The organism is Ignatzschineria sp. LJL83, from assembly GCF_054871845.1.
Genome location: NZ_JBTXLY010000009.1, coordinates 57672 through 115342, shown reverse-complemented (window position 1 = coordinate 115342; position 57671 = coordinate 57672). Strand labels below are relative to the sequence as shown.

50 protein-coding genes, 1 tRNA gene and 1 pseudogene (2 of these 52 cut by a window edge) are annotated in these 57671 nt (G+C 38.9%); 24 read left to right on the top strand and 28 right to left on the bottom strand.

The genetic code is table 11. The annotated features are described in order from the left end of the window. The 4 genes from murB to fur form a co-directional block, all read right to left on the bottom strand. A protein-coding gene (murB, locus tag ACYSN2_RS07360) for a UDP-N-acetylmuramate dehydrogenase (RefSeq protein ID WP_461749610.1) crosses the window boundary here: on the bottom strand, positions 1 to 525 show its 5' portion. The gene continues 483 nt to the left of window position 1, outside the view; only the first 525 of its 1008 coding nucleotides appear in the window; its start codon is at positions 523 to 525; its stop codon lies beyond the left edge, outside the window. 187 nt (positions 526 to 712) lie between these two features. After that, positions 713 to 2623 (bottom strand): peptidylprolyl isomerase, encoded by a 1911-nt coding sequence (locus ACYSN2_RS07355; protein ID WP_461749609.1) that lies wholly within the window; start codon positions 2621 to 2623, stop codon positions 713 to 715. A gap of 233 nt (positions 2624 to 2856) precedes the next feature. Beyond that, positions 2857 to 4473 (bottom strand): ArnT family glycosyltransferase, encoded by a 1617-nt coding sequence (locus tag ACYSN2_RS07350; protein ID WP_461749608.1) that lies wholly within the window; start codon positions 4471 to 4473, stop codon positions 2857 to 2859. Further along, on the bottom strand, positions 4458 to 4880 hold the full coding sequence (gene fur, locus ACYSN2_RS07345) for a ferric iron uptake transcriptional regulator (protein ID WP_461749607.1): 423 nt from the start codon (positions 4878 to 4880) through the stop codon (positions 4458 to 4460). Before fur ends, ACYSN2_RS07350 begins: the two co-directional genes overlap by 16 nt. Positions 4881 to 5147: 267 nt before the next feature. On the opposite strand from fur, the gene ACYSN2_RS07340 reads away from it, so the two are divergent. The 12 genes and pseudogenes from ACYSN2_RS07340 to ACYSN2_RS07285 all read left to right on the top strand — a co-directional run bounded on the left by ACYSN2_RS07340 (position 5148) and on the right by ACYSN2_RS07285 (position 16115). Next, on the top strand, positions 5148 to 6200 hold the full coding sequence (locus ACYSN2_RS07340) for a class 1 fructose-bisphosphatase (protein ID WP_461749606.1): 1053 nt from the start codon (positions 5148 to 5150) through the stop codon (positions 6198 to 6200). Positions 6201 to 6376: 176 nt separating this feature from the next. Further along, the gene (locus ACYSN2_RS07335; RefSeq protein ID WP_461749605.1) at positions 6377 to 6928 is read left to right on the top strand and encodes a TRAP transporter small permease subunit; all 552 of its coding nucleotides are present in this window, start codon (positions 6377 to 6379) and stop codon (positions 6926 to 6928) included. Further along, a complete protein-coding gene (locus ACYSN2_RS07330) occupies positions 6922 to 8334 on the top strand; it encodes a TRAP transporter large permease (RefSeq protein ID WP_461749604.1) in 1413 nt (470 codons plus the stop codon). The genes ACYSN2_RS07335 and ACYSN2_RS07330 overlap by 7 nt, the downstream gene beginning before the upstream one ends. Before the next feature lie 135 nt (positions 8335 to 8469). Continuing rightward, positions 8470 to 9567: a TRAP transporter substrate-binding protein gene (locus ACYSN2_RS07325; protein ID WP_461749603.1), complete on the top strand. Its 1098-nt coding sequence runs from the start codon at positions 8470 to 8472 to the stop codon at positions 9565 to 9567. A 123-nt stretch (positions 9568 to 9690) separates the two neighbouring features. Then, positions 9691 to 10797, top strand: a complete 1107-nt coding sequence (locus tag ACYSN2_RS07320; RefSeq protein ID WP_461749602.1) for a TRAP transporter substrate-binding protein — start codon at positions 9691 to 9693, stop codon at positions 10795 to 10797. Between the two features lie 77 nt (positions 10798 to 10874). Continuing rightward, positions 10875 to 11444, top strand: a complete 570-nt coding sequence (gene efp / locus ACYSN2_RS07315; RefSeq protein ID WP_461749601.1) for an elongation factor P — start codon at positions 10875 to 10877, stop codon at positions 11442 to 11444. Between the two features lie 33 nt (positions 11445 to 11477). Continuing rightward, positions 11478 to 12074: a ubiquinol-cytochrome c reductase iron-sulfur subunit gene (gene petA, locus ACYSN2_RS07310; protein WP_461749600.1), complete on the top strand. Its 597-nt coding sequence runs from the start codon at positions 11478 to 11480 to the stop codon at positions 12072 to 12074. Beyond that, a pseudogene (locus tag ACYSN2_RS07305) lies at positions 12074 to 13342 on the top strand (cytochrome b); the annotation flags it as partial. The gene petA and the pseudogene ACYSN2_RS07305, both read left to right, overlap by 1 nt. A gap of 2 nt (positions 13343 to 13344) precedes the next feature. Continuing rightward, positions 13345 to 14166, top strand: a complete 822-nt coding sequence (locus tag ACYSN2_RS07300) for a cytochrome c1 (RefSeq protein WP_461749599.1) — start codon at positions 13345 to 13347, stop codon at positions 14164 to 14166. A 100-nt stretch (positions 14167 to 14266) separates the two neighbouring features. After that, positions 14267 to 14875, top strand: coding sequence for a glutathione S-transferase N-terminal domain-containing protein (locus tag ACYSN2_RS07295; protein ID WP_461749598.1), 609 nt, complete (start codon positions 14267 to 14269; stop codon positions 14873 to 14875). A gap of 13 nt (positions 14876 to 14888) precedes the next feature. Then, positions 14889 to 15395, top strand: coding sequence for a ClpXP protease specificity-enhancing factor (locus ACYSN2_RS07290; protein ID WP_461749597.1), 507 nt, complete (start codon positions 14889 to 14891; stop codon positions 15393 to 15395). A gap of 63 nt (positions 15396 to 15458) precedes the next feature. Further along, positions 15459 to 16115, top strand: a complete 657-nt coding sequence (locus ACYSN2_RS07285; protein ID WP_461749596.1) for an esterase/lipase family protein — start codon at positions 15459 to 15461, stop codon at positions 16113 to 16115. 29 nt (positions 16116 to 16144) lie between these two features. Here ACYSN2_RS07285 and xseA read toward each other — a convergent pair whose 3' ends face one another. Together xseA and mazG are read right to left on the bottom strand one after the other, a co-directional pair. After that, entirely contained in the window at positions 16145 to 17506 is a 1362-nt protein-coding gene (gene xseA, locus ACYSN2_RS07280) for an exodeoxyribonuclease VII large subunit (RefSeq protein ID WP_461749595.1), read from the bottom strand. Between the two features lie 3 nt (positions 17507 to 17509). Beyond that, positions 17510 to 18292 (bottom strand): nucleoside triphosphate pyrophosphohydrolase, encoded by a 783-nt coding sequence (gene mazG, locus ACYSN2_RS07275; RefSeq protein ID WP_461749594.1) that lies wholly within the window; start codon positions 18290 to 18292, stop codon positions 17510 to 17512. 727 nt (positions 18293 to 19019) lie between these two features. Between mazG and kdsB the strand changes: the two genes are divergently transcribed. The 5 genes from kdsB (at position 19020) to rplI (ending at position 22165) form a co-directional block, all read left to right on the top strand. Continuing rightward, the gene (kdsB, locus tag ACYSN2_RS07270) at positions 19020 to 19793 is read left to right on the top strand and encodes a 3-deoxy-manno-octulosonate cytidylyltransferase (RefSeq protein ID WP_461749593.1); all 774 of its coding nucleotides are present in this window, start codon (positions 19020 to 19022) and stop codon (positions 19791 to 19793) included. A gap of 267 nt (positions 19794 to 20060) precedes the next feature. Next, complete coding sequence (gene asd, locus ACYSN2_RS07265; protein ID WP_461749592.1) at positions 20061 to 20891, top strand: archaetidylserine decarboxylase; 831 nt, start codon at positions 20061 to 20063, stop codon at positions 20889 to 20891. A 144-nt stretch (positions 20892 to 21035) separates the two neighbouring features. Beyond that, on the top strand, positions 21036 to 21431 hold the full coding sequence (gene rpsF / locus ACYSN2_RS07260; RefSeq protein WP_461749591.1) for a 30S ribosomal protein S6: 396 nt from the start codon (positions 21036 to 21038) through the stop codon (positions 21429 to 21431). Positions 21432 to 21474: 43 nt separating this feature from the next. Continuing rightward, positions 21475 to 21699 carry a 30S ribosomal protein S18 gene (rpsR, locus tag ACYSN2_RS07255; RefSeq protein ID WP_094568487.1) on the top strand — a complete coding sequence of 75 codons (225 nt, stop codon included), beginning with the start codon at positions 21475 to 21477 and terminating at the stop codon, positions 21697 to 21699. Positions 21700 to 21718: 19 nt separating this feature from the next. Continuing rightward, the gene (rplI, locus tag ACYSN2_RS07250) at positions 21719 to 22165 is read left to right on the top strand and encodes a 50S ribosomal protein L9 (protein WP_461749590.1); all 447 of its coding nucleotides are present in this window, start codon (positions 21719 to 21721) and stop codon (positions 22163 to 22165) included. 642 nt (positions 22166 to 22807) lie between these two features. On the opposite strand, the gene ACYSN2_RS07245 is transcribed toward rplI, so the two are convergent. The 15 genes from ACYSN2_RS07245 to artP all read right to left on the bottom strand — a co-directional run bounded on the left by ACYSN2_RS07245 (position 22808) and on the right by artP (position 40123). Then, entirely contained in the window at positions 22808 to 24490 is a 1683-nt protein-coding gene (locus ACYSN2_RS07245; RefSeq protein WP_461749589.1) for a hypothetical protein, read from the bottom strand. A 141-nt stretch (positions 24491 to 24631) separates the two neighbouring features. Then, on the bottom strand, positions 24632 to 25243 hold the full coding sequence (locus tag ACYSN2_RS07240) for a protein-methionine-sulfoxide reductase heme-binding subunit MsrQ (RefSeq protein ID WP_461749588.1): 612 nt from the start codon (positions 25241 to 25243) through the stop codon (positions 24632 to 24634). Positions 25244 to 25249: 6 nt separating this feature from the next. Continuing rightward, positions 25250 to 26194, bottom strand: coding sequence for a protein-methionine-sulfoxide reductase catalytic subunit MsrP (gene msrP, locus ACYSN2_RS07235; protein ID WP_461749587.1), 945 nt, complete (start codon positions 26192 to 26194; stop codon positions 25250 to 25252). A gap of 152 nt (positions 26195 to 26346) precedes the next feature. After that, the gene (locus tag ACYSN2_RS07230) at positions 26347 to 26517 is read right to left on the bottom strand and encodes a hypothetical protein (protein ID WP_461749586.1); all 171 of its coding nucleotides are present in this window, start codon (positions 26515 to 26517) and stop codon (positions 26347 to 26349) included. Positions 26518 to 26675: 158 nt separating this feature from the next. Further along, a complete protein-coding gene (locus tag ACYSN2_RS07225; RefSeq protein ID WP_461749585.1) occupies positions 26676 to 28745 on the bottom strand; it encodes an NERD domain-containing protein in 2070 nt (689 codons plus the stop codon). Between the two features lies 1 nt (position 28746). Then, entirely contained in the window at positions 28747 to 31824 is a 3078-nt protein-coding gene (locus ACYSN2_RS07220) for a type I restriction endonuclease subunit R (RefSeq protein WP_461749584.1), read from the bottom strand. 19 nt (positions 31825 to 31843) lie between these two features. Further along, positions 31844 to 32788 (bottom strand): DUF5655 domain-containing protein, encoded by a 945-nt coding sequence (locus ACYSN2_RS07215; RefSeq protein WP_461749583.1) that lies wholly within the window; start codon positions 32786 to 32788, stop codon positions 31844 to 31846. A 10-nt stretch (positions 32789 to 32798) separates the two neighbouring features. Then, positions 32799 to 33983 (bottom strand): restriction endonuclease subunit S, encoded by a 1185-nt coding sequence (locus ACYSN2_RS07210; RefSeq protein ID WP_461749582.1) that lies wholly within the window; start codon positions 33981 to 33983, stop codon positions 32799 to 32801. Then, on the bottom strand, positions 33983 to 35587 hold the full coding sequence (locus ACYSN2_RS07205) for a type I restriction-modification system subunit M (RefSeq protein ID WP_461749581.1): 1605 nt from the start codon (positions 35585 to 35587) through the stop codon (positions 33983 to 33985). The genes ACYSN2_RS07210 and ACYSN2_RS07205 overlap by 1 nt, the downstream gene beginning before the upstream one ends. 289 nt (positions 35588 to 35876) lie before the next feature. Further along, entirely contained in the window at positions 35877 to 36581 is a 705-nt protein-coding gene (locus ACYSN2_RS07200) for a hypothetical protein (protein ID WP_461749580.1), read from the bottom strand. Between the two features lie 262 nt (positions 36582 to 36843). After that, positions 36844 to 36934, bottom strand: a tRNA-Ser gene (locus ACYSN2_RS07195). Between the two features lie 116 nt (positions 36935 to 37050). Continuing rightward, the gene (gene artM / locus ACYSN2_RS07190; RefSeq protein ID WP_461749579.1) at positions 37051 to 37716 is read right to left on the bottom strand and encodes an arginine ABC transporter permease ArtM; all 666 of its coding nucleotides are present in this window, start codon (positions 37714 to 37716) and stop codon (positions 37051 to 37053) included. A 9-nt stretch (positions 37717 to 37725) separates the two neighbouring features. Continuing rightward, positions 37726 to 38421 (bottom strand): ABC transporter permease subunit, encoded by a 696-nt coding sequence (locus ACYSN2_RS07185; RefSeq protein ID WP_461749621.1) that lies wholly within the window; start codon positions 38419 to 38421, stop codon positions 37726 to 37728. Between the two features lie 127 nt (positions 38422 to 38548). After that, positions 38549 to 39289 carry a transporter substrate-binding domain-containing protein gene (locus ACYSN2_RS07180; protein WP_461749578.1) on the bottom strand — a complete coding sequence of 247 codons (741 nt, stop codon included), beginning with the start codon at positions 39287 to 39289 and terminating at the stop codon, positions 38549 to 38551. Between the two features lie 108 nt (positions 39290 to 39397). Beyond that, positions 39398 to 40123 (bottom strand): arginine ABC transporter ATP-binding protein ArtP, encoded by a 726-nt coding sequence (gene artP, locus ACYSN2_RS07175; protein ID WP_461749577.1) that lies wholly within the window; start codon positions 40121 to 40123, stop codon positions 39398 to 39400. Positions 40124 to 40553: 430 nt separating this feature from the next. Between artP and ACYSN2_RS07170 the strand changes: the two genes are divergently transcribed. Then, a complete protein-coding gene (locus ACYSN2_RS07170; RefSeq protein ID WP_461749576.1) occupies positions 40554 to 41453 on the top strand; it encodes a hypothetical protein in 900 nt (299 codons plus the stop codon). After that, positions 41446 to 41856: an Mth938-like domain-containing protein gene (locus tag ACYSN2_RS07165; protein ID WP_461749575.1), complete on the top strand. Its 411-nt coding sequence runs from the start codon at positions 41446 to 41448 to the stop codon at positions 41854 to 41856. Before ACYSN2_RS07170 ends, ACYSN2_RS07165 begins: the two co-directional genes overlap by 8 nt. Positions 41857 to 42789: 933 nt before the next feature. On the opposite strand, the gene ACYSN2_RS07160 is transcribed toward ACYSN2_RS07165, so the two are convergent. The 3 genes from ACYSN2_RS07160 to ttrB are packed head-to-tail and all read right to left on the bottom strand — an operon-like array spanning position 42790 to position 47892. Then, positions 42790 to 46074, bottom strand: coding sequence for a molybdopterin dinucleotide binding domain-containing protein (locus tag ACYSN2_RS07160; RefSeq protein ID WP_461749574.1), 3285 nt, complete (start codon positions 46072 to 46074; stop codon positions 42790 to 42792). Continuing rightward, positions 46055 to 47155 (bottom strand): NrfD/PsrC family molybdoenzyme membrane anchor subunit, encoded by a 1101-nt coding sequence (gene nrfD / locus ACYSN2_RS07155; protein WP_461749573.1) that lies wholly within the window; start codon positions 47153 to 47155, stop codon positions 46055 to 46057. Before nrfD ends, ACYSN2_RS07160 begins: the two co-directional genes overlap by 20 nt. Beyond that, on the bottom strand, positions 47152 to 47892 hold the full coding sequence (gene ttrB / locus ACYSN2_RS07150; RefSeq protein ID WP_461749572.1) for a tetrathionate reductase subunit TtrB: 741 nt from the start codon (positions 47890 to 47892) through the stop codon (positions 47152 to 47154). Before ttrB ends, nrfD begins: the two co-directional genes overlap by 4 nt. A gap of 434 nt (positions 47893 to 48326) precedes the next feature. Between ttrB and ACYSN2_RS07145 the strand changes: the two genes are divergently transcribed. Further along, positions 48327 to 50279 carry a sensor histidine kinase gene (locus ACYSN2_RS07145; protein ID WP_461749571.1) on the top strand — a complete coding sequence of 651 codons (1953 nt, stop codon included), beginning with the start codon at positions 48327 to 48329 and terminating at the stop codon, positions 50277 to 50279. Between the two features lie 381 nt (positions 50280 to 50660). Here ACYSN2_RS07145 and ACYSN2_RS07140 read toward each other — a convergent pair whose 3' ends face one another. After that, a complete protein-coding gene (locus tag ACYSN2_RS07140; RefSeq protein WP_461749570.1) occupies positions 50661 to 50900 on the bottom strand; it encodes a hypothetical protein in 240 nt (79 codons plus the stop codon). Between the two features lie 104 nt (positions 50901 to 51004). On the opposite strand from ACYSN2_RS07140, the gene ACYSN2_RS07135 reads away from it, so the two are divergent. Both ACYSN2_RS07135 and ACYSN2_RS07130 read left to right on the top strand, forming a co-directional pair. Continuing rightward, entirely contained in the window at positions 51005 to 51655 is a 651-nt protein-coding gene (locus tag ACYSN2_RS07135) for a hypothetical protein (RefSeq protein WP_461749569.1), read from the top strand. A gap of 24 nt (positions 51656 to 51679) precedes the next feature. Further along, positions 51680 to 52285, top strand: coding sequence for a response regulator (locus tag ACYSN2_RS07130; RefSeq protein ID WP_461749568.1), 606 nt, complete (start codon positions 51680 to 51682; stop codon positions 52283 to 52285). A 155-nt stretch (positions 52286 to 52440) separates the two neighbouring features. On the opposite strand, the gene ACYSN2_RS07125 is transcribed toward ACYSN2_RS07130, so the two are convergent. Further along, positions 52441 to 53199, bottom strand: coding sequence for an ankyrin repeat domain-containing protein (locus ACYSN2_RS07125; protein ID WP_461749567.1), 759 nt, complete (start codon positions 53197 to 53199; stop codon positions 52441 to 52443). Between the two features lie 391 nt (positions 53200 to 53590). Between ACYSN2_RS07125 and recQ the strand changes: the two genes are divergently transcribed. Both recQ and ACYSN2_RS07115 read left to right on the top strand, forming a co-directional pair. Continuing rightward, positions 53591 to 55390 (top strand): DNA helicase RecQ, encoded by a 1800-nt coding sequence (gene recQ, locus ACYSN2_RS07120; RefSeq protein WP_461749566.1) that lies wholly within the window; start codon positions 53591 to 53593, stop codon positions 55388 to 55390. A 376-nt stretch (positions 55391 to 55766) separates the two neighbouring features. Then, entirely contained in the window at positions 55767 to 55997 is a 231-nt protein-coding gene (locus ACYSN2_RS07115) for a YccJ family protein (RefSeq protein WP_461749565.1), read from the top strand. Between the two features lie 128 nt (positions 55998 to 56125). Here ACYSN2_RS07115 and ACYSN2_RS07110 read toward each other — a convergent pair whose 3' ends face one another. Together ACYSN2_RS07110 and ACYSN2_RS07105 are read right to left on the bottom strand one after the other, a co-directional pair. Next, complete coding sequence (locus tag ACYSN2_RS07110) at positions 56126 to 57361, bottom strand: class I SAM-dependent methyltransferase (protein ID WP_461749564.1); 1236 nt, start codon at positions 57359 to 57361, stop codon at positions 56126 to 56128. Positions 57362 to 57581: 220 nt separating this feature from the next. After that, on the bottom strand, positions 57582 to 57671 hold the 3' end of the coding sequence (locus tag ACYSN2_RS07105) for a hypothetical protein (protein WP_461749563.1). 177 nt of this gene lie beyond the right edge of the window; only the last 90 of its 267 coding nucleotides appear in the window; its start codon lies off the right edge, out of view; its stop codon occupies positions 57582 to 57584.

Below are 57671 nucleotides of genomic sequence, written 5' to 3'. Positions count from 1 at the left end.
CGCAGTAATAAAATAGCGCCCACGATTTTGCTTAAATATACTATCTCGATATGCAAATTCACATTCATCTTGTGACAATAACAACAGTTGCTGACTTAAGGTGTCAAATACCTCTACAGCTTCAATATACTGCCCAACCTCTGCTCCATACGCACCAATATTTTGTACAGGCGCAGCACCAACCGTACCTGGAATAAGCGCTAGATACTCAAGACCATGGATTCCTGAATTTTTCATTTTCTCAACAAAATCATGCCAATTCTCACCACCCATAGCTCTGACAAGAACTGTGTTTTCTTGCTCAGAAATGAGTTCAATTCCTTTCAGAGCATTCAAAAATACCGTACCAGAATAATCCTTAGTAAAAAGAATATTACTCCCTCCACCCAAGAAAAGATGAGGCTCTGGAAATCTCCTCATTTCCTCAAGGTCATCTATTTGTTCTATTGTGACAAAAAAACAACTATCAACAGCAACTCCAAAGCTATTATAATTTTCTAATGACTGACTTTCTGTAATCTTCATTCTTAAACCCACGCCTAAACTTGCAACCAAACCCATTCACTCTATCGATATTTCAAACAAATAATGCTTATCCCATAAAATCCAAAACTATTTTTTGAGCCAGAAAATCAAAAGAAGGTTGGCATTTCTACCAACCTTCTAGCAATTTCTAAAGATGCATTACTGCAAAATCACTCAATAGAAATTTCTATTCAAAGAAACCATTATTGTAAATTGTAATCTTACTATTATTGAATAAATACTTCATAAGCGCCTGATACTCAACAGTAGCCTCTCTTCCTTGAAGATATTCTTGCAACTCATTTTGATCCGACTCTGCTAAATCATCAATATTCCCACTATTAATTGCATTCACAGCGATGACAGCAATATGCCCATCAATATCCTCTACAAGATACTGTGGCGCATCATTCTCAAGTGTATGTACCTTTTGAAAACCGTTAGAAATCGCGAACTGCTCTACAGGCTTAGTTTGCAATTGCCCTACAGAGGTAATGGCTAAATCATTATATTGATTATACGCAAAACCTAGTTGCTCAATATCATTTTGAAAACTCTGAACATCGCCAGACTCAAGCATTGCATTGACCTGATTCGTCATCTCTTCTTTCGCTCTATTTTTAGCAAGTTCAGTTTTGATCTCATCATAACTCTCTTCTAACGTTTTTGAACGACTCTCTTCTTTATCTGCGATTCGCACAATCATGGCATGATCGGCTTGCCCATTAAATGCAAAAGGCAAACTGTTCTTATGATTATCTGTCACATCATAAGTATTTAAAGCAGTCCAAACACTTGGATTTGCAAGCAGACCTTCTTGAACATCAAAATTAAGCCATGCTGTTTCCTGCATTTTCAGCCCTAAATCCTGCGCAATCTCTCCCAAAGACTCTGTGTATGTCTCTGCAAGCTCCTGCATTCTCACTTCTTTTGCCATATAAGCATCATTTTTACGTTTATCCTGCAATGATTGCTCCGCCGCTGTTACAAGCGCATCTTCATTTGCATATGGACTAGATATTTTCAAAAGATGAATCATGTGAACTTCACCATCTGTATCAAATGGCGATGAAAATGGCGCTTTTTCTGTTAAAGAAAACAATGCATCATCAAATGCCGGGATACCTGCAGCCCCATATTTAAAGTTACCATTTTGGTTATAGTAAGCATTATCGATTTGTGCAATTTCATTTTTTGCTTCATCAATTGTCATTTCGCCAGATTCAAGTTGCGCTTTCAGATCATTTAAAACATCTATCGCATCATTTTTTTCTGCGACATTTGAAAATTCGATCGTGAACTGCTCTGACAGTCTCTGTTCATTCTGTTGCTTCAAACTCTCCGCTTCAGCTGAAATTTCTTCTGAACTAAAAGAAGGCTGACCCTCTAATGCAATCGCATTCTGAGCAAGCTCAATATATTGCAATTTCACAAGATTCGGGGTTTTATATTGATCTGCTGCCTGATCATATTTTTTTTGCACCTCATCTTCAGAAACCGCAATGCTATCTAAGCCTTCTAGATAGTTGTATGTTGCAATTTCTAAATCTCTTTTTTGCCCCAAGAATGCAATTTGAGCATTTAATTCTTTTTCAGGAACAAAAGCACTATTTACCAAAGCTTCTCTTACAATACGCTCTTCTAAATCTCGACGAATTGCTTCTTCAAATGTTTCAATGTTATACCCTGAATAAAATAATGCTGTTTTATAAGTCTCTTGATCAAATACACCATCTAATTGAAAAGCAGGAATAGAGATGATTTCTTCAGCTACCGCTTTATCAGATACTCTAACCTTCCAATCCTTAATTTGACTATCTAAAGCGCGACGTTGTAATAAATCTTGTCTTGCAATCAACTTATATTGTCTTTGCACATCTTCAGTTAAATCCCCCTGCGTATTGGCATTGAGAAGTTGCTGATACTGCGCTTCAACTTCTTGCAATATCACTTTTTGCCCATTAACAGTCGCAACGGTATCAGCACTTGGTCCGCTAAAAATTTGCGTTCCACCAATTCCAGCTAAAGAAACTCCAACACCAACCAATAATATCTTGGCCCAAACGCTATTAGAGTGATCACGGATGAATTGCATCATAATTAAAACTTATCCTTTTATTCGTATTTAGATTCCGTCAACATCATTAATTAAATTCAACAATTTGTATTTATTAATTTTAAATTATTAAATAGCTGAAAGTATATACTATCAAATAGTATTAAATAAACTCCTATTTGAACTAACGTACAATTTAAAATCAAATCATCTTCAATTACAAAGATAATAGATCAAACTACTAAGAGATAAACAACATCATCTCAAAATGTTAACTATAGAATATCTTCTATAGTTTTAATGCCTTTTTGATCGATAAAATCTAGCAGGCTATCTACTTTCATTATTACTAAATATTTCCCTCGAAAAGGTTGCCAATACTCAACTCGCTCAGAACCAAATTGTGAGTAATTTTCCACATATAAGATAACTCTCGAATATCGACTCTTTTCCTTCAATGCCAATAGATCTCTGAGCGACCCAACTTCAACTAAAGGATCTTTAAGCTTACCCACGAAATGCAGATGCCCCCTATAACTATCCGCATGCCCCACAGGTATGGACTGAGATTGATACCAACTCAATCTTTCACCCACTGGCTTCAAGTCATAAAAGTCTGTCGCCACTCTTACTACGCCGAAATTCATTGCCAAAGTCAAAGCGATACTCATCAATGCTAAGGTCATAATTCTTGTGTGACTTGCATTAAAAATCAAGGTAATTCCAAATAGTAAAAGCCCTGCACCCCAAAAAGGAGAGACTCGCCCTACCCATTCCGGCAAATTAAAGTAGATATAATTGTATGGAACGATAATCATCAGCAAGCCAATCATCATCATAAACAATACTATCGGTAGAACATCTCTCTTTCGACTGAAGCCTGGCTGGTAAATTCTTGCAACAATCAATGCAAATGCTGGATAAATAGGTAAAAGTGCCTCTAAAGAGGTCAAACTTAAGATTCCTAACGTAATCACTAGCGAAAAAAACCATATCTCCACAAAACGCAACGAGCTATCGCGATCCACAATCCGATACAGTCGATACAATCTCAACCAAAATAACCACGGGAACAAAACTATCATTAAATTAATGACATAAATATAGAGCGGTGGAAACTGCACAAATGCTTTTAAAATATATCTAAAGCCCAATGCATCAAACAGAGAAATATTATAGGTGTGCGTGACGATCAAAGCCCAAACAAAAAACAGCGCCAAAGATATTAATATCCCAACACCCCCGTAGGCATATATCTCTTTCCAACGATTCCTAGACCAATAAGGCGCTAAAACAATAATCGATAAAACAACAAAGAGAAAAGAGAGTCCACCAGAATACAACCCTAAAGTTAGACTAAGCGTAAATGCGACCCACCATACATTTTGTTTAAATCGCCATACCCGAATTAAAAAATTCACCGTTAACATGAGGTAAAAGGTAAAGTAGACATATTCAACATTCGCTGTAGCAAATACCGTCCACATCAAACTCCCTATCAGTACAAGAGGTGCATTTGCTCGTATATTTCTCTTATCAGGCCATAATTGGTAAGCAGCCCAAGCAGTGAGAAAGAGCGTCCCTAAACTAAAAAAGCTAGCAACCACTCGCAAAGAAAATTCCGAAACACCAAAAATCTCCCACACCATGAGAGATATCCAATAATTCAAGGGATAAACGGAATGTTGATAAACCTCATTAATACTTGGATAGAGCCAATCCCCAGATTGATACAGCTCCCAAACAATTCCCGAAAAAAGAGTTTCCTGAAATGGCAATAGAGGTCTTGAAAACCACGTAGCAAAAAGAAGGATTAGCCAAACACTAATCCAAATAAATGCATAACGTCGAGTCGTAAACTCTTGACGTAAAAAAACTATTTCTCTCTGCATTGAGCACAGATACCGTGCAAAATAGTACGTGCATCGGTTAATTCATAGCCAAGCTCTTCAGCAATCTGCGCTTGTTTTTCATGAATTTTTCCATGTGAAAACTCACCAATATGCCCACAATTAATGCAGATAATATGATCATGCTGATCACCATCATCTATTTCAAACATCGACTGCCCGCCATCAAAGAAATGACGACGAACTAAACCCGCTTGTTCAAACTGTGTTAATACACGATAAACAGTTGCTAAACCAACTTCTTCCCCTGTACTACTGAGCTGTAAATAGATCTCTTCCGCCGTTAAATGACATACTGGAGTTGCCGCTGCTTTTGCTAAAATATCAAGGATCTTCAATCTTGGTAAAGTGACTTTTAATCCAGCATTTTTTAATTCAATCGAACTCATATAACTTCTTTCTCTCCATTTTTAACTCATAACATATGGACAATAAATCATTCATAATTACGAAGATATCGGGATTTAACATAGGTTTGAGTATAACCGTAAATATTGATAAATCCAAGCGATGATCAAGCTGTGCGCATTTACAGATTTCATTTAGACACCAATCAAGCCAAACTACAGATAAACTACAAAAACGCTTTCCCTAAACACCTAAAAAGTATATCATAACCCCAATTTTTATTACTCAAACAGACTGTGGAGATATCAATGACTCACTTTGGCGTAACGCTCTCGCAATTTATCATGGAAGAACAACGTCGCTTCCCTGAAGCAACGGGCAATTTTACCCTCCTTCTAAATGACATCGCTGTATCCTGCAAAATGATTGCAGCTGCTGTACAAAAAGGACAACTAGCCAATGTAATTGGGGCTACTGACAACGAAAACTGTCAGGGTGAAACCCAACAAATTCTTGATGTTATTGCCAATGATCTTTTCATTAAAAATAATGCAAAAAGAGGTCACGTTGCGGCGATGGCAAGCGAAGAAATGGATGATGTTTACGAAATTCCTGCAGGAAGCCCTCGTGGAAATTACCTTCTAATCTTCGATCCACTCGATGGATCAAGCAATATCGAGATCAATGGCCCTATCGGCACTATTTTCTCAATCTTAAAAACAGACAAAGAAAACCCTACGGAAGAAGACTTCCTTAAACAAGGTGTTGAGCAAGTTTGCGCGGGATATTGCCTATATGGTTCAGCGACAATGATGGTTCTAACCATCGGTTTTGGTACACACGGTTTTACTTTAGATCCATCTATTGGTGAGTTTATTTTGACGCATCCAAATATGACTATTCCTAAAGTTACCAAAGAATATGCAATCAATCACTCCAACCGCAATCTTTGGGAACCACCGATGAGAGCTTACGTTGAAGATTGTGACTTAGGAGAAAATGGTTCACGCAAGAAAAAATACACAATGCGTTGGGTTGGCGCTATGGTTTTAGATATCCATCGCCTTATTCAACGTGGTGGCGTTTTTGCATACCCTATGGATTCCTCTTTAACTGAAAAAGGTGGTCGTTTACGCCTTATGTACGAAGCGAACCCTATGGCATTCTTAGTAGAGCAAGCGGGCGGTATTGCCTCAACCGGTTATGACAGAATCTTAAATATCAATCCTAACGGTCTTCATCAACGTGTACCAGTCATTATGGGTTCTACGGAAGATATGACAATTATCTTAGATAATCACAAAGACTATGCTCAAGAAACCGATAAAGCGTTTACACACAAATGTGAACAATATCAATAAAAAACATCTCTAACCTAGAGTTCAAACAGAATTCGATAGCATAAATCTCATAGTTTAAGGGAAGAAACTACTGGTATTTTTTTATAGATAACGTACATTGATTGACGCACTGTACTAGTTGCATCTGACGTGCACTCATCTATTAATTCTTACAAAGTAATTAAAAACCTTAAACTATGAATATCTTAAAAAAAATCTCGCAAGCTATCGACTTCGTTAATTCAATGTTAGGGAAAATTGCAATCATTGCAATTTTTTTAGCAACCATTATATCTGCGGGGAATGCGCTTTTTAGATACATATTCAATCTGAGCTCTAACAGTATGTTAGAAGTTCAATGGTATCTATTTGCAGCAGTTTTTTTATTTGCTTCAGGCTATACCTATCTAAAGAATCAACACATTCGCATAGATATTCTCTCTAATCGTTTCTCGCCAAAAGCTAAAGCGATTGCAGAAATAGTGGGTATTGTCTTTTTCTTATTTCCTGCATTTACAATGCTTTTATATCTCACAATTGGCCCTGCTATCAGCTCATGGCAAATTTGGGAAATGTCCCCTAACCCAGGCGGACTTCCACGAGCTCCTATTAAAGCGTTACTTCCGGTAGGCATGTTCTTCCTACTCCTACAAGGAATTTCTGAGCTTTGCAAAGCCATTATTACGCTCTGCACACTTTCAAACTCTAACGATAACGCTAATTATTCGGAGCTTCAGCCAAAATGTTAGAATATTTACCTCCCTTGATGTTTATTGCCCTTATTATCTTTCTACTTAAGGGTTACCCTATCGCTTTCTCTCTTGCCGCAACAGGTCTTTTCTTCTCCTGCATCGGCATCTATATGGGGCATTTAGATTTTGCACTTCTAGGCGCCTTAAGCGACCGCTTTTTTGGCATCATCAGTAATGAAACCCTCCTTGCAATTCCCTTCTTTACTTTAATGGGATTAATCCTAGAAAGAACCGGCATGGCCGAAGATCTCCTCAACACCATGGGGCAACTCTTTGGAAAAATGCGCGGTGGCCTTGCGTATTCAGTCGTATTTGTGGGAACGATGCTTGCGGCAACAACCGGTATTGTTTCAGCATCCGTTATTGCGATGGGTTTAATTTCACTACCGATCATGCTTCGCTATGGCTACTCAAAAAGATTAGCTTCCGGCGTCATTACGGCTTCCGGCACCTTAGCGCAAATTGTTCCTCCCAGTTTGGTTCTCATCGTTTTAGGAGATCAGCTCGGCGTATCAATCGGCTCCATGTATAAAGCCGCATTAATTCCTAGCGTTGTACTCATTGGTTTATATCTACTGTTCATCTTAATCATGACAATTATTAAACCAACTTCAATGCCGGCAATTCCGGCACATGAACGAACACTTTTTGGGAAAGCTCTTTTCATTAAGGTTATTACAAGCGTAATTCCACCTGTAACCCTAATCTTCTTAGTGTTAGGAACAGTCTTCATGGGAATGGCAACGCCGACAGAAGCCGGAGCAATTGGTGCCGTTGGCGCAATGATTTTAGCGTTATTACGAAAATCTCTTACAAAAGATCTACTCTATCAAGCCCTTGATCAAAGCGTGAAGATTACAACCTTTGTTGTATTCATCATGATCGGATCGATGTTCTTCTCTCTTGCGTTCACAAGCCTCAATGGCGGTATTTGGATCGAAGGAATTTTAGGATCTCTTCCTGGTGGCGCATTAGGATTTATCATTGCCGTTAATATCCTCATTTTCTTTGTGGCATTCTTCTTAGATTTCTTTGAAATTGCATTAATTCTTGTTCCTCTACTATTACCGATCGCCGTAGCATTAGGAATAGATTTGACATGGTTTGGAATTATCTTAGCAATGAACATGCAAACCTCATTTATGCATCCCCCATTTGGCTTCTCTCTCTTCTATTTAAGATCAGTAGCACCGAAAGAAGTCACAACAAAAGATATCTATTACGGCGCATTACCATTTTTGACCCTACAGATATTTATGGTCATCATCCTCATCACATTCCCCGGCATTATTAAATCCGATAAGCTCGAAAAATTTGAGGGATCCGGCTCAGATATAGAGTTTAATTTAGAAATGAATGAGGGTGGCTTTGATGATTTTGATGACTTTGGTGTAGACTTTTAAACAAGAAGCTAGACATTCATCTTGCAATAGTGCGATTGAACTAAACATTCATCGCACTATTCAAACACTCAAAGCGAAAGCTCTCTACCTCCCACTAATAATTAAATCAAAATAACTACAAATGAGGAATTCAATATGGAACGCCGTAATTTCATAAAAAAAGCCGCAACACTAACAGGTGCTGGAGTTGCGTCTATGGGCATTGTTCATGCAAATACAAAACCCCAAGTAAAGTGGAGAATGACCACAAGCTTCCCACGAAATCTTGATCTTCTTTATGGAACATCACAGCGCTTAGCGGATTCTGTTTATGCGATGAGTGATGGTGAGTTTGAAATTCAAGTATTTGCACCAGGAGAAATCGTTCCTTCCACTCAAGTATTCGATGCCGTACAAAATGGTACGGTAGAAATGGGTCATTCTACTTCTAACTACTATCACGGCAAAAACAAAGCACTCTCTATTGATACCTGCCTTCCTTTTGGACTTACTACCAGAATGCAAAATGCTTGGTACTATGCTGGCGGTGGCACAGAAGTACTTCGAGAGCTGTTTGATAAATACAACATTGTGAACTTCCCCGGCGGAAACTCCAATACACAGATGGGTGGATGGTTCCGTAAAGAAGTCAAAACAGTCGATGATTTAAAAGGATTAAAATTTAGAATCCCTGGGTTTGGCGGAGAAATTTTCTCTCGTCTAGGCGCTATCCCACAAAACATTGCGGTTGGCGATATCTATTCTTCGCTAGAAAAAGGCACTATTGATGCAACAGAATTTGTCGGTCCTTATGATGATCAACGCTTAGGACTACAGCAGGTTGCCCCTTATTACTACACGCCGGGATTCTGGGAGGGCTCTGCCATGCTGACGTTTTATGTTAATAAAGATGCCTGGAACAACCTCACCCCAAAACAACAAATTATTTTTGAGCGAGCTGCGGCAGAAGCCAACATGTGGATGGCAGCACAATATGATGCTAAAAATCCAGAAGCACTCGCGACAATCATAAAAAATGGAGCAAAACTCCGTTCTTTTTCAAAAGAGATTTTACAAGCCGCTTACGATGCAGCCCAAGAAATCTATGCAGAGGAAGCTGAAATCAATGAAGATTTCAGACGAATCTATACCCATTGGAAAGATTTCCTCAACCAGGAATACCAATGGTTCCGAGTCAATGAAAACATTTTCCAACAATTTATGTTCTCACAGCTCAGAAAACAAAAAGCTTAAAGCAATCGCTTGAATGATTTCAACTGAATTGCACAATTTCGGACTAACAAAACTATGAAATTTGCCCTTAACTTAAACATCATCGAATAGGCAAAGTTAAAAAGAATGGAGTAAAGAATAATTATGAAACGTCGTGATTTTATTAAAAAAGCAGGCGCAACTGCCGCAGTATCAGGATTAGCAGCAACATCTATCGCAAGTGCAGAATCTTTTGATTATCCAAAAGTAAAATGGCGCATTGCTGCTGGCTTCCCAAAAAACTTAAATCTGCTCTTCGCTGCATCCACAATGCTTTCAGAAAAAGTTGCCAAGCTCACTAATGGTCAATTTGAAATCCAAGTATTTGCACCCGGCGAACTTGTGCCTGCAAACCAAATCTTCGATGCCGTTTCTCAAGGCACTGTAGAAGTTGGACATTCTGCATCTTATTACTATCACGGAAAAAATACTGCACTCTCTATTGATACCGTCCTTCCTTTTGGAATGAGCGCAAGAATGCAAAATGCATGGTTCTATGCCGGTGGCGGTCTTGAAGTTCTGAGAGAAGTGTTTGCAAAATATAATATTATCAATTTCCCAGGTGGCAATACAACAGCACAAATGGGCGGATGGTTTCGTAAAGAAGTAAAATCTCTCGAAGATTTAAAAGGCCTGAAATTCAGAATTCCAGGATTTGGCGGAGAAATCCTTTCTCGCTTAGGGGTTATTCCACAAACAATCCCAGCAAGTGATGTTTACTCCTCATTAGAAAAAGGCACCATTGATGCTGCTGAGTTTGTTGGCCCTTACGATGATGAAAAACTCGGCCTTCAAGCTGTTGCTCCTTACTACTACACCCCGGGTTTCTGGGAAGGCGCAGCAACCATCTCATTCTTTGTCAATGATCAAAAGTGGGCAGAACTTCCAAAACTCTACCAGGAGATCTTTGAAACAGTTTGCGCCGAGATCAACCAGTGGATGATTGCACAGTACGATGCCCTAAACCCACCCGCTCTTGCAACCCTCACAAAGAATGGCGCAAAGCTTCGTTCCTTCTCAAAGGATATTTTAGAAGCGTCTTATGAGGTAGCTCAAGAAATATATGAAGAAGAGCGTGAAAAGAACCCCGATTTTAAAATGGTATACGATCATTGGAAAGCTTTCCTCAATCAGGAATACCAGTGGTTTAGAATTAATGAGAATATTTTCCAAAACTTTATGGGCGCACAAATTCGCAAACAAAATAGGTAAGATGTAAGCTGAATTTAAATTGGAGTTCAGGTATAATCTGCTAGACAAAATTTATTATCGGGAGATAGTGATTAAAAATGGCTACATATACAACAAATCAATTTAAAAGTGGATTAAAGATCATGCTTGATGGTGATCCATGCTCTATCATTGAAAATGAAATGGTAAAGCCTGGCAAAGGTCAAGCATTTAACCGTGTAAAAATCAGAAACTTAAAAACTGGAAGAGTGATTGAGAAAACTTTCCGTTCTGGTGAATCGGTTGAAGGAGCAGACGTCGTAGATGTTGAACTTCAGTATCTCTATAATGATGGAGAGTTCTGGCATTTTATGAATCCTGCGACTTTTGATCAGGTTGCTGCAAATGAAAGTGCTGTAGAAGAGACAAAAAAATGGTTAATGGAGCAAGATCTTTGCACTGTGACCTTATACAACGGCGCTCCATTGACAGTTACTCCACCAAACTTCATTGAAATGAAGATCACTGAAACAGATCCAGGTCTTAAAGGTGATACGGCAGGTACAGGCGGAAAACCCGCAACACTTGAATCAGGTGCTGTAGTTCGCGTACCACTCTTCGTACAGATCGGAGAAGTCATCAAAGTCGACACTCGCACAGGCGAATATGTGTCTCGTGTAAGTAAATAGAAGAAAGTAAAATTTTTAATGGAGACGAAGAACATGAGTTCGGAGAATGTTAATCATAAAAGGAGACGAGTTCTGAGCTATGCAACCGTTGCGGTTGCAGCTTTTGGCGCAGGATTCCTTGGTGTTCCTTTTATTAAGTCTTGGATGCCAAGTCAACGAGCAAAAAGTGCTGGTGCACCTGTTGAAGTGGATCTTTCCAAACTTTCACCCGGAGAATTACTCCGTGTTGAATGGCAAGGTAAACCAGTTTGGGTATTGAATCGTACTGAAGCAATGCTTGAGCGTTTGGAGACCTCACCACCAGATGCGTTAGTAGACCCAACATCTAAAAGTGACCAGCAGCCTCCGTATGCTCAAAATCAATTCAGATCCATCAAACCTGAATACCTTATTCTTGTTGGAATCTGTACTCATTTAGGTTGCTCTCCAACTTTCAGACCAGAAGTCGCGCCTGCGGATTTAGGTCCTGCATGGCGTGGCGGTTTCTTCTGTGCATGTCATGGATCTCGCTTCGATTTAGCGGGTCGTGTATTCAAAAATCTTCCTGCACCGATTAACTTGTTAGTTCCTGATCATTTCTATAAAACAGAAAACTCTGTTGTTGTAGGCCTTAGTGGGGAGGGTGCATAATGACTACTCAGACAAAATCTAAATTGGAGCGCTTAGGAGATTGGGTTGATTACCGTCTTCCTTATAAAAGAGCACTTCGCACACATGTTACGGAGTATTATGCTCCAAAAAACTTTAACTGGCTCTATGTATTCGGTATCTTAGCGGCAGTAATGCTTGTGAACCAAATCCTTACAGGTATTTGGCTTGTCATGTATTACAAACCTGATGGTGCACTTGGCCCTACTGGCATTCCTATTGCATATGCGGCATTAGAAACCGCAGTTATGCGTGATGCAAACTGGACATGGCTCATCCGCTATATGCATGCTGTGGGTGCTTCAATGTTCTTTATCGTCGTTTATATGCATATGTTCCGTGGTTTAATCTACGGTTCACATCGTAAACCACGTGAGCTTGTGTGGATCTTCGGAATGCTCATTTATCTCATCTTGATGGCGGAAGCTTTCATGGGATATGTGTTACCTTATGGTCAGATGTCATTCTGGGGTGCGCAAGTAATCATCTCTCTATTCGGCGCAATTCCGTATATTGGTGATACTTTAGTAACAGGTATTCGTGGTGACTTCGTTATCTCTGAAGCAACCCTTAGCCGTTTCTTTGCACTACATGTTATTGCTCTTCCATTAGTTTTAGTAGGCCTTGTGGTAGCACATCTTCTTGCTCTTCACCAAGTAGGCTCTAATAACCCTGATGGTATTGAAATCAAAGATAACTTAGATGAGAATGGCAAACCGCTTGATGGTATCCCCTTCCACCCTTACTACACTGTGCACGATACATTTGCTGTGGGTATTTTCTTAATATTCTTCGCACTTATTATCTTCTATGCACCAGATATGTATGGCCTCTTCTTAGAAGCTCCTAACTTTGAACCTGCTAACCCATTAGCGACACCAGCACATATTGCGCCAGTATGGTACTTTACGCCGTACTACACAATTCTTCGTGCGGTTCCATCATGGTTTGGTACACAAATCTGGGGAGTGATTGCAATGGGTGCATCGATTGCGGTCCTCTTTGCGTTACCTTGGTTAGATAAGAGCCCTGTACGTTCCATTCGTTACAAAGGCGCATTCATCAAAATCATGATTGCCCTCTTCGTAATTTGCTTCATCGTGTTAGGTTACCTTGGTGTTGTTCCTGCAAATGATGCTCGTACTTTAGTAGCTCGTATCTGTACAGTTTTCTACTTCGTTTTCTTCCTTGGTATGCCATGGTGGTCAAGATGGGGTAAAGTTAAACCAGTTCCAACAAGGGTGACAATGAAATGAAAAAAATCGTAACTCTCTTAACAGGCTGTTTTGCGATCATGTTTGCTACTGCGAATGCGCAATCAGCAGAGGAATTAACTGCACAAGCTCTTAATGAGCTTGGCAATCCTCAAATCAATGTAACTAACCATGAATCAATGCAATCAGGTGCCCGTCTTTATATGGACTACTGCCTTGCATGTCACTCTTTAGAATTCCAAAGATACAATATCACTGCTCGTGATATGGGACTTGAAGAAGAAGATATTCAAAAATTGATTAATACTGGTAGTTACGATCCTCGTGAAGCTGAATTCATCAGATCTAAAGATGGTGATTTAATCTACACAGCAATGGATCGCCGTGATGCACAAGTATGGTTAGGTGTGGCGCCGCCAGACCTATCTACCATTGCTCGTGCAAAAGGTCCTGACTATATTTTCAAATATCTTCTCTCATTCTATGAAGATGAAAGTCGCCCTACAGGCATGAACAATATTGCATTCCCTAATGCCGGTATGCCACATGTTCTTGCTGAATTACAAGGTACTCATGCGCCTATCATTGAAAAGGTTGCATTAGGAGAATGTAATTTAGAAAAACCTGAAGAGTGCCAATTTGAAGAAGTAGTGGTTGGACTCGAAAAAGTATCTGAAGGTACGATGAGTGAGTTAGAATATCGTCAATCTATTAACGACCTGACAACTTTCCTTACTTACGTTGCAGAACCTGCGCAATTAGAGCGTAAGAAGTATGGTCCATGGGTATTAGGATTCTTAGTGATCTTTACGATTCTTGCCTACGCTCTAAACCGCGAATACTGGAAAGATGTAAAATAATCATATGATTCTTTTTCACTTGATTCAAAAACTATTATAAAACCTGTAAGGAGCAATTATTTCTAATTGCTCCTTACTTGCGATTTAGGAGATCATAAATATGTCAACAAGACGCACAGGATTTACATTATTTATAGAAAAAAATTCTTTAGATGGTGATCGAGTAAAAGTCACACTATTAGAAAAAAATATTACGTGTGAGACTGTTATCGTCGATCCTAATAATCCACCTGGGGATCTTTTAGAAGTAAATCCTCAAGTGATATTGCCGACACTTATTACTCGTGAAATTGCCATTTATCACACAGATACGATTTTAGAATTTTTAGATGAGCGCTTCCCTCACCCACCCCTTTTACCAAATGATCCAATTTTAAGAGCAAAGTTCCGCTTAACATTAAAAACGATCGTCAATGACTGGTATCCTTTGGTGGAGAAGCTTATTGGCAGAAAAACTGCGGATAACAAAACAAATAAAGCTATTGCAGACTTAATTGTTTCCTATGCACCTCTTTTCAGCCAAACGGATTACTTCCAGAACGAAGACTTCTCTCTCATTGATGCTACAATTGTGCCATTTTTATGGTGGGTTAAATTCTTAGAAATTCCCCTTCCTAAAAAAGCACAACCAGTGTTAGATTATTACGATCGTTTATTCGAAAAAGAGAGTGTCAAAATGGCATTCGATAAGAAAGAAAAAACTATCTAAGGACAAAAGACTCATGACTTCAAATAAGCCCTATTTTATACGCGCATTATATGAGTGGATTTTAGACAATAATTGTACGCCCTATATTGTCGTGGATGCGACACTTCCGTTCGTTGAAGTTCCTGAGCAATTTATTTCAGAAGGTAAGATTATTCTTAATATCTTACCTTCTGCAACTCAACACTTAGATCTAGGCGATGATTGGGTCACATTTTCTGCCCGTTTTTCCGGCATTGCTCAAGAAATCAATATTCCTATCGGTGCGATTATTGCGATTTATGCCCAAGAAAATGGTGAAGGAATGGGCTTTGAGACAGAAGCTTTGCCATTAGATTATTTTGAAGAAACGATTTTAAAAGTTCCTAGCAAAACATCTTCAAAAAAAACCCATTTAGATGTGATTGAAACCGTTGAAGCCTTCGAGGATAATACCGAAAAATCAGTTGTAGATACATCAAATACAACCAAAAAATCTTCCGATAAAAAAGGCAAAAAACCGACATTAACGATTATTAAATAAGTTTGTTAAGACGTGTATGCGCCAATGCATAGGGGAAGTAAAAACTCAAAATAGTGAGGATTTATGCCGACACTCAAAGAAAGTAAGGATATTATCCTCATTCATGGGCTTTATCAAAATAGTTTGATCGTCAAAGTTTTAGGAAAAAGACTCAAAATACAGGGCTATCGCGTACACTACTTTGATTACCCTACTTTAAAGAAGCCTCTAAGCGATAACGTACAATCTCTATCTGAATATTTACAAAATTTCCAAGAGCCTTTTAGTATCATTGCCCATAGCCTTGGCTGCCTATTAACCTACCACTATTTAAATCTACAAATCCCATCAGCGCTGCAATCTGTTATTGCGATTACGCCTCCTTTTCAAGGCTCGCGTATTGTGCAATTTTTGAAAAATCATCAAAGCGGATTTCTAGTCGGTAAAGCGAAAGACTCGCTATTACCGCTTCCTTCTCATATCCAATGGAACTTCCCCATACCTTTAGGGATTATTGCCGGCACTCAAAATATCGGCCCATCCTCACTACTTCTTGAAAAGATCACAAATCATATCGAAAAAGATAGTCTAGTCAGTGATGGAACGGTTTATTTAGATGAAACTCAGATTTCCGGAATGGCAGATCATACAACTTTAGAGAAATCTCATACGATGATTCTTTTTGATCCAGAGCTTCCTAAACTGTGCGATCATTTTATAAAGCATCACTCTTTCTCTTAGACATCTGCTTACCTTTCACTAGAAAGGGATTATAAAGCTGTCTTTTCCACCTTGACCAAAATATTGCCATCCGCGACTTGTAGATCGAGCGTATCCCCGGGATTGACTTGCGTAATACTTTTCACAACACTCCCTTTCTGATCCGTTACAACCGAATATCCTCGAAGTAGTACATTTAACGGACTTAACAAATGAAGTTTTTCTAATGTCGCAATAAATTGGTTTTCCCGAGATTTCTGCTTTAATAACATCGCCTGCTCTAATCTATGTCCCAGCTGTATTAACACTTGTTCTTTTTCCTGGATACTTTGCGTTAAATAGCGCGAGTCTAAACGCTTTGCAAGATCATTAGCAATCGTTTGATATCGGATTAATTTTACCTTCAAAACCTCACGTAAACGTTCCTTTAAAAGGACCAACTGATTATGAGACTTTACTAATTGTAATTTCGGTTCCTTTAATAATAATCGATTTTGAAGTACCACTAATTTTTGCTCGGCATTTTGCAACCTTCGCCCTATTGCAGTCATCAGTTTGATTTCGATCTCTTGCAGATACTGCAAAAGTTCATCACGCGATTGTGAAGAATACTTCGCCGCCATTGATGGTGTTGGCGCCCTTAAGTCAGCAACATAATCGGCAATCGTGGTATCAGTTTCATGTCCTACGCCGGAAATAATAGGAATTCTCGATGCAAATATGGCTCTTGCGACCACTTCCTCATTAAATGCCCACAAATCCTCAATACTGCCACCACCCCGAACAAGAAGCAGTAGATCACACTGCTCTTCTCTATTCGCTCGTTTAATCGCCCTAACAATATCTTCACCGGCATTTTCACCTTGCACCAACGTTTCATATAATATAACCGGAATATCTGGTCGATGGGATTGTAGGACATTTAATACGTCCTGTAGAGCAGCTGCACTCTTAGAAGTAACAATGCCAATTTTGGTGGGATGTTTCGGGATTTCCTGTTTAAACTCAGCATTAAATAGCCCTTCTTGTTGTAGCATCTTTTTCAGCGCTTCAAACTGCACATACAGATCCCCTTTTCCCGCTTCTTCTACTTTAGAAACAATGAGCTGATATTCTCCACGTGGCGCATAAACAGTTATCTTTCCAGTCACTCGAACCTTTTGCCCACTCATAATCAGCGCCCGATACATAAGCGCTTGAGAACGCCAAATAACGGCTTTCATGACGGAATTTTCATCTTTCAGATTAAAATAGATATGCCCAGATTGAGGGAATGCCGCATTAGAGATCTCTCCCTCCACTAAACAGTGAAAAAACTGGCCTTCCAATTGGTCTCTAATGGCAAGATTTAAAGTAGAAACTGTATAAATCGCTCGCTGAGATTGTTGAGTATATCGGCTATCATCCATCATTGATTATCTCCCTGCCTTTTTTGCATCATTCCAATATTGATCTAATTCTTCAAGCGACAATGATTGAAGCTCTCTTTTCGCATGATCTTCAATATATTGAAAACGTTGTCTAAATTTCCGATTCGTGCTATTCAATGCTTTTGTTGCATCTATATTCAAAAATCTTGCATAGTTCACAAGTGAAAACAGAAGATCTCCCAACTCACTCTCTATTTCAGAGGGATTACCCATTTCAACTGCTTCTAATAGTTCTGCCTTTTCTTCTTCCACTTTATCCCACACATCCGCAATATCATCCCAATCAAAGCCAACGGTTGCCGCTTTCTCTTGCAATAAGGATGCTTGCTTTAATGCCGGTAATGCACTGGGAATTCCCGCCAATAAAGAACGCCCTTCCGGCATTCCTTTCGTACGTCTTTCTTCTGCTTTAATACGTTGCCAATCTTCTTTTTGCTCGGCAATAGAGTCGTATTTTTTCCCGGAAAACACATGGGGATGTCTTCTAATAATCTTCTCTTGCAAAATAGACATCACATCATTGAAATTAAAGGCTCCTGATTCTTCGGCAATCTCACTATGTAGTAATACTTGAAATAAAAGATCGGCAAGCTCCTCTTTCACCTCATTCAAATTCCCATCATGGATCGCATCGATCACCTCTGCGCTCTCTTCTTCAAGAAAAGGAATCAAAGATTGATGCGTTTGGATCTTATCCCATGGACACCCCTCTTCAGAACGTAGTTTTTTTACGACCAACAACAATTCTGGCAAAGTAGTTTCTATCATAGGAATCCTTTCTCTTTTTAATCTTTCTCTTTTAATGAATAATATTACGCTTCCCATCTGCTTAATAATGCTCTCCAAATACTGAACCTACAAATAGACGGCATAAATAAGAAGCTATTATCATACAGAATTATTTATAAAAAAAGATTATAAAGTTCTTTCATTTAGATTTATTCCAAGAAATTCAGCCCCCCTCAGAAAGAGAGCAAAACCCTCCTCAAAAAAGAACTCTAAACTTGACATTTCCTGAATTAATAAAATTAAAAAAGATACCCACAGTTACTGTGGATAACTTTGAGGATAACTGTTTTTTTATTGCCTTAAATGCGTTAATCATGCCTCATTTGATAAAGTGATCAATAATTACTCACTCTGAAATAGTAGTAATACCAATAGTTTTGAAGCATCTATGCGAGAAATGGATCCATATTTATCACATGCCTGTCACAATCAGGCTTTTCATTAGTTGTGAATAAGTCAAGCAAAATAATTCTTTTTTTTATAGAAAAATCACTTTATTTTTTTGACATAAATGTAAAGAAATTATATGGATAATAATTCGCCAGAATGGATTCTGAGCGCATAAATTCACACCAAATATTCACACCCTCTTCCTTTATAAATTTAGACAATAATCTTTTTTTATCACTGATAGAATAACGGGATCTTTTATCTCTAACATTCTTTCATTCATTCATTAAAATTACCCCTTAAGTGATCGGCAGATATGAATTATAAAATTATTATTCCAGCAAGACTAAAATCCACTCGCCTCCCTAATAAAATGATGCGAGATCTACATGGAAAACCGCTTATAGAGTGGACTTGGAGAGCCGCTGTTAATAGCGATGCATCTCAAGTCATCGTTGCCACAGATGATGCTGGCATTTTCAATCACCTTCAGCAATTAGGCGCTGAAGTGATTATGACATCCGACAAACATGAGTCAGGAACTGATCGCTTAAGTGAAGTATCACAAGCACTGCAATTCCAAAGCAATGATATTATTGTGAATTGGCAAGGAGATGAGCCTTTTTTACCGATCCACTTTGTTCATCAGGCCGTCAAAGCACTTTCTGACAACTCAGAGGTTGCAATGAGTACACTTGCGACGCCCATCTACAACTGGGAAGAAGTGCAAGATCCGAATGCTGTAAAAGTTGTTCTGAATGAATTTGAAGAAGCGCTCTACTTCTCCCGCGCGCCAATTCCTTATCAAAGAGGCAATATGCATACGGAAGGCAACATCGAAGGAGACACGCCTTATTTACGCCATATCGGGCTCTATGCGTATCGTGCTTCTTTTTTAAATGAGTATCCTTCCCTGCTTCCATCTGCGCTTGAAGAGTTAGAAAAATTAGAGCAACTTCGAGCATTAGCCAATAACCGGAAAATTGCCGTTGCCATCTCTCTCAATACGCCACCTCCCGGCATTGATACAGAAGAAGATCTCTTCAAAGCAAAATCTTGGATTGATGCGCATCCTGAGATCAATATTTGATCTACTGATTAGTACGTTTCGTATCATTATTTTCCGATAATGCCGGTACCTGCAAATATCTTGTATGGTATTGAACCACTTTCACTGACTATTTGTAGCTCGGCATTAAGCTCTGCACTACAATTCAATCATCACTCCATATATACCTTTCAATATCAGCTCCTTTTAAATCAACACCCGCTTTAAAATAGATTTAAAAATAGATTTAAAGGCAATATTGGATACTATAAGCAATCTCAACTCTCAAACTTAGGTTTCTATTTACGTATGCTAAAAAATATTACCTTTCAACGTCTATCTTCTTGGTTTTTCCGTAAGATTACGAGAATTAAGACAAAATGGTTTAAAAATTTGTTCATTAGTCAATTTGCCAAAATTTATAAAATTGATTGGCAAGATTGCGTAAGACAGCGCCCCGAAGATTTCTCTTCTTTTAATGATTTCTTCACAAGAGAGTTGAAACCGGAAGCCCGTCCTTTAAGTGATGCACCGATTATCTCGCCGGCAGATGGGAAAATTGCGGCATGTGGTCAATTATCAGATACGGAATTTATCCATGCAAAAGGTCATCACTTCACATTAGAAGCCTTGATTGCCGATCCTGAGCTTGCTAAAGATTTCAAAGATGGACAATTTGCCACAATCTATCTCTCTCCACGAGATTACCACCGTATTCATATGCCGGTTTCGGGCCGTTTAGAGCGCACAATTCACATTCCGGGAATGTTATATAGTGTTTCTCTCAAAACTGCGGAAAATATTCCAACGCTATTTGCCGAAAATGAACGTCATGTTTCTCTCTTTGATACCGAATATGGCAAAGTGATTGTGATTTTAGTCGGCGCGATTAATGTATCTAGTATGGAAACCGTCTGGGAAGGCACGATTACGCCGCCTTACGCTTCGATCTTAAAATATAGTGATTATCAGAACGAAGAGATTTTCCTTGAAAAAGGCGAAGAGATGGGAAGATTCAACATGGGATCGACCGTGATTGTCATTACCGAAAATAATGAATTACAGCTCGATGAAATTCTAAAAGAGTATCAACCGATCAAACTTGGCGAAGCGCTTTTACATAAAGCCGTAGAACCGTAAGATCTCCCTTTCTTTTAGCATGATTTATCGGTATAATGCTCAGCTTGATTTTGGCCTTTTACTACAAAAGGTCCGGGTCTCCTTGTCTTTCAAAGCCTTATTGAAAGACTTTAAATTTTTTTAAATCCATAAGGAGCATGAATAATGCGTCATTACGAAGTAGTATTTCTGGTTCATCCAGACCAAAGTGAACAAGTTCCTGCAATGATTGATCGTTACAAAGCAATCGTTACTGACAATGGTGGAGCAATTCATCGTTTAGAAGATTGGGGTCGTCGTCAACTTGCTTACCCAATCCAAAAAATTCACAAAGCACATTATGTTCTTATGAACATTGAGTGTGACAAAGCAGCCTTAGAAGAGCTTCAAAGCGCATTCCGTTTTAACGATGCTGTGATCCGTGATCTCATCATCAATAAAGACGAAGCAGAAACAGAAGTATCTGTGATTGCAGCTAAACCTGAGCGTAACGTTGAAGTACGTGAAGAAGTTGAAGTTGAAGAAGATGCAGAAGACGCTGATGACAGCGAAGAAGCATAATTCTATAAGCTCTTTTCAAATTATATTACAAAGGTAAATTATTATGTCACGTTATGTTCGTCGTAGAAAATATTGTCGTTTTACCGCTGAAGGCGTTAAAGAAATCGATTACAAAGATATTAATCTCTTAAAAAACTATGTTACAGAAACTGGTAAAATCGTACCAAGTCGTGTAACTGGTACAAGTGCACGCTATCAGCGTCAACTCGCAACTGCAATCAAACGCGCGCGTTACATTGCATTGCTCCCATACACTGATCAACACTAATCGTCCACAGGGAGATATAATGAAAGTTATTCTTTTAGAAAAAATTGAAAATTTAGGTTCTCTTGGTGACACGATTGATGTTAAACCAGGATTTGCTCGTAACTACCTTCTTCCACAAGGTTTAGCGACTGAAGCAACACCAAAAAATATCATTCTTTTTGAAGCACGTCGTGCAGAACTCGAAATGAAGCAAGCTGACGTATTAGCAGCTGCTACAGCTCGTGGTGAGAAACTTGCTGGCTTAGTAATGACTATCGCTGCTAACGCAGGTTCTGAAGGTCGTTTATTCGGTTCAGTAACAGCACAAGATATCGCAACTCTTATTACTGATGCAGGCGTTCCTGTTGACCGTAAAGAAGTTCGTATCAACGAAGGTGCTATTCGCACACTTGGTGAACACACAGTTACACTTCGCTTACACTCTGACGTTGATGCTGAAATCACAGTAAACGTTACAGCTGAGTAAGTTCAAGTAGTATTAAGCAAACATATTAATAAAATTCATCCTAAGACAATGAATCAAAAAAGCCCACGAAAGTGGGCTTTTTCTTATTTCTCTTTCTTATTTCTCTTTCTAAGAATCTCCTAATTACCTTCCAACTATAGCCTAACTATTTGCCATCTCTTTAAGTAAGGTCAGCAGGATATTTATTAAAGTTCACTTCAATAAAGCTCAAAAAGATCATGCAATCCTTCCCCCAAAAATAATACCGATCATAAGTAGAATTTTTTCGGATCATTTATCCAATATCAAATGCCGGCATTCGTATGCAGATCTTATTCCAGCAGTACTGATTCTTGGGGTTTTAATGCAGGAAGAGCGGTTACGATAGTCATTTCATTTGGCTTAAAATGCTAAAAAGAATGACTTCTGCTGGCACGAGATTTGTAAAAAATGCAAGAATTCGACCCCGCCATGAATCAATCCATACCTTATAAGGGGACTTTCTTAAATCGATTTCTCTATACATCCCCGAATATTCCCTAATAAAAAAGATCCTTTCACTGACAACCATGAAAGGATCTTTGATTAGGCGCTTTCGCACTCTTACAGTGTTGTGATGAATCCATCACCATAAGTCAATATATATGGGTATCAGTCCAACAATTATGAAGGTATCGGAATCATTCCTTTATTCGGCAATTTCCAATTAAAGCGTTCAGCGGCAATTAACCCACTTCTTTGTAAAAATCTTGGCGTAGAGAAATAGAATCCTTCGGCATTCGGTCCCATTAAGATACTCATTCCAAATACCAAATCTCCATAAGCATTAATTTCTCTAAAGTTTGCATATACCGCTTTTGATAATCCAAACATTGTAGGATCTTTAGCAAGCTCTTCATTTGCAGTCGCTTTTAATATCTCAATGATTGCGTCAATATCATCATTTCGATGAGAGCGATCGAGCACAAATTGCGTAGATGCAATATAACCCGTCGTAATATTTCTTGGCTTTTTCGCAGCAAATTCTTCTGTGCCATATTCAAATGCCGTACCATAACTGTCTAAATAGACTGTTTCCGGCGTTTGTCTGACAATCTTCGCAAAGGTAGATTCTATCAATACAGTATCGCCGGCAACTGTTGGATAATACGCTTCACTGTGAGGCACATCCCTTGAAACCATACTTTCGATACAATCAATAGTTAAACGCACTCGCCCATTATCTAAAAGTGGATTAAATAAGAATACAGAGTAAAGATTAATATGCTCGATTTCCCAAGGAATCCCCTGATAGATCACTCGCTCCCCTTCCCTTGCTAATCCCATATTTAAAAAAGTTCGTAAACGTTTAAAATATGCCGGGATTGAACTTCTTAAGCTAATAGTCATCGCTAAGATAATCAAGATCGCTAATCCAAATAGCACCATATCGCCGGAAGAATGCAAAATTACCAATAAAGTCGCAAACGCTAACATAAAGGAGAAAAGCTCGTAAACTAACAATAAAATTCGCCACAATAAGGAAACCTTCTTCACTTGATGTTGCGATTTCACCTTTTTCTCATGTCTTGTCACAATTCGGCGTAATATCCAAGATGAAAAATAGAGTATTCCAAAAAATGCCCCTAAGCTCAGTAAGAGAATTTTCCCTTCATTCGTAATAAAACTCCAAACCCCCTGAAGAATCCTCTCAGACAGCGAACCTTCTTTTTCAATCTCTCGATATTGAAGATTAATTAATTCTAATTGGTTCGCATGATACGCGCGCTTTAGCGCCCAACTACTCTGAATTTTATTCAGTTGCATCAACGATGCTTCATTCAACTGAGATTGATCAATCGTTTCTAAATGCAGTAACGCTTCATCAATAGCCATCAGATTTTGTTGTAATTCTGCCCTTGTCGTACGAATAAAATCTCGTTTACGCTGAGATTCCGTTAAATTCTGTAAAGAGCTAAATACGGGCTGTACGATTTTAATGAGCTCTTTTTGCCAATCATACTGAAGAATCTCTTCCTCTTCCGTATTCGCAATATCATAGAGCTCTATCTCCAAGCCTCCAAGTGCCAGTCTTTCAAACATTTTTTCAAAATCACGCTTTTGCTGTTCTAATTGAAGTAATGAAATCTCTAGGCTTTCGCGATATTCAGGCTCTTCAATTACCGCTAAATCTTGCATGACTTTTTCACGCTTAGCATTCACATCATCTAAACTACTGCGAATTTGATTCAATGAAAGCGTACTTTCATGGGCAAAACTTTGATTGTTCTCTTGAGCAGAGCTGATCTGAAGAGAAAGGGTGGATAGAAAACAGAAAAGAAGAATTTTTGATAGATTTTTTAACATTATGCTTAATAGATATCCTTATAAAACCTTATAGTTTGTAAATTTATATAAATATCTATTTTACATATCTCACTGTTAAATACCAATGATTAGCCAATTAGCACTCATTTTCAGCTTCTTCTGTTGAAGTAATCTACTTTTTCACCCCGTTTTTCTCTTTACATTTCGAGAATATCGCCGGCAATGATGCAGTATCCACAACACAATAAATCCCCCCAAATATAACAGCGGATATAATTGGGAGATTTTAAGGGAAAGATAGTAATGAATAGCGATCAACACCGCGATGGGATACACCCAATAATGCAGTTTTTTCCAATATCGCTTTAAATATCGCATCATATATTGATTAGAAGTGAGCGTTAACAACAGCAATCCAAACCAAGCTATTGCCCCGAGAATAAGATAATTTCGGCTGATGATTTCACTCAAAAACAAACGCCAATCTAAACTCAACTCCAAAACTAGATAGCTTGAAATATGCAAAGTTGCCCAAAAAAATACCGCCAATCCTACTAATCTACGAATAGAGTTGAGAATCGTCCATTTCGTCATCACAACAACCGGCGTGATCAATAAGACAGCCAACATGAAACGAATCGCAATAAGACCTGTAAAATGCTGTATTTCTTTAATAGGATCGCCTCCCATTTTTTGCAAAATAACGGCGAAAGCCATCCATATAAATGGCCCTATAATAAATCCCCAAACAAGGGTTTTTAAAAGATATTTCAGTACTATTTTTCGTTTCATCACAACTTAATAATGCTTCTTCAAATCTAAGCCCGAATACAAACTTGCCACATCATCATAGCCATTAAATAGCTGAGTGGCTTGTCGTTTACTGCCAAAGAGGGTTTCAGTTCCAATAATACGCTCTGAAGCTTGCGACCATCTTGGATGAGAAACGCCGGGATTCACATTCGCATAAAAACCATATTCATGAGGCGCACTTAAGTTCCAAGTCGTTTTGGGCATCGTTTCCGTTAAACGAATTTTTACAATGGATTTAATACTTTTAAAACCATATTTCCACGGCACCACCAGACGAATCGGTGCGCCATTTTGTGGCAACAGATCCTTCCCATATAAGCCTGTACTCAATAACGTCAAAGGATGCATCGCTTCATCTAATCGCAAACCTTCAATATAGGGAAATCTAAATCCGCCAAACGATACACCTTCCTGATTGGGGAAACGACTCGGATCATACAGCGTTTCAAAAGCGACATACTTCGCCTTACTCGTCGGTTCAACAAACTTCAAGAGTTCTGACAGCTGAAATCCCATCCATGGAATGACCATCGACCAAGCTTCCACACACCTGAAACGATAGATACGCTCTTCAATGGGGAATCGCCTAAAGATATCATCCATACTCAACGTTACGGGATTATTGACCTCGCCATCGATTGTGATTGTCCAGTCTTCCGTATCAAAATCCTTCCCATACCGAGAAGGATCATCTTTATCCCAACCAAATTCATAGAAGTTATTATAAGTCGTGATCTTCTGCTCCGGTGTTAAAAGTGCTTTTAACCCAGAATTCTGAGCATCAAACCACTGTTTAGCCTCAGCAAAAGCTAGCGAAGGCACCGCAACAGCACCGCCCGTAATTCCCAGTGCTTTCACTAAAGATCGCCTCTTTAAAAAAACCGACTCATCAGTCACGGCATTCTCTTTGATATCCCATTGTTTCTTCATAGCATTCCCTTCATATTATTCTATTATTGTTATAAGCAAACAAAATTAACACAAATCAAATCAATCACCTAATAACGATTGATTATCATAATCTTAAATATAAATCTTCCATGAAAAAGCCTGTGCTTAGCGGATTATTTAAATAGACTACTTCACTTATGTGCAAAATAGGGCGCCATAATCTTACCCCTAACTTTCGGAACTAGCAATTCATCACAGCCCACGCATGTAATCACGCCCCACGATGCTTGAGGTGTATCGACCCAATCATAAACGGGGATAATTTCACCTAAAGAATTTTTACCAAAAAGATACTTTGCCATTAATCAAAATCTGATCCACATTCTGCAAAAACACTGCTAAATTTTTTAAATATCCTATATATTTGCGATGTTTTTATTTCATTATTAGAGATAAAATCTCTTAAACTATCTGGCGACCGAATAATCAAGGATCTTTTAAAGGCTATTTTTCTCGATATTTATAGATCATGGGTCATTTGCTTCAAAAAATTAGTATATTTATTATTCGCAAGATCATAAATATAAAGATCCTCTCTGCAACGCGTTAATGCTGTATAGATCAGCTCTGCATTATCATCTGGCAAAGCGACATAAAATACAACTTTTGATTCAAATCCCTTATAGCTATGAATACTTGCTAGCTTTATTTTTCCACTATTTTGGTAGAAAAAATTCTTTTTTCTACGGCGATTAGCTTGAATATCCCGATAATAATTTGAATATTGCTGTTTCGTTAAACCCGTTCTTTTTTCCTGAAGGGTCTCCTCTTGCTCATTATTATCAGAATAGTGTTCTAATAAGACTAAATCCTCATCTAAGCTTTCAAAAATAATTGCTGTACCTTCTTCTTTTCTTATTAAAACTTCTATTTCTTTTAAAATGTCGAAATGACTCGCAATAATGACAATATCATTGGGATGGTAATTATAAGCTTTAATCTTTGACTTAATATCATGCCAAATTTTAGATGCCATATAAGATAGAGGCGTTTCTACCGCCTCTGGATAAGTCATAAATTCAATAATATTTTGATTTAAATTTAAGCGACTCTGCATCTCAGGTTCATCCTCATTAATCAAAATATTTTCATCATAATCTTCCATTAGAAATTGTTTTTGAAAATGTTGAAATAAATTTATCAATGGGAAATCACTTGAAAATCGATATGATTTTTTCAATGTGATCCAACGTCCAAAGCCTTGGACTATGGAAGAATTTCGCTTATTGATCTCATCTCTTTGGTAAATATTTTGGGATTGATCTCCAAATAAAACCATTTCTCCATTTTCTGCTAAAAATGAATCACGAATAATTTTGATCCAGTCTGGCTCAAAATCCTGTATTTCATCAATAAAAATTGCATGATACTTATCTGTCTCTTCTAATACTCCTTGAAAAATATTTTGACGGAAAATTTTCTCTGTAAGTGTATTTTTAACTGGAACAGAAAGATTTGAATTATTCAAAATTTCCGCAATGTTTTCGTTAGTATCAAACCCCCATTCGTTAGCTTGTTGCAGATAAAACAGATGATAATTTAAAAGTACAAATTTAGATGATACATCTCTATTTTGAGCTTCCGTTAACTTATCACTAATGTAATTTCTTAAAGTAATATTGTACGTTAGAATTAATATTCTTGGTGTTGGGTTCCCTTCAGCCTCTACGCGTAAATAACTACTAATAGCTCGATGAGCAATTAAGGTTGTCTTTCCAGATCCCGCAACCCCCTTTACTTTAGAAAAACCAACTTCACTTTCTATAATCCTCTTTTGCTTGGCATCCAAATAAAGAGGAATATTCTGGCGCAATATAAAATCAGGGGGAGATAATCTACGATAAAAATCGTCATAAATTTGAGATGAAAAAATCGGGTTATCTTGCAGTTTGTCTTCAATTTTTAGCAATAGATTTCGTAATCCATCTGAGCCAAAACTTAAGTTTAAATCACGTGACAGAACCTTTCTTCGCCTTTCTAAATAAAGACTACGTTTAGTATAATCCTCATAACTGATCTGCTGATCTTTAAATGCCATATTGAGGCTTTGAAATTGATCTTTAATACTATCTAACGCAAATTTATAAAAATTAGTTAAATCTTTTTTTAATGCGTTATGAAAGTAACAAAAACAATGCACAACTCCGAAAAAGTTCTTCTTCGGTTCTGCAATATCTGCAAGCCCCAATATCGGCAAATGCATATTAAACAACTGATCTTTATATGTAAAAACTTGAGACATAGGGCTTTTTATTCTCGATTTACCTCCATTACTTACCACGTACCACTGATTTTTTTCATCAACTACATAATGAAATAAATCCCAATCCTTTATCTCAATAATGACAGCGCCACAATTCTCTTTAAGAATAATAAGATCTGGACGACTTCCATTTAAAAAAGGTTCATAGAAGATTAAAAAGCTATCATCTAAGTGCTCTTCTAAATAATTGATTAAGCAGAGCTCCCCTTCAGTTGGAGCTACTGTTAGTTGCGCTATTTTTTCTCTAGATGGATACAATTTCCCCATATCACCCAACCCTCAGCGGCAATACATCTTCTGTGATCATTTTTGTGTACGCTTCTTTTACCGTGCGCCAGTAGCGGAGTTTGCTGACGGGGTTTTCCGCTTGGGATTTGTAGAGATCGAAGTTGGCGCTTCTCTTTAAGGCTTCTTCTCCCGGCTGATTTTCTAGATCAGGGTTGAAGCTTGCGACCATGTAGCGGAATTCTTCGGGATCTAGTGCCCACTGTTTGGAGAAGTTTTCGACAAGTTCGTTCGTTTGAATATCGATTTTTTGTGCAAGAAGATCCGTCACTCTTTGCCCTCTGAACTCTTCCGGCGTGGATCTGATTTCTTGCCATAAAAGCGACATGACGCCGGCAAGTTGTGGGTTTTCCTGTTTAAGTGTTTCCACATAATCATCCACTTCTTGATTCGCTAGCGCATCTGATTGCATCTCTTTTGGCGAGGATTCCTCGGGGATAAATTCCTGGATGAGCGCCACGATATAGTTGTAGTTAATCTCTTCTACTCGGTGGGTTTGTAGATCATATTCAATATCGAGCGGTTCAACGTCTGGATCTTCTTCACGATTTTCTCGTAGCTCTTCCAACACGTTCACATAAATACCGTGATATTCCTCAATCTCCATGAAATCGATCGGGAAAATATCGCCCATCATTTCCGGCTTGAAATTGGAATAGACCATTGCCGAGTTCAAGAATCGATCCACTTTTTGGAACGCTCTGACAAATTCTCGCTTCTCTTCTAAGCTTAAATTTTTGATCTCTTCCGGCGTTCTTGCAATGATTCTTAACGCTTCAATTGCTTCGATCAATTCCTGCTTTACCTCTTCCCAAACCGGCGCTAATACATGATTTTCACCGCCGTTTGAGTAGAGAAATAGCGCTTCATTCACTTGTTTCTCAAAATAGCGTGGCGTTTGGAATGTCACGATCTGTCCATAGAGTTTATCCCGATCAAATAAGCGATTCGTTCTAGAAAATGCCTGAATAATATCGTGCGGTTGCATCGGCGGGCGATCAATAAAGAGCGTTGAAATACACGGCGCATCAAATCCTGTTAAAAGGCGATCCACTACAATAATGAGATCAATCTGCTCACGTCTTTGATGATAAAGTGCTTTCTTTCTTGCCAAGCGAGCATTCACATTTTGGTTATAGGCTTTGATGGTTTCTAAGGAGTAATTTTTCTCATATGTCGCATTATAGTCTTGGAGTGCTTCCTTCATCTTCTCTTGGTTTTGAATGGAACTCTCTTCATTTTCCGAGATGGAATAAGTAATAGCGATCTTGGGAAAATCCGGTAATATTTTACTTGTTCGATTCCCCACTTTTACCGTTTCATTGCCGGCAACAACGCTCTTAATCAGATCATAATATTCTTGCGCCGTAGCAATATTCGGCACTGTTAAAATCGCACCATAGGCTTTTCCAACGCCACTTTCTGCCGTAAATCCTAATTTTGCGTGTGATTTATTAATAATGAAATCAATTACCTGTAAGCGATGCTCTTTGGTATTGTAAGCTTCTCTTGGAATCAGCTTTTCCCGCTCGATCGGCGTTAAACTTCTATAATCTTTATCGGGATAGCGCTGTTCAATAATCTGCTCTAATTCATACTCATCAAAGGTGTGTTTATATTCCACCTGAAAGCCGAGCACTGCGCCATCTTTAATGGCTTCTTGCACCGTATATTGATGCAGGCGATTGCCGTATAGCTCTTGGGTTGTTCTTGCAAGGTTTCCTAATGATGCTCGCTGATTCTCTTCAAAGATCGGCGTGCCGGTAAATCCATACCAAAGGGAATGATGGAAATAACGCTGTAATTCTTGTTTTTTCTCCGGCGTTACTGCTCGGTGGCATTCATCGACAATAAAGGCAATTCTCTGCGCTTTGATTTTGGCATAACGCTTTTTCGTGCGCTCGCTCACTTCCCCATTTTCGGCGCTGTTTTCAATCCGGCGCATCAGATGATTCAACTTTTGAATGGTCGTAATCACAACCGTGCGATCATCATTAGCGAGCTTATCAATGAGATCATTCACATTCGCCGTTTCATCAATAGAAACCGGATCAAATTCCGCATACGATGCGAATGAACTTGTGGTTTGCTGATCTAAATCCACCCGATCTACGATAAAAATCGTTTTATCAATCACCGGAATATGCAGTAAATTACAAGCAACTTTATAAGAAGTAAGCGTTTTTCCCGATCCCGTTGTGTGCCACACATAGCCTGATTCTTGCTTAAAGGAAGCCTCTTTCACCGCTTCAATGGCATGAATTTGGTAAGGTCTGAGTAAAATGAGCGCTTCTTTCTCTCGATCTGTGATGGAATATTGCATCACCATTTTATGCGCAGCCGGAATAGAGAGCACATCTTCGGCAAAGTGAATATAATCGTTCACTTCCTGATTGGTCGCCGTAACCCATTTACTTAAAAACTTCGCATTGAGCTTTTCAAATTGCGCAGCGGCAATATAGCGTGTATCCGATGCATTACTCACAACAAACATCTGAAGCGTGGAATAAATGCCGGTAAACTTCCCTTCTTTCAGATATTTTTGAATCTGCCGGAAGCCATCCATATACGGATGTTGGCGGTTTTTTAATTCAATATGAATCATCGGCAAGCCGTTAATGAGAAGCGTGACATCAAAGATGCGATTGCGATCCATCTCCACTTTTTTATCGGCTTCAAACTGATTTACCACTTCATACACCGTTTTACCGCCGGCAATATGATCTCTATGAATCACATTTAAACGAATCGTGCCAAGTGTTGCATCTTCCCTTCTCACTTCCACTTTGGCAATGCCATTTTCGCCGGAAAGCCACGTTGCCGCTTCATAGAAGTTAGAGAATCGCAATTGATTCTGCACTTGCCGGAACTCAAGCTCTGTGAGCGGTTCGCCGTTTAAAATCGCAAGATTATTGCGCTCTAAGATAATGCGGAAGTTTTGCCAAAGTGACGCTTCATCGGTTAAATCTTTCCGATAAGTCCATTGTGAATCGCCGGCAACTAACTGCGCAATTAATCGATCTTCTATCTCTCTCTCACTCGTATAACGTCTCTTTGTCACTTTGGTCAAATCCTTTTGGCTAAAGTTTCTGCTTAATCACACTTAAAATATATTCCAATTGTCCGGTATCTTTGAGTGACACTTCATAATCGCCATTTCCCCAATGTCCAATCTTTCGCATATCTCGAAAAATACCTTTCGAATCTTCTAACGTTCCCCAAGCTGCATTGATATAGAGCACTAAACTTCCCTTGAGCATGACGATATCGACAATATTGGCTTTATCCTTTTTAAAGGTTGCATAATATTTGGTATAAGCGAGCTCGATTTGATCATCTAAATTCAAAATTGCCTGTTTAAATCGCTCATAAAGTTCAATCGTTTTTTCAGAACCGAGTTCAAAAAAGCTATCTTCATCATACACTTTGATCTCTTTAACAATATTGGCGAATGGCGTTACTACGGCATTGTTGATATTGCTGGTATTTCCCATTTTGCTGGCATTTGGTTGCGGTAATTCCGGCGCATGTTTAGAGCGTTCGATAAAATTCACGGTTAACAAATCATCGTGATAGCGTTTAAACTCCACTAATTCAATCCCGAAATTTTTGAAGTTTGTCGCATTTCTCTGATAATCATTAAAGGAATTCGCCACGAAGATAACCCGAGTTTGGCTCCATTCAATCTCTTGACGCTTTAAGGTTCTTCCGAGGGATTGCTCATTATATTCAAGCACTAAACTATCCCGATAATCGAGCATCGCATTGAGATAGGAAATCCCCTGATCCACAACGCTCGTGCTCTTATCACGTTTATATTCAATCACGACAAAAGCTTTTTTCTCTTCATCAAACGCCAACGTATCAAAGCGGAATTGTTTTAGCGTAAATTCCGATTTCACAAGGGTTAAGCCCGTTAAAGTCGTCAAATTCTCCTCAAACAGCGCTTGCATCTCTTTTTCAAGGGGAAAAGGCTTCTCTTTAATTCGTGATAAATCGGTAGAATGAATTTTATAAATATCCATAAGTCGTTCCTTACACAAACATCCGCTGCAACATCGCCCGCTTCATCGTTTGATATTGTTCGAGTTTCTGTTTTTCAGATTCAATATTGCGATCCAATTCCTTAAAGTAATTGCCGATTTTGATTTGTTCTTCGTTATCTGGAGCCATTACCGGCATTTGCTTGATCTCATTTGAATTAACAGAATCAAATGTTGATCCGCTACTAAATCTAAGCCAAGAGCCAATTAGATTAAATAGTTCAAGCGTATAATAAATAAACCGATTTCCCTTTATAGCGGCAACTCCACGCCCTAAAACAACATCAAAATCAGTAATCGCAATTGCACCTACAGGTGCCCGAACAGTAAGGATAATATCCCCTTTCTCAGCTACTTTAGTTATTTGTGTTGTATAAATCCTAGGTATAACCTTTCCTCTATATAGATCAGCATTCCCTTGAACTAAAATTTTATCTTCAGGATTATCAGTATAGTTTTCGCTATCTGGCGATTGCCCCATATTAATTTTAACTAAATCATTTAAATTATATAATTCCCAATCCCCACTAAATCCCTCAAAACGCACCTTCGGCGTTTTCTCGCCTTTTTGCGGGAACATCTTTTGAAGCATCGATTTTTTATGAGTTTCTGCCAATTCTACGGTACGAGTTTGAAGCTCAATCAGCTTATCAAGCTCTTGAAATAAGTTGCCGATTTGGGTTTGTTCTTTGTAATCTAAAGATATTGATAGACTTTCTTTTTGCACACTTGACCAATTAGCTCTTGGCATTTTTGTACCGCTAGTTTGATTTACAAAATTCAAAAATTTTTGATCTTGTACACATGCATAAATAAATGTATTAACAAACTGATCTTTTGGATACAACGCCCATATTTCACCACTTTTAACGCCATCTTGATCCGCAAGCCACCATTTATTCAAGTAAGGTCTTAATCGACCAAATAATATATCTCCTTTTCTGAATATACTATTCGTTTGAGTTCTAACTGTTAAATCCCCAATTAAGATCCCTTTATTGGATACTAAATTTTCTAATTCAACATCTATAGAATATTTATCTTGGTTATCAGTTTCACTTCTAAGCTGAATAAACTCCGAAATTACCTTATTAACCCAACTCTCACTAAATCCCTCAAACCGAATCTTCGGCATTTTTGGTTTCACCGATTTCGGCTGTTGATTTATTTCGCTCATTACAGCTCCTTATTCATCAATAAAGATTTAAAGGCTTCAAGCTCTTTTTCAGTTTCGGCATCCGTTGTCGTGAGTTGTTCTAGCATTGAAAAGAGCTGATGTTTCGTATCGAGCAATTCCGTTTCAACTTCTGCCATCTCTTTCGCTAAATTTACTAAAGAGATTTCTGGCTCCGGCTCAAATGTATCCACATAACGAGGAATATTGAGATTAAATTCATTCTCTTTCAGCGTTTCAAAATCTGCCAAATACGCAAACTTATCGACAAATTCTCGCTTCTCATACGTTTCTAAAATCTCTTCGATATGATGCGGTTCCATCGTGTTTTGATTCCCTTTTTTAGTGAATCTTGTGGAAGCATCAATAAAGAGCACATCACGCTTGGTATAATCTTTCTTGAGAACGATGATGGTGGTTGGAATTGAAGTGTTGAAGAAGATATTTGCCGGCAAACCGATCACGGCATAAATATGCCCATTTTCCAATAAGGTTTGGCGAATCTTCGCTTCGGCACCGCCACGAAACAGAACGCCGTGCGGAAGTACAATCGCCATCGTTCCGCTCGATTTAAGATGGTAAAAACCATGTAATAAGAATGCAAAATCCGCACGCCCTTTTGGCGCTAAAACGCCGTAATCCATAAATCGAGGATCATCTAAGAAGCCTTTTACGGCGCTCCATTTTGCGGAATATGGCGGATTCATCAATACCGCTTCAAAGTTCGTGGGCTCTTCTGTCGGCCAATCCTCGCCTAAAGTATCGCTATTGCTCAGATCCTGATTCCCAATCGGCACGCCGTGAAGCATCATATTCATGCGGGCTAAGTTGTAGGTTGAGGTATTAATCTCTTGCCCAAAATAGCGCACCGTTTCCGGCTCGTTCGTTTCCTTCTTCACATTGAGCATGAGAGAACCTGAACCCATCGTTGGGTCATAAACGGTAAAACCCTTTTGATTCTCTTTCCCTTGCAGAACGATCTTCGTCATCAAGTTGGAAACAGGTTGTGGCGTATAAAATTCGCCGGCATTCTTACCGGAATCTGAGGCAAATTGACCGATCAAATATTCATACGCATCGCCGAGAACATCGCCATCATGCTCGCCAAGATTAATGCCGGCAAGCCCTTTCATGACGTTAGAGATTGTTTCATTTTGCTTTTGCGGAGAAGCACCAAGTTTGCGAGCGTAGAGATCAATATCTTCAAACAAGTTATTAAAGATCGCATTCGATTGCTCGATATCTCTAAATCCTTGCGCTAAATCTTCGAGCTGAAATTGATTACTATGCACATCGGCAATGAGCTTGGTAAACGTGAGCTCCGGCTTTAACACATACGAAAATTGATCATACAATGCCGAGATCAAATCCTCTTTTACTTCTGGATCATGATATGCCACCGTATAGATCGCCTGTGCTTCCGTGAGGTTATCCGCCTTCTCTTCAAGAAGCTCTACGGCATAATTGAGTAAGTTATCGGAGAGATATTTATAAAAAACCATTCCTAAAAGGTAGTTTTTGTACTCATTGGCATCCATCTTCGAGCGTAAAATATCGGCACACGCCCAAAGCGCACTATAGAGGGTTTTTGAGTTTTGTTCTGACATAGTATCTAATCCAGTAATATGGGAATTTTATTATGAATAGATGATAGCAGAATTCTCATAGGATTCGAGCGGATCGATAGATTCATCACTATTCACAGATCTTGATCAAAATATTGCTTAGATTCATATTTCATATATTCAGTGCATGTTGATTAGAGGATGCAAGATTCGTTCTAATACCACTCATGAAGTTTCAAGTATCTAATATCAAAGCCCTTATCAAAAAGGGCTTTCACAATTCGGTGAAAAAGTAAGAAAACTCACTTCAATTCACTTCAATTTAATCAACCTAATAAACGCTATCTAACCATGAAAATCCCGACATTAGATAGCCATCATTTAAAAAGTGATCCTGATTTCTCATCGCGCTATTTACAAAGCTCTCAACATCTTTAATGGATTCGTCGATCTCTTCAACATCTTCATCAATTTCGTCATCTTCTTCATCTCGATCATAATCGTAGTCATCATAATCATACCGATCGGCGTCAAATGTATTGACCATCAAGCTAAATAGATCTGACAGACCATACTTTTGTTTAATCACTTGTAGGATTTTACGCAAATACTGACCTCTTGCATCTGTAAAATAGTGTTCTGAGAAACCTGGAAGCTCTTCTTCTAACACAGATGGAAAATCTGCCTCATCCCATCCTTCCTGTAATATTTCCTCTTCACTATAAAAATCATGAATCGTTAATGCCGGCATTCCTAATAACTGGCGGACGGCTTCATAATCATAATTTTCAAGCTCATCGACATTTAGCCAATATTGATCCCAACTCTCTTCCCGAGCATGATAGATAAACGTCCGATAAAGATCTACTAAAGCAACCGCCAGTAAATTAGCCTCTTGAGGATTTTCATCCATCTTTTCACTCAAGGCTTTATCTTCCTTCAAAATCCCCCACATTAGCTCATACCAATACTTCTCATATCCCGTAAGCCAAGCTTCGTTATCTTTAAAAAATGGCTGTAATTCTGAAAACTGCATATCGACTCCTTTCGATGGTGTTAGATACTAAAATGACACTCTATTATTTAACATAATAAAATGCATCTTGGTAGCTCCAAAAGATCGACAAAAACCCCACATTTAAATTAAGGATGGAAATCAATAAGTAAGAGTTCTCAAAATATTCAAAGGATGATTGTAGCGCTCAAGATTGCCGAGAAAAAGAAGACATCAGTGTCACATCACTTTCAGACAGACAACAAAAAACCCTTAATCTTTAAAAGATTAAGGGTTCTGTATATGGCGGAAAAAGAGGGATTCGAACCCTCGATACGCTATTAACGTATACACCCTTAGCAGGGGTGCGCCTTCAGCCGCTCGGCCATTTTTCCTTGCTTCTATTTACTAGCTCTGTAGTGAATAGAGGTACAATTATAGAGTTTTTTTTCTATATGTAAAGCTCAATATTAAGGCAACTCTACTTTATTTCGTTTTATTTAAAAAAACGTCAATTCTCGAAGGCTAACGCACGTTTTTCAACGATTTTAGCAATCATAATTAACACCGCATTAATCGCTAAATAGATCACACCTGCCATTACATAGTAAGTAATGGAGTCGTAGGTCTGCCCTGCAAGCTCTCTGGCTCTTCCCATGATATCTAAGAGCGTAATCCCTTGCACAAGCGAGGTGCTTTTGAAGATCAAGACAATCTCATTAGAATAGCTCGGCAGTGCACGTCTTAATGCAAGCGGAATGAGTATCTTCATCGCTTCAAAACGGCTCATTCCAAGGGCTAAACAAGCTTCCCATTGGTTCTTAGAGATATTCTTCACCGCACCATAAAATAGTTGCGCCGTATAGGCTGCGGAGTTTAATGAGAGCGCTAAAATAGCACAGAACCAAGCTTGTGAGAAAAGGCTCCACATAAAACTATTTTTGATAAATTCAAATTGCCCAGGACCGGTATAGAAGAGGAAGATCTGTACAAGTAACGGCGTTCCTGTGAAAAAGATAATAAACCAGCGCATCAATCTTGCCGGCAATTTTCCTTCCCAAAGCGTTAAAATGCCAGTAAAGACCAATGCCAATAAAAACCCAAAAAAAAGTGCTGCCACCGTTAAAGCTAAGCTTAAAGGAACACCTTCTAAAATAAATATAAACTTTTCTAACATACTATCTCCCTACTTCGCCGGCTCGTGATCATACTTCGTAATATGGCTATAAAGCCTGTCTTGAAGTTTTTGACTCACAAGCGAAATAATAAGATAGATAAATGCCGCCATTGCGTACCATGTAAAGCCATCTGCCGTTGCCGCATAGATATAATCGGTCTCTTTCATGAGTTCATGAACACCAATCAGAGAAACAAGTGCCGTATCTTTCAGCAATACGAGCCACTGATTACTTAATCCTGGGAAAGCATGGCGCCACATTTGCGGCATAATAATATAGAAGAACGTCGCAGGCTTTGATAAGCCCAAAACAGCGCCGGAATTCCATTGATCTTTCGGAACGGCTAACAGTGCACCGCGAATGGTTTGCGACGCGTAGGATGCATAAATTAACGATAATGCAAAAGCGCCTAATCCAAAGAAGAGATATTCGCCGTAGGTATCTAACAGAGTGAAATAAAGATCCATCATGAATGGTGGCATCACATCTTCAAATTCTAAAAAGAGATACGGTAATCCTAATCCAATTAAGAAAATGACGAGCAGTTCCGGCAATGACCGAATAATCGATACAAATAAGGTTACCGGCCAGCGAACAATTCGCCAACGGCTCAACTCCAAGAGCGCTAAGATATTCGCCCACAAAAAACCTAATACTAATGCTACGATCGCAAGCGAAATAGTCGTTTTTGCCGCAACTAACATTGCTTCAAAATAACTACTCGTAAAGAGATCAAAAAAATTGGTTATACCACTCACACTGCTTCCTCTATTTACAAACAAAAAGCGATGTGATCACCATCGCTTTTCGTCTAATAACATCTACGTAAAACTATTGATCAAACCATTTGTTATAGATTTCATCATATTGACCATTTTCTTTAATGGTTTTTAAGCCGGCATTAATTTCTTCAACTAATGCTTTATTACGTAAGCCAACGCCAATACCTAAACCTTGACCAAAGTATTTTGGATCTGTCACTTTTTCGCCAACAACAACTAAATTATCATTGTCTTTCACGTAATCATAAACCACATCTCCATCGCCAAACACCACATCCACACGACCTAATGCTAAGTCGCTCATTGCTGCTGGATATTGTGGATACACAGATACTGATGCGCCTTTATAGGTATCTCTAATATATTGCTGATGCGTTGAACCTGAAAGAATCCCGATTTTGACATCTTCCACATTCTTAATAGAATCAGCCTTATCTTTTGTTGCCACATAAATCGAGTAGTTTTGATAATACGGGTCGCTAAATGCTACTTGTTTTGCACGCTCTTCCGTAATATCCATACTAGAAATCACGGCATCATAACGGCGAAGACGAAGATTTGGGATCAATGAATCAAATTCTTGTTCTGAATAGACACACTCTTTTTCCATTGCGTTACAAATCGCATCCATCACATCAATATCAAACCCTAAGAGTTCGTTATTTTCCCCTTTATATTCAAAAGGTGGATAAGCAGGATTTGTACCAATCGTAATTTTTTCTTGTGCAACTGTCATTCCACCGCTTAAAAGACCGGCAGCTACGAGCAATAAACCTAGTTTCTTTTTCATAACACTTTTCTCTCATCCAATAAGTTTTAACATCTTCAGCTTTAATCACTACTCTAAATAATGACGCTTCCAATCCTTGAAAACGCATTACTAGCAGTATATCCCCAATTAATGAGAAAGATACTGTTTAAATTCAACTGTTTTGGGTTCTGTAAACATGGAGGAATCTCCTTCCTCTACAACTTTCCCATTTTCCATATACACCACATAGCTTGCAATGCGTTTTGCAAAATCCACATCATGGGTTACCACAATTTGGGTAATGCCGGTTTTCGCAAGCTCTTCAATAATGGAAGCCACTTGTGAGGTAATTTCAGGATCTAGTGCCGCTGTGGGTTCATCAAATAGAAGCACATTTGGCTCCATCATCAACGCTCTTGCAATAGCAACACGTTGCTGTTGACCGCCAGAAAGCTTAAGAGGATAACGGCTCTCTAATCCTTCTAATTTTAAAGATTTCAGCGCTTCAAGCCCACGTTGATTTGCTTCTGCTTGCGACATCTTTCCAAGTTTTACCGGCGCATAGGTGAGATTTTGTAAAACACTACGATGTGGCCAGAGATGATATTGTTGGAAAATCATGCCTACTTTCTGTCTTAAATCACGAATGGTTTTCTCGGAAATGCTATTTGAGAAATCAAAGTTAAAGCCGGCAATATCAAGCGTTCCTGCTTTAGGTCGCTCAAGAATATTTAAAATGCGAAGCAGTGAGCTTTTTCCCGCACCACTTGGCCCTAAGAGTACAACGATTTCACCCTCATTTGCCTTAATTGATACATCAAATAGAACTTGTGTATCCCCATAAAAATAGTTTAAGTGCTTCAGCTCAATCATTCTTCCCATCTCTTTTATCGATTTTTATCTAATCTAGTTTCCCGGATTATTGTAATCGATCATAAAACCTTACAAAATCACGCGATATAAAATTATTTTTAAACTTGCTTATTCTACGGTATTTTTAGGATTTTTGCTGAAGCATTTCCGCTTCAATTGTTCAATTATGATCAAGTGGCGTGAAATAACGATTTTTTCGCACTAGCTCGCTCTCATATCCAATAATTTCGAGCATGTTTTTCCCGATTTCAGTGTGTCCTGTTTCCTTATATAGATTTCCTTATATAGATAATGCCATTAAAAATACCCTTGCACTCTTCTCAATCTCTATGCTTTAAAATGCTACGAGCATTCAGAGAGATCGGTAAGATACTTCTATCAACTTAAATAATCTTTGGTAAGATGAATCGCTAAGAATTTTGCACCTTTTATGCGTTCTCACTTGGCTTTAATTCATTTACTTCTAACAGATATCTCATCAAACATTATGAAAAAAGATCTTATTGAAAAATTTCTCGATACGCCCCATAAAAAAATTGCATTAATGGGCATGAGCGGTGTTGGTAAAACCCATCTTTCCAAGAAACTTCCAAAATCAGAATGGTTTCATTACTCTGTCGATTATCGTATTGGCTCACGCCACCTTAGTGAAGAAGTTCATGATTTTTTAACCATAGAAGCAATGCAACAGCCCACGTTAGCAAATCTCATTCGAGAAGGTGCTATTTCCGTAAAATCGCAATTAACAGTCGATAATTTAGCGCCTCTTTCGGCATATCTTGGAATGTTAGGTAGCGAATCGAAAGGGGGTACAAATTTAGATACTTTCTTAGAGCGTTTAGAAAAACATCGCATTGCCGAGATCGAATCTGTAAAAGATGTGCCCTACTTTATGGAGAAAGCGAAAAAAATCTTAGGATTTCCGAACTTCATTATTGATACCAGTGGCAGTTTCTGTGAACTACAAGATGAGAAAAGTTGGGAACTCATTGGTCAAAACTCTCTATTGGTCTATATCAAAGCTTCTGAAGAAGCGAAGAATTATGTTATTGAACGCGCACAATCCCATCCAAAACCGCTCTACTATCAGAAAGATTTCTTACTCGCACAAATTGAAATCTACTTAGCAGAACAGGGATTAACATCTGATACCCAAATCACGCCTTCGCACTTTACACGTTGGATTTTCCCAAAACTGATCGAGCACCGTTTAAGTCTTTATGAGCAGATTGCCGATAAATACGGCATTACTATTGATGCTGAAAAGCTCTATCATGTAAAAGATCAAAATGAATTTTTCGAATTAATTAAAGAGGCAAGTCATGGATAATCAATCCCTCGCTGGATCTACCATCAAGCGAGAAGTTACCGATAATCTGCATATTAAAAGCTATGCGCCGAACTATTTTAAATTAAATGATGAAACAGAATGGCACAATACCAGTATTCTGTTACAAAAAAAAGAAGTCCTAACGGATGATGCCATTATCCCCAATCGCTTTGATGAGCTCACAGAATCGCATTTTGAAGCTTGGGCTGCTCGCAAACCCGATGTGATTTTAATCGGCACCGGCAATAGTATGCAGTTTTTAGAGCCAAAATGGCGCGCGTTCTTCTACCAACAAAATATCGGCATTGAAACGATGGCAACAGAATCTCTCTGCCGTACTTTTGCGATATTAGCTTCTGAAGATCGTAATGCCCTTGCGATATTCTTCCCGATTGAAGATTAGGTCATCAAAAGCGTGATCAGCGTAAAACACCTTTCTGTAGATCTGTGAAACTATGGATCTATGAGATTATAGATCTATGAGATTATAGATCTATGACAAATTATAGATCTATGAAAACTTAGATCTACTTACTTTTATAAAAGACCACAGAAAAGAGCTACTTAGTTTCCTAAGTAGCTCTTCCTGTTACCATCCTTGGTAAATTCTTTTGAAGTGATTCATCATCCTTGAGTAATCACTAGGTGGATCATCCTTGATCCCTCTCATCCTTGAAAGTCATCCTAAATTCCCAATCATTGAGAACTTCTCGGTCTTCTCATCCTGAGAAACACAGAATCCTTCTGTAACCGAACTTCATCCTTGAAGTAACATCTTCCTTGATGTCTTGATGAACATCATAAACCAAAAACCCAATAATACCTAATTTAAATTTTCAATAACTTACATTTAATTTACAATAAATTATTAACAGGCTATCTGCTAACATTAGTTGAAGTATCAATCCCGCTATTCGCCTTCTGTTCTTCGCTCATCGAAATGAATAATAGCAAAATAAAACAATAGGTTAAACATAAATATCATTTTTAGAGATTAATTTTTTAAATCAAGATACACATTTCCAACTTCTACGACCTCCTTTTCTACCGTTTCTTTATTTCGTCAAGATCTTTACAATTACCTTGACAAACTTCCCTCTATTCTTTCAAATCGCCCGTATAACCTTTGATCTTGTTTGTAAGGGATTTATAAGAGATTTATAAGAATGATTATTCTTCGAGCTGTAAGTGTAGTGAATATTCTGGATTAAGCGTATTTCTTGCAATAAAAAAGCTATCAGCACAATGCCCATAGCTTTTATCTTCAGTTTTACTTTACATCTTTGATCTCAAGATTTTCAGATTTTAAAATATTTCGATTTTAAATCTTTCCATTTTAAATCTTCACAATTCTCGCAGGGATTCCTTGTCTAACTGCCGCCCCACTCACCCAATCAATCCAAGGTGCTGAAATTGCTCTAGAAGGATCAGCTATTGCGAGATCATTTAAGTTCAAACCACTTCCCACATGGGTACTAAACTCCGTAGGAACGCCATCTACTAAATGCGCTCTTGCACCTACATCTCGGCGACCGTAACCATGCTCTACTGCTAATACACCGGGTTTCACGCCATCGAGCACCCAAATCTGCGCTTCTTGTGCGCCATTTGGAGATTCAATACGGACTAAATCGCCATTTTCCACCGCAAATTTCAGCGCATCTTCCTCACTGATTCCGACGATATTGGTTGGCTTAATCATGCGTAATCTTAAGGTTGAACCTGACGTACTACTGACGATATTCGATTTAAATGAGGTTAATGATAACGGCCAATCCGTTTGTGGGAACCTTTCATATACAGAGCTTCCATCAGCAAATCTCGGTGGATGATAGGTTGGTGTTCCACTATAACGCTCGCCATTGGCAAAGTGTCTATGAACGCCGACGGTTTCATTCCAAAGCTGTAAAGTGGGCGTCCATTTACGCACCATTTCATCGCCATCCCAACCCGTATCATAATCGGCGAATCTTCCACCACGCGCATACACATACGCAACGCGCATCTGCTCTTCGGGTTTCAAGCCCGATTCAATGGCATTTTTAATGCGCTTCACGCCGGTAAGCTCCATCTCTTCTCGAGTAGACTCCGGCACAGGAGATCCATCAAATGCCATATTTGCTGCCGCTTTCAGGTAGAAATCTTCTGCCTTATGAATCGGATAGTTTTTGCCTTGATAATCTTTAATCGCATTCTCGCCAAAGCCCGGCAATCCCATCTTTTTAGAAACCGCAATGAAGAAGCTCTCCATAGAAATCGGCTCGCCACTTGCATCTTTATCCACTCTTGCTTCCACTACCGGCCATCTTGCCGTAGATGTTTTAAACGGCACACCTCCCCAAGCATTTCCAAAGCCCCAACTCTCAAAGTTATGGGTATCTGGCACGATATAATCCGCCATTGCCGTTGTTTCGTTGATAAACGCATCAATCGCCACAAAGAGCGGTAATACTTTTGGATCTGCGAGCTTATCTAGTAGTAATTGTCTAAATCCTGCAATTCCATAAACAGGGTTTGTCATATTACTAATCCATGCTTTCAGTGGATAAGGATCCGCATTCAATGCCGAGATAAACATCTCCGTGGCTTGTCCGCCGGCAAAGGGATACCAAGGACGACTTGCCGGATACGGATTCTCTCCGCGTGCTTTCTTCTCTTTATATTCTGTGGAAGATTCGTATGCCCTTTTCGCACGGCCAATCATAATGCCTTTTGGCTGCACCATATTATCGAATTTTGTGAAGTCATAACGAGGTCCTGCAGCAAAGTCGGCATATTTCCCGCCATTCACATGCATGCCACCGGTATAGTTCATGTTTCCAATCAGTACGTTTAATGCTAATAACGACCATGTATTATAGAAGCCATTGCCGCTCATCATGCCGCCGTGCGTAATGATCGCCGCTTTATGACCATGACTTGTGAACTTGCGAGAAAGCCCTTCAATCGTTGCTACAGGAACGCCGCAAACCTTACTATATTCCTCAATAGAATATTGATCTGCGGAGCGTTTCAAGAGTGTAAAACTAGAAGCCACGCCCACATTTGATCCATCTGCGAATGTGACTTTATCTTCATAGAATAGCTTCCCACGAGTCGCTTCATTGACATCTGTCAGCGCATTGGTTGCCAAATCAATGGTTAAAATCGGACTCCCTTCACGTTCTCCGCCTTCAATATCCGCTAAACGGAGAAATTGCCCATATTGCGGATGATCTTCTTCGATAATCACTAAATGCGTAGCATTCGAATGACTAATGCCATTTGCCGCAGCCATTCCCGCTTTCCCCGGCATTTGTAAGTAAGCTTCGTTATAGAGTTTATTTTCAATGATGTAACGAATCATCGCCATCGACATCGCTGAGTCCGTTCCCGGCAAGATAGAGATCCAGTTATTATTCTGTGTTGCGAGCGTATTGGTCATCGGTAAGTTTGGTGCAACCACGGCGTAGCTGAAATCTTCGGCATCTTTCGTTCTTGCTTTTGCGAGCAATCTTCCGGTTCTTTTAAAAGGATTTCCTGATTGCGCCGGTGATGTTCCCATAAAGATCGCAAATTCAATATTTTCTAAATCGGGCTTTGCATGCGCATTGCTATTCATATCATCCATCAGCGCACCTGAACCTAAACGATAGGCTAATCCACAGTATGCACCATGCGCTGTGAAGTTTCTTGAACCAAATGCGTTATTGGTAAAACGTCTAACAAATGGTTCACGCCCTTCATTCCCGGCATTGGATACTAAAAGCTGATTCGCTTTCACGCCATATTCTGGGTTTTTCGGATCAATAAGCGTATCTAAATCCCGAATATCCTTTAACCCATCCACATGACCTTCGCCAAAGAGATCGCCGCCATTTACAACTTCATCAACCAATTGCTCAAAGCTGATTTTCTCCCATTTGCCTTCACCGCGTTTTCCAACACGTTTCAGTGGAGAAAGGACACGATATGGACTAACCACCGATTCACCCATCTGCGCACCACGTGCACATGCCGTTGAGCGATCGTGAATGCCTTCATCGCCGCCAAGTTTTACCCAAGCATCTGAAATCGGCATGTTGTAATCAAACTGCTCTTCGCTCGAAAGCGGATGATACGGGTTTCCGGCAATGCGGATCACTTCATTTTTCTCATTATCCACACGAACTCGAATTCCGCACACTGTCCAGCAACCAAAACATTGCGTATTAGACATGGCTTGCGCCTTGTTTTGTACCCATTTTCCATCTTTGATCTCGCCTTCTACTTGAAGCGCATTCCCAAAGATGGCATTTTCCGTAGGTTCTCCTGAAGTGCCATCGACTAAGCCTTTCACCATATTTTTTGCGGTATTACTATATCCCACAGCAAATGCCGCAAGTCCGCCGGCAGCGGCAACGCCTTTCACAATGTTTCGGCGTGTTGTCAGCGCTTTCTCTTCTGCCGTTTCTGGTGCATTGTCTGTTGCTTCTATTTCAGTATTTTGTTGTTTTAATTTGTCATCACTCATAGTGTGCTCCCTTTTTTGATCCGTCTTTTCTCTGTTGCTCTGTAATTGATTCGATAATTGATTCGGTGATCGATCTGAAGAATCCTCTTGATTCTGCTGTTTCAAATGATCATCTGACTGTCGACCCATACTGAACTCCCTTAAATTTGAACCAACGATCTTGCAATAAACTCCAAACAATAATTACAAGCGTCAGCCAAAGACCAAAAGTGGAAAGAATGCCTAAAAAACCGCTAAATCCCCAATCTAAATGGTAAGGATTAATCACCACGTTATATTTCGGTAACGTTTGCGATTGCATCAAGATCGCCCAGCGAATTGTCCAAGCAAGCGAGAGCGAACCCAGCGCTAATAACAGATCTACCCAGCGACTATTGACGATACGTTTATTCAAGTTCACAAGCGTATAGAGCATGAGCACGGCCCAGTAAAGGAAGATACTTAAACCAATCGTAAACCAAACCGATCCTTTATTAGGAAGATCTCTAAATGCCGCACCTGCCGGCGTATTACTCGTTGCCCAGCCCACTAAACAGACCGCAACACCGATTAAACCAATGAGCTGAAAGCGACTTAAAATTGCCGTGTAATCGCCACGTTGAACCCATTTTGAAGACCAAGCACACCACGTTTTTGCGCACATCGGAACTGCTTGAAATGCCGTAAAGAAGAGTACCCAAGGAAGCCATGATGTAAACCAAATCGGCTGAGATTTAAGAACGTTTACCTCTTTTCCCGTATAGAGCAGAATCATAAACGATACTGCTAATAATCCGATAGAAGTAATCGGAAGCCATTTCGTGGGATTCAATGTTCCCCAATGAAGCGCTCTAAACCATTTATAAGTGCCTTCTTTGGTCGTATTTTCACGAAGTAACAATAAGAATTGCACCAAAATAAATACCACAAAGAGCGGTACGAAAATCGCGCCAATCCACATCCATGACCACGGCGCCATTTGTGTGTAGAAGTTGAAGAATCTGCCCGGCTGATGAAGGTCTGCTAAAAGTGCAATCGGCCCCACAATGCCGGCAGTCACGCCGATGCCGATAATTAGAAGCTCCAATTCTCGGTATTGTCCTTTTTTCCATAATCGTAAAATGACAGCGATGACGGAAGCGGAAGCGGCAATGCCGATGAAGAAGAAGTATTGAACCGCCCAAGGTAACCAGGCAATTTCTTGTGGAAGCGTTAATAATTCACGAATCATAGCACAATCTCCTGCCATAACATTGCTTGACCTTGAACTTGCGATTCAAACGCATCATCCAAGCCGATATAGAACACATTTGGAATCGTGCCTTGCTCTGGTTTTAAGACCTTGATCTCATCAGAAAACTCGGCAACCATTTTGCTAATCACGCTATTGGGATCCTTCAAATCGCCGATAATTCGAGCACCGCCCACACAAGATTCCACGCATGCTGGCAATAATCCCGCTTCTAAGCGATGCACACAGAAAGTACATTTATCCGCAGTGCCTGTTTCTTCATTAATAAATCTTGCTTCATAAGGACACGCTTGCACACAATACGCACAGCCCACGCAGATTTTATTATCTACCACCACAATCCCATCTTCCCTTTGGAATGTTGCTTGTGTTGGGCAAACTGGCACACAAGGCGGATTATCACAGTGATTACAAAGTCTCGGAAGCACCACGTTTGTCGCCTGATCTTTCTCATAATTGAGAACCTGATATTGACGCACGGTAGTTCTAAACTGTCCTGCTGGCATTTGGTTTTCCACCGTACAGCTTACCGTACAAGCCTGACAACCAATGCAGCGTCTTAAATCAATCAACATGCCATAACGCTTATTCGGATCTCCTTCTCGGCGTGGCGGAACGTGTTTTTCTTGTGCTTGCGCTTCTTTCAAGCTAACAATCGCAGCGCCGGCAGTGACTAAACTTAACTGCTTGAGCAGATCTCGGCGAGTAATATCCATACTTGTCTCCTTATCAAACTTATTGATCATCTTCCGTTTCAGAAGCCTGATACCAATAAGCCATGTTTAATGCTGAATGCATATTTTCATAAATCATGGCATTAATATGATTCTTTTAGATAAAAGGCTCAATTGTGGTAAACCACACACTGTGACAAAGTTTGATTTGAAGCAATTTAACGTGAGAGAAAAGGCGATCTATATCAACAATCTACTCTTTACAGTTATTTTCATTTCAAAAAATATTCAGAGAAATCATTAAATTCTAAAAAAGTTGTTACACTTCTCTTAGGTTTTTTATTCAGTTCTTATTTCTTTCTAATCCGCTTCTAATCTTTTAGGATGCATTTCTTAGCAGATTTTTATCAGATACTTATCGAATACTTATCTAATGCTTACTGGCATATTTTTTCTCTGACTTTATGAAAAACATTATGAATGATAAACAACATCCTGATTCACAGATCTCAACGATGAATCCCCATCTGCAACGCAGATTGTTTGAGATATTTAAAGCAGTGCGAAAAAAAGGACAATTGCCGGCATTCATTCTATTGATGATCGGCAATAGTTTAGGAATTATGGGAATGAGCTTTGCCGAAACTCGCTCTGACAATGCTTTTCTGGCGCAATCTCAACAACCTCCAAACATTACAGAAGTTCAGAAAGCTGGCGAACAAAAAACATATGAAAAATGCCTTGCGAGAGATAAAACCATTCATCATCCCAAAATCATGATTGGCGTATTAGCGCCTTACGGCGATCAAGTTGCGGCAAAAGAGTGGTGCCCGTGGATTCAATCTTTAAATACGGCATTGCCGGAATATCACTTTATTTTAAAGCCGTTACAAATTAGCGATATTGATCAAGAAGTCGCCAATAACGGCATTGATCTACTTCTTTCCCATCAAGGGATTTTTGTCGGATTACAAACCGAAGCACCGATTCGCTGGCTTGCGAGCTTAGAAAAAAATATCCATTTAGAACAAGAGAGCGCAAAGATAGGAAGCGCCATTTGGGTTAATGATGAAAGCGAAGTGGAAACATTAAATGATCTTGCCGGCAAAACCATTACGGCGGTGAACCCAAAGGCGCTGGGCGGTTTTCAATTGGCATATCATGAAATGATGAAGCAATCGCCGGCATTACGAAACGATATCCAATTTGAATATCAAGGTTATCCCATCGAAACGCTCTTTCAGACCCTTGCGAACGAAGAGAGCGATGCCATTATCGTGCCAGCATGTCTTTTTGAAAGATTGGAGCGCCAAAATATTCTTCCTGATGGACAATTTCGCCTCATTAATCCCAAAATGAATGAAGATTTTGAGTGCCAAACAAGTACCAATCTTCTGCCTAGTTGGTCGCTTGCAGCATTTGATTCTCTCAATAGCGAGATCGCAAAACGGATTCAAGCAACGCTCTTTGACACCTCAAATCCTGATATTCCTTCTTGGCAATTACCGTTTACCTTAGCGGAAATTAGTCAATTAACGGAAGATTTGAAGCGTTATGAGAATCAAGAAACCCTCTTTCAAACGCTCTTTCGCCTTGCCATTACCAATAAAATTTGGCTTCTTTGCTTTGCGATTTTCTTACTGATTCTGCTCATTAACCATTTATGGCTCAGTTATGCCGCTACAAAAAGAGGAAAACAGCTCGAATTGGCGTATAAAACCATGCACGATTATGAATCAATGCTCTCAAAAGCCGATCGCATGAATATCTTAGGAGAAATGGCGAGCGGCATTGGTCATGAGCTAAATCAACCGCTTTCCACCATTCGCAATTATGCCGAAGGCAGTATGATGATTCTTAAAAAAGAGAATGAAGCGCATCCGCTGATAATGCCGATGCAGAAGATTAATGAACAAGTGACGCAGTGCCACAATGTCATTAAAAACCTGCGCTCATGGGCAAAACCGAAAGAGAGTTCATTACAGGAATCAGTTAATCTCAGAGCATTTTTAGAGCGAATTATCGAAATCACGCGCCTAAGAATTCGCCCTAATATCGCTATTACCATTGATATTCCGGAAGATTTCCACATTACGATTACGCCATCCATCTTAGAACAAGTGATCGCCAACTGTTTAATGAACGCCGTTCAAGCCGGCGCCACTGAAATTAAGATTAAAATTGTTATTTTAGATCAATACATTAAACTCTTTATCATCGACAATGGTTCCGGGTTTACCGAAAAAGAGCTGAACGCACCTTTCGTGCCTTTCAGAACCTCAAAAACAGACGGCTTAGGACTTGGACTTGTGATCTGCCAAAGATTGATAGAAAGCATGAATGGAAAACTTCGCATCGCCAACCGAAAAGATGGGAAACAAGGCGCTGCTGTAAGGCTCATCCTTTCGAGGGATGAAGCCACAAAATAATAGAGGAATAAAGACTTTGAAAAACAACTCTAAAAACCTTCAAAAAAATCGTATATATATACCGCTATTACCTTTTTTAGTGATCTTTTTTCTCAGTCCTCTCTTAATTATTGTGCCTTTCTATATACTGACAGAAGTAAATTTCTTCTTAGGGATTTTTCTCTTCTTACTAATAATCTGTCTTCCCACTCCACTCTATATCCTAAATTCAATGATCAACAAAAAAATCAATAATAAAGATAAAGTTATCAGTGTGAATATTGTGTTTGGGATATGTCTATTCTTACTACTATTATTAGTAGTATTCATTATACTTCTCGCAATATCTGGACTCCTACTCATTCTATTTGTCAGTGCTGTACCCTCTATTATTACCGCAATCTATAGCCACAAATACCTATCAAAAATAATCGTAATGCCTTTCCTACCCGTCAAAACTTTAATGAAGTGGATTTTTGTTACGATTTTATGGGGAGCTATATCTTCTTTTATTCCACCATTCATCATCTTCTTCATTATTAGTACTTTTGGAGTTTCTGCAAATCCTGCCTCACTATTTTTATTCAGTCTTATTGGTGCTATCTGTGCACTTTTCTCCTGCCTAATTCTGATTGCACCCATCAAATTAGAGCATCAAAGACAACTGAGAAAACACAACAAGGGACTTCTATAATTTAATAATCTATTTCAAACATTATCGAAACAGAATAAAAAGGGCATCAAGTATGAAAATTCATCCTTTCTACTATTTTTTTATATTCATCATCAGCTCATGTATATCACTGCCTCTTATTATCATAAAAATATCTTATCCAAATATTTCAATAACAACACAGATCTTTATTATGAGCTGTTCGGCAATATCCTACGCCTTCATCATTATTTTAATGTTTGCGGTTATCAATTATCTTACCTATAGCATTCGTCGTATTTTCCATTGCTCTACTTTAAGAGCAGCGCTACTAACATTCGCAGTTTTTTTGGTGATGATTTTGAGCTTATCCCTTTTAGATCGAGAGTCTTTGCTTCTAATCTTGTCACTTTTTATGTCATTTTTTATTTTAGCTTTAACTACTATTATATTTGGAATTATTCCAGCAACAATTACTGCGATCACAAGCTACATTATCCTTACTAAACAACTTTCTACACCCAATAAATACTCTATGATCTATTGGCTAATCTCTACCTTATTTATTGCCTTTGTTTCTAGTTATTGCTTTGGAATTATGCTAGTCATTCTATTGACAGATGGTTTTTTAATCACACAAATGTTTTCAGGAATAGTAGGAATATCTTGTGCATTATTTTCTTGTTCTATTTTATGGATCTTTAGTAAGCTTAAACAAACCTTTCCGAAACAATTTCCTCTTTAATTTTTTAAGCTGAAAAATCTTATTATGAAAAACTTTACCGTACATATCGTTGATGATGAGAAAGATGTTCGTGAATCTTGCGAATTTTTAGTATCTACGCTCAACTATCCCACCGAGCTTTGGGAAGATGGCAAGGCGTTTATTGAGGGCGTTGATTTAACGTTGCCGGCAATTGCCATTGTGGATTTAAGAATGCCAAAACTTTCCGGCGATGCCGTGATTACGGCGCTTAAAAATAGCCAAAGCCCCATTGGTGCGATTATTTTAACGGGTCATGGCGAGGTTTCCACAGCGGTAAAAATGCTACAAGAAGGTGCTGTGGATTTTTTAGAAAAACCGATCGATTTGCCAACGCTCATTGCAGCACTGGAACGCGCGGAAAAGTCCACAATGCTTCGTGCTTATCATAATGAGATTTTGGCCCAATTTGAAACCTTAACGGAACGTGAAAAACAGGTTTCCAAGCTCGTATATGAAGGCTTTACCAATAAAGAGATTGCCGAAAAAGAATCGATTTCTGTCAGAACAGTTGAAGTTCAAAGATCAAATACTATGAAGAAAATGCAAACGGAGTCATTAGCGGAATTGATTACCAAGCTCAATGAAATTAGCGAATTGCTAGATTCATAAAGTTAAATACATCAGATAATGCATCAGATTTGATAGCGTAAAATCACAAACCTCCAAACACAAAAAAGTCCTGACTTGTCTATCACTTGTCAGGACTTTCTAATTTTCAGAATCAATTTTTAAATCAATTCTTTATTTTAAGGATTTACGAAAAACTACTGCTCACAAGATGCTTTTTTCGTGACAGGATGAACTGCGCCGTGACCGATTAAGATATCTGCCATCTCTTGCAAACCATTGCTACAAGCAAACGAAAGCGGGCTTTGACCGTATGCCGGCGTTCCTTTCCACCATTCATCTGTTGTTGCGTGAATATTCACATCTGCGCCTAAGCTGATGAGATGTTCCACCATTTCTTGGCGATCATTTGAAGCTGCCACAATTAACATGGTTTCGCCTTGGCGATCGCTCTGCTGATCATTCACATTGACAGGTTGCGGCATTTTTTCATAAATTTTCTTGAAAATCCCAACATGTCCACCGAGTACTGATGATTTAAGCGCATTCGTCACATCGCCCTGATCCATTGCCATCACGCTTGCGCCTTGATCTAGCAAGTAATCGACCATATCTTCATAACCGATAAATGCCGCCCAACCTAAAGCTGTTTGCCCAAGGCTTGCTTCATCTCTCACTTCGATATATTGCCCGTTTTCAACCATCTCTTTCACTTGAACGAGATTGCCTTGCTTTACGGCATCAAACCACTCATTGAAAGGACCTGTTGAAGGTTTATCGTAAAACACGCGCCAAGCCAGTCTTGTTGGGCTCGCGATCTCTACCATCTCTTGATAATCCATACGGAATTCTTGATATCCTTCCGGATTATTAGGATTCAATACTTCAGCACTCAGCGGATTCATTCCAGCAAATGTGAGTGAAAATACAATTCCAGCAATCATTTTTAAGTTCATAATTCAGCTCCCTATTCAAATTCCCTACTAAAATTTTCTATACTTTTTCTATGAGATTATTTTTATAATGTATATTTCTCAACGTTCACATTGATGCATCTATTCTATAAATACCTATTTTATCGATATATCCATTCATGACTTCTCACTCTGATAATCAATCATTGAATCAACATCTTCACGAACATAAGAAATATCATTCAAATATAAAATAAAACATGTAAATATTATCTATTAAACAAACTATTTTCACTATAGCTCCAATAGATATTCTGTTATTCCTAAATAGAATGTCATCAAAATTGGGGCACAATAATCATTGTAGTAACGCTATACTTTAAAGGGCAATTCTGCTACTGTTTAAGGCGTTTTATATTAGGGAGAAACTCCATTGAAGGCTCATCAAGCGTTACAAAAATATTTTGGTTATAGCGAATTTCGCGATGGTCAAGAAACGCTGATTAACGCCATTTTAAATGGGGAAGATGCGCTCGGCATTATGCCTACCGGCGGCGGAAAATCTCTCTGCTATCAGATTCCGGCGCTTCTATTACCGCATGTCACTTTGGTAATTTCTCCGCTCATTTCTCTCATGAAAGATCAGGTCGATGCTCTTTCTGAAATCGGTATTCCGGCAACCTTTATCAATAGCACCTTAGATGAAGAATCTCTGCGGGAACGGTTAATCGGCATTCGTGAAAATCGCTTTAAAATTATCTATATTGCGCCGGAAAGACTCAATACTTATTCCATTCGCAATCTCTTTTCGGCAGTTCCTATTAGTTTTATTGCCGTGGATGAAGCGCACTGTATTTCAAAATGGGGACATGATTTCCGTCCGGCTTATGGCGAGATTATTGATTTTGTCTATCAGCTCTCCTATCGTCCGCCGATTGGCGCGTATACGGCAACGGCAACGCTCGATGTCATTGATGAGATTAAACGCTTACTACATCTGCAAGCGCCGGTAGAATCTATCATTAGTTTCGATCGCAAAAATCTCACTTTTGAAGTATTAAAAGTATCTGATAAACGGCAATATATTGTCGATTTCATTAAACGCTTTTATCTCAAAGATGCCGGCATTCTCTACTGTGCTACGAGAAAAAGCGTGGATACGCTCACGGAATTTCTGCAAAAGTCCGGCTTTAACGCCCTTGCGTATCATGGCGGAATGACGAGTGAAGATCGAGAAGCCAATCAAAATGCGTTTATCTACGATAAAGTGCAACTCATTGTGGCAACGAACGCATTTGGAATGGGCATTGATAAATCCAACGTGCGTTTTGTGATTCATTACAATATGCCGCAAAATATGGAAGCGTATTATCAGGAAGCCGGTCGTGCCGGCCGAGATGGCGATCCTGCGCATTGTCTTTTAATGTATTCGCCGAGAGATATTTCGAATCAAAAGTATCTCATAGAAAACAATGAATTTTTGGTTGATCCCGAACGCAAAACGATTCTCTATCAAAATTTGCAATCGCTCATTGATTATTGCCATAGCGAGGAATGTTTACGGGGGGAGATTCTTCGTTATTTCTCCGAAACGCCAACCTTTGAAACTTGTGATAACTGCGGGAACTGTACCAATACCACGCCGAAAATTAATATCACAATCGAAGCGCAAAAAATTCTTTCTTGCGTTTATCGTGTTTCACAAAATTATGGTATGACAACGGTTATTCAAGTATTACGCGGTTCGAAAAATCAGCAAATTTTAGAACGTGATCTCGATAAAGTATCGACTTACGGCATTATGAGTAATTATTCCGAGAAAGCAATTCGAGAGATGATTATGACCTTAATCGCGCGAGGATATCTCTACCAAACGCCGGATGCACGCCCGATTTTAAAGCTTAAAAATGAAGCGAAAGCGATTCTAAAAGGCGAAAAAGAACTCTATCACCGCCAAGATCTGTTTGTGCATCGTGAAGTTTCTCAGCCTGAAACGCATTATCGCTCGCCCTATTATGAACCGCTTCGAGAGCTTCGTTTAGAGCTTGCAAGAGAGCGAGATGTGCCGGCATATGCCATTTTTACAGATGCCACATTACGAGAAATCTCCGAAATCAGACCCAAAACGCCGGGCGCGTTTTTAAATATCAAAGGCGTTGGTATGAAAAAGCTGGATCAATATGGATCGCTCTTCATCGAAAAGATCAAAGAGATTGAAGCTTCAATGCAATAAGCGAATACTGAAGTAAAAAAATTCAGAAGATATAAGAAATACAAAAAATATCGAATCCATATTGCGGGCTCGATATTTTTTAAAGCAGATATAAAATGGAATATAAAGCTAATAAACTTTCTCTCTCACCATGAATCTAATGAATCTAGCTATTTCTAAACCCTACAATGCGAACTAAATATCCATTTAGCCCCGAAATTTTCTTGCAAAAACCATCTATGTCAATATCAAGCAGAAATTGTAAATAATTATAATGACACTTTAATTCTATTCCGCTATAACTATTATTGGTATTTTATTTATTTACATATCTATATATTCATAATTCCTATTTATGAGTATATCTATTGACAATATAACCATAGAGGACAACGGAATGAATCCACATAAAAAAGAGATCCACGAATTAAAATCTTGGGCAAAAGCACACGAATCAACCTCTTTAGAGATCGCAGAAGCGATCTTTGAATTAGCAAATCATGATGATGCCGTTGCAGAAAAAATCTGGAGCGATGGTTTAGATGAAGTATTACCGCTCGCATTCTCAAAAACAGACGCTGATCATCTCTTTTGGGGTTTAGATCGCGTTGATCGTAAAGACGTGTAATCTTCAAAGATGACATCAACAAGGTTTTGGAAATAAAAACCCAAAAACCGAAAGTAAAAAAGAGATCTTCATATGCGAAGATCTCTTTTTTATTATCTAGCTGATATTAATCAGGTTCGATTTACAATTTATAAATGATGTGCATAATCCTGCAATTCAAACCCTTGAAGCGCATGATCGAAGTTTTTACCCACCGCAAGCACTTTGAATCGCTCGCCCATCTCTTCTGGATGAATCAGATGTTGCACACGTTTTGAGAGCTCAAACCATGCAAGTTCATTTTCTCCGGCTTCTTCTAATGCCATCTTCTCTTTTGCCACAATCTCTTGAAGCTTATTGCCGAGCAAGAAATAAGATTGCGTGGTATACCCTAAGAATTCCAATCCCATATCCACTAAAATCGTTGCAACATCCGTAAAGTTCACATTTGCCGTGAGATCTTGTAAACCTGGGTAGAGATAGAAATCTTCATGCGCGCGATGTTTATAATGGGCAATGAGCGTTCCGGTTGTGCGCTCTGGGCGGTAATACTCTTTTTCATCATAGCCATAGTCGATAAAGAGCACCACACCTTCTGTGAGATGCTCAAAAAATGGGGCTAACCATGTTTTTACAGATGGGCAATATTCACTTTCATAACCTTCCGGAAGCTCGATTCCTTTCTCCGCTAAATCTTGCCTAAATGCTAAAAGAGGGGCATCCGCTTTTCGTAAAACTGGCGTAAATGAGACTGTTTTTTGGATTTCATCTACTTCTAAGCCCACATCCACATAATGGATATCACCCTCAAAAATTCTAAAACGCTCCACACTCAGCGCATCAATCACTTCATTGGCAACAATAACGCCCTTCCATGCAATTTTCGGCGGTTCGGCAATCCATTCTACATTTTCGATATATTCCGGCAATGCTTGCGAGATTAGCGCCTTTTGCCGTTCTCTTAAATTAGGAGAAACTTCTAGGATCAAATACTTTTCCGGCAATTGATGATGTTCTGCTAAATGGAGCAAAATATCTTTCGCCATTGTGCCGTTTCCAGCGCCGATCTCTAAAATCTGATAATCATCTTTCAAAATGCCGGCAATCTCCATGATTTGATTTCCTAAAGATTTAGAAAAAACATCCGAGATTAATGGCGCGGTAATGAAGTCGCCTTCACGCCCAAATACCGCTTGTGGTCCTGTGTAATAACCATAAGTAGGATGATATAACGCTTGATTAAAAAATCGAGAAAAAGGAATTGATCCTGCTTCTCTAATTTCACTCACAAGCTCAAAAGCTAACTTTGCAGATAATGCATACTCATCATGGGAAGGCTCCGGAAACTGCTCTTCTTCACTATTTATATCTTTTTCAAACTGCATTATTCTCTTCCTTTCATCTATGCAATTACTCTTTACGATTGTGAAATCATGTTTAACACAAACTTTACTTACGATAAGAGCATCATTAAACTTCAATCTATTTTTGAATCTACGATCCTTTTCAAACAAATAAGCTGCTATTTTCATAGCAGCTTATCGTGATACTGATCATTTATATGAATATATGATTCATTATATGATTAATTTATCCATCCATGTTTTATAGCGCTGATATTGAACCAAATCCACGGCTATTACGGTTAAAGCGTACATCTTGTCCTGGGAAAACATCGACAGATCCTGTCACGAT

Excerpts from the sequence above, each read along its gene's own strand:
- ACYSN2_RS07355 (WP_461749609.1), bottom strand. The coding sequence starts at position 2,623 with ATGATGCAATTCATCCGTGATCACTCTAATAGCGTTTGGGCCAAGATA.
- ACYSN2_RS07350 (WP_461749608.1), bottom strand. The coding sequence starts at position 4,473 with ATGCAGAGAGAAATAGTTTTTTTACGTCAAGAGTTTACGACTCGACGT.
- fur (WP_461749607.1), bottom strand. The coding sequence starts at position 4,880 with ATGAGTTCGATTGAATTAAAAAATGCTGGATTAAAAGTCACTTTACCA.
- ACYSN2_RS07340 (WP_461749606.1), top strand. The coding sequence starts at position 5,148 with ATGACTCACTTTGGCGTAACGCTCTCGCAATTTATCATGGAAGAACAA.
- ACYSN2_RS07335 (WP_461749605.1), top strand. The coding sequence starts at position 6,377 with ATGAATATCTTAAAAAAAATCTCGCAAGCTATCGACTTCGTTAATTCA.
- ACYSN2_RS07330 (WP_461749604.1), top strand. The coding sequence starts at position 6,922 with ATGTTAGAATATTTACCTCCCTTGATGTTTATTGCCCTTATTATCTTT.
- ACYSN2_RS07325 (WP_461749603.1), top strand. The coding sequence starts at position 8,470 with ATGGAACGCCGTAATTTCATAAAAAAAGCCGCAACACTAACAGGTGCT.
- ACYSN2_RS07320 (WP_461749602.1), top strand. The coding sequence starts at position 9,691 with ATGAAACGTCGTGATTTTATTAAAAAAGCAGGCGCAACTGCCGCAGTA.
- efp (WP_461749601.1), top strand. The coding sequence starts at position 10,875 with ATGGCTACATATACAACAAATCAATTTAAAAGTGGATTAAAGATCATG.
- petA (WP_461749600.1), top strand. The coding sequence starts at position 11,478 with ATGAGTTCGGAGAATGTTAATCATAAAAGGAGACGAGTTCTGAGCTAT.
- ACYSN2_RS07300 (WP_461749599.1), top strand. The coding sequence starts at position 13,345 with ATGAAAAAAATCGTAACTCTCTTAACAGGCTGTTTTGCGATCATGTTT.
- ACYSN2_RS07295 (WP_461749598.1), top strand. The coding sequence starts at position 14,267 with ATGTCAACAAGACGCACAGGATTTACATTATTTATAGAAAAAAATTCT.
- ACYSN2_RS07290 (WP_461749597.1), top strand. The coding sequence starts at position 14,889 with ATGACTTCAAATAAGCCCTATTTTATACGCGCATTATATGAGTGGATT.
- ACYSN2_RS07285 (WP_461749596.1), top strand. The coding sequence starts at position 15,459 with ATGCCGACACTCAAAGAAAGTAAGGATATTATCCTCATTCATGGGCTT.
- xseA (WP_461749595.1), bottom strand. The coding sequence starts at position 17,506 with ATGATGGATGATAGCCGATATACTCAACAATCTCAGCGAGCGATTTAT.
- mazG (WP_461749594.1), bottom strand. The coding sequence starts at position 18,292 with ATGATAGAAACTACTTTGCCAGAATTGTTGTTGGTCGTAAAAAAACTA.
- kdsB (WP_461749593.1), top strand. The coding sequence starts at position 19,020 with ATGAATTATAAAATTATTATTCCAGCAAGACTAAAATCCACTCGCCTC.
- asd (WP_461749592.1), top strand. The coding sequence starts at position 20,061 with ATGCTAAAAAATATTACCTTTCAACGTCTATCTTCTTGGTTTTTCCGT.
- rpsF (WP_461749591.1), top strand. The coding sequence starts at position 21,036 with ATGCGTCATTACGAAGTAGTATTTCTGGTTCATCCAGACCAAAGTGAA.
- rpsR (WP_094568487.1), top strand. The coding sequence starts at position 21,475 with ATGTCACGTTATGTTCGTCGTAGAAAATATTGTCGTTTTACCGCTGAA.
- rplI (WP_461749590.1), top strand. The coding sequence starts at position 21,719 with ATGAAAGTTATTCTTTTAGAAAAAATTGAAAATTTAGGTTCTCTTGGT.
- ACYSN2_RS07245 (WP_461749589.1), bottom strand. The coding sequence starts at position 24,490 with ATGTTAAAAAATCTATCAAAAATTCTTCTTTTCTGTTTTCTATCCACC.
- ACYSN2_RS07240 (WP_461749588.1), bottom strand. The coding sequence starts at position 25,243 with ATGAAACGAAAAATAGTACTGAAATATCTTTTAAAAACCCTTGTTTGG.
- msrP (WP_461749587.1), bottom strand. The coding sequence starts at position 26,194 with ATGAAGAAACAATGGGATATCAAAGAGAATGCCGTGACTGATGAGTCG.
- ACYSN2_RS07230 (WP_461749586.1), bottom strand. The coding sequence starts at position 26,517 with ATGGCAAAGTATCTTTTTGGTAAAAATTCTTTAGGTGAAATTATCCCC.
- ACYSN2_RS07225 (WP_461749585.1), bottom strand. The coding sequence starts at position 28,745 with ATGGGGAAATTGTATCCATCTAGAGAAAAAATAGCGCAACTAACAGTA.
- ACYSN2_RS07215 (WP_461749583.1), bottom strand. The coding sequence starts at position 32,788 with ATGGATATTTATAAAATTCATTCTACCGATTTATCACGAATTAAAGAG.
- ACYSN2_RS07210 (WP_461749582.1), bottom strand. The coding sequence starts at position 33,983 with ATGAGCGAAATAAATCAACAGCCGAAATCGGTGAAACCAAAAATGCCG.
- ACYSN2_RS07205 (WP_461749581.1), bottom strand. The coding sequence starts at position 35,587 with ATGTCAGAACAAAACTCAAAAACCCTCTATAGTGCGCTTTGGGCGTGT.
- ACYSN2_RS07200 (WP_461749580.1), bottom strand. The coding sequence starts at position 36,581 with ATGCAGTTTTCAGAATTACAGCCATTTTTTAAAGATAACGAAGCTTGG.
- artM (WP_461749579.1), bottom strand. The coding sequence starts at position 37,716 with ATGTTAGAAAAGTTTATATTTATTTTAGAAGGTGTTCCTTTAAGCTTA.
- ACYSN2_RS07185 (WP_461749621.1), bottom strand. The coding sequence starts at position 38,421 with ATGTTAGTTGCGGCAAAAACGACTATTTCGCTTGCGATCGTAGCATTA.
- ACYSN2_RS07180 (WP_461749578.1), bottom strand. The coding sequence starts at position 39,289 with ATGAAAAAGAAACTAGGTTTATTGCTCGTAGCTGCCGGTCTTTTAAGC.
- artP (WP_461749577.1), bottom strand. The coding sequence starts at position 40,123 with ATGATTGAGCTGAAGCACTTAAACTATTTTTATGGGGATACACAAGTT.
- ACYSN2_RS07170 (WP_461749576.1), top strand. The coding sequence starts at position 40,554 with ATGCGTTCTCACTTGGCTTTAATTCATTTACTTCTAACAGATATCTCA.
- ACYSN2_RS07165 (WP_461749575.1), top strand. The coding sequence starts at position 41,446 with ATGGATAATCAATCCCTCGCTGGATCTACCATCAAGCGAGAAGTTACC.
- ACYSN2_RS07160 (WP_461749574.1), bottom strand. The coding sequence starts at position 46,074 with ATGGGTCGACAGTCAGATGATCATTTGAAACAGCAGAATCAAGAGGAT.
- nrfD (WP_461749573.1), bottom strand. The coding sequence starts at position 47,155 with ATGATTCGTGAATTATTAACGCTTCCACAAGAAATTGCCTGGTTACCT.
- ttrB (WP_461749572.1), bottom strand. The coding sequence starts at position 47,892 with ATGGATATTACTCGCCGAGATCTGCTCAAGCAGTTAAGTTTAGTCACT.
- ACYSN2_RS07145 (WP_461749571.1), top strand. The coding sequence starts at position 48,327 with ATGAATGATAAACAACATCCTGATTCACAGATCTCAACGATGAATCCC.
- ACYSN2_RS07140 (WP_461749570.1), bottom strand. The coding sequence starts at position 50,900 with ATGGGTGCAATCAGAATTAGGCAGGAGAAAAGTGCACAGATAGCACCA.
- ACYSN2_RS07135 (WP_461749569.1), top strand. The coding sequence starts at position 51,005 with ATGAAAATTCATCCTTTCTACTATTTTTTTATATTCATCATCAGCTCA.
- ACYSN2_RS07130 (WP_461749568.1), top strand. The coding sequence starts at position 51,680 with ATGAAAAACTTTACCGTACATATCGTTGATGATGAGAAAGATGTTCGT.
- ACYSN2_RS07125 (WP_461749567.1), bottom strand. The coding sequence starts at position 53,199 with ATGAACTTAAAAATGATTGCTGGAATTGTATTTTCACTCACATTTGCT.
- ACYSN2_RS07115 (WP_461749565.1), top strand. The coding sequence starts at position 55,767 with ATGAATCCACATAAAAAAGAGATCCACGAATTAAAATCTTGGGCAAAA.
- ACYSN2_RS07110 (WP_461749564.1), bottom strand. The coding sequence starts at position 57,361 with ATGCAGTTTGAAAAAGATATAAATAGTGAAGAAGAGCAGTTTCCGGAG.